This is a genomic window from Thermomonas sp. (genome assembly GCF_029945965.1).
GTDB lineage: Bacteria > Pseudomonadota > Gammaproteobacteria > Xanthomonadales > Xanthomonadaceae > Thermomonas.
The window spans coordinates 113,817-171,487 of the sequence record NZ_JAQSDO010000015.1 but is presented as its reverse complement, the minus strand read 5'-3'; the positions used below and the strand labels follow the sequence as shown (position 1 = coordinate 171,487).

The window sequence follows — 57,671 nt, the reverse complement described above, 5'->3', positions numbered from 1 at the left end:
CGGCGCAATCCGCCGTGGCAACGGCGGGCGAAGCTGCACAAGGCGCCATCGCCAGCGCCCAGTCCTCGATTGGAAAAGCGTCAACCGCCTGTGCACAGGCTGCACAGGGCGCAGTCGGCGCGGCGCAGTCGGCCACCGGCGCCGCTGCCGGCGCAATGGGCAATGCCGCCAATTCGATGGGCAATGCCGGCAATATGCTGGGTTGATTGTTTCCGGCATCGAGAGCTGAAACCAGTCCATCGGGCATACGAAAAAGGCGGCCGGGGCCGCCTTTTTCATGTCGTGCGAAAACAGCCAGTTCACGGAATCATTTCAGTGGCCTGGCCCGGATTCGCCACGGAGATCACCCCAGCCCATGTGCACATGCATTTGCTGGTGTTGTCCAGCGCCGGCATGTTGGCGATCAATACGGTGGGTGCTCCAGGTACCCATGGGGCCGGGGTCACCGGCACGCATGGCATGGGCGTCAGCACCCCCAATGCCGTTGCCGTTGCCGCTGCAACTGCCGGATTCGTTGGCGTAGTGCACATACCGAACGGCATGATGTTGACCATCGGTATGTGATCCATGATGTTCGCGGCCGGCATGTTGCTGGACAAGGTCCGGTTGACCGGCAGTACAACGAGCACCGATGGCGCTACGCCAAAACTGCACATCAGTTGTGCGCCATTGACGACCTGGATCGGCACGACAGCTTGCTCAGCCGCCGGTTGCCTGGATCTCGACCCGGCGGTTTTCTGCGGCGTTCGGGTCACTGCTGTTCAGCAGATCGCTTTCGCCCTTGCCCATCGCCTTCAGTCGTGAAGCCGCCACGCCGTTGCTCATCAGGTAGTTGCGCACGGCCGCGGCACGGCGATCAGACAACGCCTTGTTGTAGATGGCAGAGCCCTTGGCATCGGTATGCCCGATCACGGTGAACTTGCGAGCTTCCAACTGCGGCGAGGCCAGTGCCTTGGCCAGGGTGGCCATGGTGCGCTCGGAACTGCCGGAAATAGCGGCCGAGTTGTATTCAAAATTGATCTGCATGTTGATTGATGCCGGCTTGGCCACCGGCGCCGGTGCCGGCGCGGTCGACATCGAGGCAGCACCCGGGCGCAGTGCGCGGGTCTGGCCCGGGGCTGCTGCAGGCGTGTCTGTCTTCAGGCTGTTGATGATGGAATCCACCGAAGGCGGATCCTGTGCGTCCTGTGCATACGCGCCACCGCAGGCGGCCAGCAGTGCAAGCACCAGCGCCGGGCTTAGAAGCTTGGTCGTATTCATGGTTAGTCCTCGGTCATGTAAATCAGGCCATGTCGGCCGGGAAGCCTTCCGCGCATGCCCCGCACATACCATGGGCATGCCATTGCGGCGGGCAGACGCGCGAATCCTTGTATTGCAGTCTGCACTGCGACAGGCGCGATTTCGATACCACGTTCGGCCTAGCCGGAGCCCATATCGGGCCGTAGCCTCCTGATCCGGATATCGCCGATGGGATATCGCAGTGATTATCCCCTGCGAATACGCTGAATAGGCTAATCCCGGAGCATGAATGGATGCGATGCAGCCGCCGTTGTTGGCATCGGGCATCGCCGTCGGTGGCGGGCTATCGGGTGCGGCTGTATCGGCATTCCTGCATCGCCAGCGATTGCAACGTGAAACAAACCGGCTCGCGGTCCTGCTGGAATCGGCGACATCGGTCCCATCCACCCGTTCGCCCCAGCTGGCGGCATTGCTGGCCGGCGCATGGCAACGCATCGAGGTACTCATTTCGCAAGGCGACGACAGCGCTGCGCAACGCCGGCAGATGGCGGCGGACATGGTCCGGCTGATGCACCAGAGCGACGGTGCGATGCGTGCCAAGGATCGCTTCCTGGCATCCGCCAACCACGATCTGCGGCAGCCGCTGCAGGTGATGGACCTGGCTCTTGAGCAACTGCGGCGCGAGGCCCTGGACGGCCTGCTGCTGTTGTCGCAACTCGATGCCGGAACCCTGCAAGCACATGCCATGGCCTGCGACCTGCAACCACTGTTCGCCGAACTGCTGGACGCGCAAGCACAAGCCGCGCGTCAAGCCGGGGTCGAATTGCATTGCCAGGCCGGCGCGCATGCCGTGTTCACCGATGCCGGCATGCTGGGCGGCCTGCTTGGGCGCCTGCTCGACAATGCGCTCAAGGCCGCGCCGCACGGCGGGCGGGTATTGCTTGCGGCGCGGGTCGCGGCGATTGCATCCGCATCGAGATCCGCGACAACGGCATCGCCATCGCCCCAATCCACCAACCGCGGGTGTTCGACGAAGAAACGCCAGACGACCCTGCCTGGCAACTCCTGAGTGCAGCCAAGGCCCGGCAAGCACGGGCCGTGCGCATCATGCTGTACGCGATCCCGAGTCCCGCGCTGCTGGAGGCCACGTCACGCCATGGGGCACAAGCGCTGCTGCGACCCGCCCTGCCATCGAAATTGCGCGCCCTGCTCTCGCAACGCCCTACGCCGCTGACCCTGTGCGGCACCGACTGAAGCGGCACCACGCATACAGGCTCCACTCCCTAGAAGTTACCGCAACCGCTGTTGCGCTCGGTATCGAAACAATTGGTCAGGTTCGGGCGAGAGCGTACCTTCGACCATTCGTTGGAGAGTTCATCCCCTGTCGAGGCCAGTTTCTGGTCATCAATGGACGCATTCAGCGCGCATACCGGTGCCCCCCCGAAGTTGCGGTCATACACATAGGTGTTAATGGCCTCATGGACCTGTTCGAACGGAATACCTGACAACTGTGGCAATGGGATGATCTGCAGTGCGGTCGCGTTGCCGGGCGCCTGGCTGAACACATAGTTCTTCGCGCTGGTGCCACCGTTGATCGGATAAAACCCGATCTGCGCGAAGTAGCCCGCCGGCGAAGACCATATATTGCCCGTGCCGAACACGCTCCCCACGCTATCGCCATTGCGAAAGCCGGTGACCGTGCCCGTGAAGTTCGGGTTTGGCGAACCGAGGTAGCGCACGGCCGGATCGGCAGTAAAAAACAGCATCGCAGGGGTGATGCCCAGGGTGCCGGGCATCAACTGGATACGGTACCCCGCCGCCGACGTGAACGCTCCGGTGATCGCATAGTTGCCGACATCGCTGCCGATTGTTGCGCTGGTACTGGCCGTGCCGCTGGCCACGTTGGCCGCCGTATCGCCAAGGATCGCGCCGGTTACAGTGAAGGTGAACACCGGGTTCGGCAATCCATATTCGCGACTGAAGTTGTCGAAGGTAATCATCGCCGTTGGCTGCTGGACATAGATGAAATGGTTGTCCGTGGTCGGCACGGTCACGCCGCAGCTGCCCTGGAACGCGCAGCCGTAGAGGTTGGGCAAGTTGCCGCTGCCAGCCAGGCCACCACGGGTTTCACCAACCCAGGTATCGGCCCACACCCGCCAATCACCAGAAGCGATCAGGCTGGCACCACCCAGGTTCTGCAGGCGGCCTGCGGTGACCAGGTCGATGTTGGCGCCGCTCACGTTCGAGTTCAGGGTCATGTCACCTGCGAGGTTGCGCACGACCACATCGCCACCGGCATTGATGCCATTTGCGCCGAGGCTGGCGAGTCCACCCGTCGAGGCGTCGAAGCCGATTGCCGAGACATTGCCGATCGCCAGCGCATCGACGTCCTGGAATTGGAACGCGCCGCCAGCGGAACCCGCCAGCGTGGTTGCAGCCACGTTGTTCTGTGCGTTCGCCAGCAACACGTCGCCACCCGCATTCGCCAGCAGGCTGTGCGCGGTGATGGCACCGGCGCTGGTCTGGGTGATCGAGCCACCGCTGGACAGCGCCAGCGTCCCGTTGCCCACGGCCAATGCGGCCTGGATGTCGATGCCACCGGAACCGCCGTTGTTTTGCAAAGTCAGGTTGCCGTTGCGCGAGATCGCACCCAGCACGTGGATCGCACCGGCTTGCAGGCTGCTGCCGATCACGAGTAGCGGCGCATCGATCATGGCCAGTTCGCCAGCCGATAGTGCGAAGCCGCCAGTGCCACCGCCAAGCGCGATAATGTCATTGACCCGCTCGGTGAGCCCACCATTGGCATCCACCCCGCCCGGCCGCAGGCTCACTCCGGTGCCACTGTGAACCGCACCCAGGATGTTGATCGCATCCGTGCTGCCATCGTTGCCGGCGCGCAGCATGATCAGGCTATTGCCGGCATCGACCGTGGAGCCGACCCCGAGGCTGAGGCCGGTACCGCTGCCGCCTTCACCGCTTAGGTCGATGCCTCCGCCGTTGGTGGTGATGCTGACCCCACTGCCGATCAGCAGACCACTGGAGCTGACGCTGAGACCACGCCCACGCAGGTCGATGTGACCGCTTGCGGTGGTGAACTGACCACTATCGATCGACAGACCCATGTCGTTGCCGATCCCGACCAGCGTGATCGCGCCGGATGTGGTGGTGATGCCCGAACCGTTGGCAAATTGAATGCCGCGGCCCAGCGGCGACGAGCCACTGCCACTGCTGTGGCCGCGCAGGACCACGCCACCGCCAGCACTGCCGATATCGACGCCTGACAGGCTGATGCCGTTGGCATAGCCTGTCGCGAAGCCGGCCGCCTGGTTGGACTGGCCGTACATCGCAATCAGGCCGCCATTGCTGGACAGGGATGCCTTGCTGAAGTCGATGTAGCCGCCGTTGTCATTGCCACCAGCCGAATCTGCGTTGAACAACATCTCCAGCGCGCCGCCGCCGCTGCCGATCGAGAACCCTGCACCGTAGATCGCACCCGTTGCATTGACATGCAGGAACAATGGCGAGGAGTACGCCGCGAGGATTTGCGCGCCGTTGAATTGCACATCGCCGGCATTCGCCTGCAACACGATATTGGTGCCAGTTGCGAAGGCGTTGTTGAGGTCGCCGTCCTGGATATCCGTCGTGGTCGCCGGGACTGGCCCGGTACCCACGGTGCCCTGAGTCGAGCCGTTGAGCACGGCCATCTGCGGGGCGGCAATCGTCCAAGTGCCGACCACGCCTGCAAGGGTGCCGGCATCGATGCCAATGCCGTTGAGGTCGATGCCACCACCACTGCCCGTGTAAATCGAGCCACCACCATCCACGCCGTGGGCGCTCAGGTCGCCATATACCACCAGGCTGTTGCCGGCATACAGATGGATCGAGCCGCCATTGCCACTGCTGCCGGTGTCTGCGGACAGACTGCTGCTTTCGCCAAGCACGAAGTTGTTGCGGGCAAACAGGTCGATCGAACCGCCGCCGGTCTCGCCCTGCACATTGATCGAATTACTGCTGCTCACCAGGTAGATGTTGTCGGCCGTGACGCTAACTGTGCCGCCATGGCCGGTGCTGCCATAGGCGATTGCGGAGTTGAAATCGACGCCAGCGCCAGTGAGGGAAATATTGCCACCATCGATGCCGCCACTGGCATCCAGCGTGCCGAGTCCTCTGAAAATTCCCTGTGCGTTGAACGAGATACTGCCGCCATTTCCATTCAGGCCGGACGCATTGGCATAGCCATACAGGTCGATGTTTCCGCTCGCCGTTCCCACGATGCTGCCGCCATTGGCGAATCCATGGGCATCCAGGTTCGTGGCATGGATATCCCCAGCGGAGGTGATCAGGCCGATCTGCCCGCCGTTGCCGGCGTCGGCGCTGGCATCGATGTAGCCATAGTTCTGGTTGATGCCATCCCGGGCACCGATACGGATCCGACCGCCGTTGCCGCTTACCTTGCCTCCCGACGCGAAGATATCGCCGTACAGGTTGGCATTGCCTCCAGTGGCGAGCAGGTCGATGTTGCCACCATTGCCACTCGAAATTGCGCGCGCATCGATGCGCGTCAACTCCAACGCGGCGATGCTGCCCGTCGTGGTAATGGTGATGTTGCCACCGCCTGAATAGCCTGTGGCATCGATGCTGCTGCCGACAGAAGCTGGATAGGTCGGTGCCAGCGGAGTGGGATCGTCGTTGACCAGCAAAACATTATTGCCCGAGATCAGGACGGATCCACCCGTCTGGCCGGCGCCGCTTCCCGACACGTCGATGCTGCCGTACGTGAATGGAGAACTTGCATCCGAGAAAGTGCCCGGCGCGCCCACCATGACCAGACCACCCGCCGAGGTGAGTTCAATCCTGCCGTTGACATTTGCAATTGACTGCGCGCGCAGGCTGCCACTTGCGAAGATCGCGCCACCGGTGCCACCTGCAGTCGCCGCTGTGCGCAGCAAAATCTTGCCGCCATCGGCAGTCATGGTGCCATTGCGATCCTGGATGATCGCGGAATCTATAGTGGGCGGAACGTTGATCGTGACCTGGGTCAGGCCGTCTCCGAAGTAGTCCAAGGTTACCGAGTCGCCCGCACCGAAGGCAATATTGCCGCCGTTGGCGGTAATAGCCCCACTGTTCCAGAGCGTGTTGCCCACGAAACTTAAGCCGCCGGCACCCGCAGTAATATCACCATCGTTGCGGACCTGGTGGTCCGTACCGATATAACCGTTGAAGCCGCTGAAGACGTATTTTCCAGTCGTCAGGCCATTGTTGAAATCGGCGTCGCTCAACCACAAGGTCGACGCCACCAATCCACCCACATTGACCTGCGCATTGTTGCCGAAGGTGATCCCGGCCGGATTGATGATGAACACATTGCCGTTGGAGCTCAGCGTGCCGTTGATGCTGGATGGGCTTGGCCCGTAGCCGGAGCCGATGACGCGGTTCAAGATCACGCTGCTGGCACCGAACTGCTGGTCGAACGTCACCCCATAGCCGACGCCGATGTTGAAGCTGCCCCAGTCGATGATCGCGCCCTTGGTGGTCTGGGTGATCGTCATCTGGTTGCCCACCTGAGGGCCTACCGACGCCGTCCCCGATACCACGTTCCCGTTTTGTGGCAAGTTCTGCGCCATTGCCATTGGCGCCGCCAATGCGGTGACCAGGGCCAGTGCCAGACGACGGCGACGTAGTGTGCGGATTGGCTTGCTGCTGTGCTTGGTGCGCATCGGTATGCTCCTAGAACGCTTTCTGGATCGACCAGAACAAACGGGGATTGCGGCCGCCACCATCGGTCAGGGCCGGACCGGTGTCGCGCCACGCCAGGGTCAGGCTTACCGTCACCTTGCCCGGCTTGCTCCAGTTCAGGCCCAACCCGTAACCACGCAGGCTGCGGGACGTCACCGTGTCGAACGGCCGCGGATCATGGAAGAAGTCGCCATGGGCGGCATCAAAGAACCCGAACAGCGTGGCTTCCGGACTCGCCGCATAGCGCAGTTCCGCCGTGGCCAGCCAGCCGTCATCGGCCAGCACTTCGCCAGTGGCATACGCGCGTACCGCCTTCGGTCCGCCCAGCGACAGCTTTTCGTAGGCATCCAGATTCTTGCTGGCACGTTGCAGGCCCGTGCCCAGGAACAGGCTGACCTTCGGCGCCAGATATTGCAGCCGCGCCAGTTGCATCGTGACCTTGGTGAAGCCGCCCTGGGTGCCGTAGCCGAACGGCGGCGCATCGAAGGCCGCGCTCAGCGCGTCCTTGATGTCCAGGTTGCCGCGGTACAACAACCCATTGGCGCTGGTATAGCCGCCGCCCAGCCACTTGTCGCGATTCTCAAGCGAGAACCCCAGGCCGATCCCGCGGATCCGCTTGCGGGTCTCGAAGCCCACCGCCTCGAAGCGGTCGGTCAGATCCTTGTTGTCCAGCGTGCCGCGCACGAACAGGTTGGTCGCGCGCTGGCGGATGATCGGATAACTGAACGACAGGTCGGCCACGGTGCCGGTGCCGGTCGGCTTGAGCGGCGCGAACGGCCCGCCCAGTTGGTACTGCACCCGCGCCAACCCGCCGCCGATGCGCAGGCCGCGATAGCCCACCGGGGTCTCATAGGAGATCCGCCCGAACGCGGTATGCGCGCCTTGCGCCACCATCAGCCGCAGGTCCAGGTTGTCGCCACGGCCGAACGGGCTGGCCCAGCGCATGCTGCCAGTGATGCGGTGCCGTCCCGAGTCGCGGGTGCCGTAATCGTCCAGCTCCAGGCCGTACTGCATGCGGTCGCGCTTGCTCACCTTCACCGTCAGATCGGTGGTGCCCGATGTCGCACCGTTGGAGATCGCCGACTGCGGCTTGATCCCCGGCAGGTCCGACAGCAGCAGCATCGCCCGTTCGTACTGGCGTCCATTGAGCGGCTTGCCCGGCTCCAGGATTGCCAAGGTCTTGGCGATGCGCTCGCGCTGCACCGGCGTGCCTTCGGCCACATCAATACTCACCGCGCCCAGCACGCCTTCGCTGACCGTGATCCTGACGTGCCCGTCAACGACTTCCTGCACCGGCACGAAGGCCTGCACCAGGCCGAAGCCGTGTTGCTGGTAGACCGCCACCACCCGCTTGGCCAGTTGTTCCAGGTCGGCGAAGGTCACATTGCTGCCGATCTTGTCGGCCACCGCGGCCTGCAGCTCGCTGTCCGGCACGCCGCTGGCGCCATCGAAGGCCACGCCCTTCAGCACGAAGCTGGCCTGCGCCGCCATCTTCGGCTCCGGCAACGCTTGCGCCTGTTGCGGTTGCACACCGGCCGGGGTCGCGTCTTGCGGCGCGGCCGTGGCGGGCGCGCCGTTCGCGGCGTCGGCAGGCGTGCTGTCCGTGGCGTTGGCCATGCCGGCACAGGCCAGCAGGACAGACATCGCCAGCAGGTTCATCGTCTGCGGCACGCGCCGTGTCGTTTGCATATCCATCGTGGTGGCCCTGTCGCATTCCAGGTGGGTGACGGTCTTGGTCATGCGCACGGCACACGTGTCGCCTGTTGCCTTGCCTACGGTGCCCGCGCTCACTTCACGATCCTCAGGCGCCAGTTGCCAATCAGGTTGAACGGGGCCCAATAGAAGGGGTGCGCCGTGGCCGGATCCTTCATCACCGCCAGCTGCGCAGCACGCATCGCGTCCTGCACCTGATCGCCCTTGGCAAGATCCGTGTACAGGGTCGTCATCAGCTTCTCGGTGGCCGCATCGGATACCGGCCACAGCGAGACCAGCATGGTGGAGGTGCCCGCCGACAGGAACGAGCGGGTAAAGCCCAGCACCTCGTCGCCGTCCTCCACCCGGCCCAGCCCCGACTCGCAGGCCGACAGCGCGATCATCGCCACGTTGTGCAGGTCCATGCCCAGCACGTCCTTGGCTTCCAGGTAGTTCGGCTCGCCGTTCTCGTCGGCCAGCAGCACCTTGCTGTGCAGCGGGTCCAGTGGGTCGGCCATCGCGTGTGCAGCGACGTGGACCAAGTGCGACTGCGGTGCATTGGTGCGGAAGTTGGTCAGGTTGGCCTGCGCATTGAAGAACAGCTTGGCACCCGGGAACTGCTGCGCCAGCTCGTGCACCTCGCGCTCGGCGCCGGGCAGCGGGTCGGCCACCTCCGGGTTGATCGTCGGGTTGCCGAACGCCAGCAGCTGCGCGGTGGTGGTCGGCGTGCGCTGCGCCAGCTTTGCTGCAATGCTGATCGAGGGCGCAATGGAGATCGGGTTGCGCTGGATCAGGTACTGGCCATCCAGCCGCAGCGCCTGGAACGGCAGGTAGTGCAGCGGACCGTGCGGGACAATGATGATCCGCTTGCCTGCTGGAATACCCAGTGGCGCCAGCAGCAGCTGGCCGATCTGGTCGCCGATGTTTGATGCGTTCGGGTTGAGCCGGATCAGGGTGTCGCGATACGCATCCACCAGCCGCGCCAGGTCCTTGCGCGGCAGAGCGGTGCTGAACTTCACCTCACGCACGCCCTCATTGGACAAGACCCAGGCCACCAGCCGGTCCGGCAAGTCGTGGTAGGCCACCACCACTTCATCGGGCTTGAGCATCTGCTCCAGGGTGGTGGCATCCATCGCCGCGGCGGTGTCGTTGTCGACATCGGCGCGCCCGGCTACTGCATCCAGCAACGCACGGGCGCGGCTGCGCTCGCTGATGTCGAACGCCTGCGCCGACTGGCCGAGCTTGCTGTGCATGTTGATTGCACGCTCGAACACGCTCTGCAGGTCCGAGAACAGGCCCATCTTGAACTCGTCGCTGCGGAACTTCGAGCGCGCCTTGTCGAACACGCCCAGCGCCTGGTCCAGCGCCTGCGCGGCCTGCGCGTCGTTGCCCAATGCGGCCTCGCTCTTGGAGATGCCATCCAGCGCCCAGGCGCGGTAGAAGCCTTCATCGCCCGACACCGGCGCATCCGCCAGTTGCTGGTATAGCGTCAGTGCTTCGGCCGGCTTGTTCTCGGCCAGCAGCAACCGCCCGCGGGTGCGTTGCAATTGCGCCAATTCGGCGGGTTCTGACGGCGTGGCCAGCGCGTCCAGTGTCGTGCGGGCACGCGCAAGGTTGCCGGACAGGATCAGTGCATTGGCCAGGGAGGCATCCACCAGCGGCCGGAACCGCTCGGAGCTCTCCTGCTGCGCCTGCTCGTAGCTGGCGATGGCTTCGTCATAGCGGCCCTGGCGGGTGCGCACATCGCCCAGCGTCTTGCGCGCCGGGCCATCGACCTGGGTCGGGTCCACGCCCGGATACTTCAGCGCCAGGTTGGCGAACTGTTCGGCGCGCTCCAGCTGGCCGGCATAGCTGAACGCGATCGCCAAATCGCGATAGGCCTTGCCCAGCAGGTCGGTGTTGTTGGTCGCAAGCGCTACATGCAAGGCCTTGCTCGCCGCCTGCGCGCTCTCGCGGAACTCGCCCTTCTCCGCCAGCTCCACCGCCTGGCTGCAATAGGCATAGCCGTCCAGCTTGACTGCCTCGCGTGCATACAACGCCGCACCATCGGCCGCCAGCGACAACGCAGTGTCCGCATCCTCGATCCGCTGGATCGCCGACAGCGCACGACGCGCCTCGCTCTGGATGTCCGTCGCGGCCGCCGGTACAGGTGCGGCCACTGCTTGCTGGGCAGGTAGCTGCAGCGGCGCAGACGGGCCAGGCCCCCCTCGACCTGCAAACGGACCGCCTCCGTCAGGGGCGCAATTGGCCCAGGCAGCAGGGCTGGCCAGCGTCAACCAGCAAGCACCGAATACAGCCAGCAACGACCATGCGCGATGCCTCACGCATCGACTTGAATTTTTCATCGTCCGTCCCCCTCAACGTTCGATATCTCCCGATATCGACAGATCGATAGCCATTGGTAGGGTAGTGCCGTTGCTGTCCGACCGCCTATCGACCAAATGGCATAGGCAGTCCAACTCGCCACCCCTCATTTGTCCAAACGCAATCTGCCGGCAAACCGGCCTTGGCAGGATTGGCTGCCGTCTTTACATGGGTAGCAGCAAGCGCCAAACGGCCCGGTGGCACCGGTGCAGTCGCATCAGCCGGAGACGAAGTGCCGCACCTGGCCCTCGCCGCGAACCACGAAACGCTCGATGGTCAACGCTTCCACGCCCATCGGGCCGTAGGCATGCAGGCGGGTGGTGGAAATACCGATCTCCGCGCCCAGCCCGAGCTGGCCGCCGTCGTTGAAGCGCGACGACGCATTCACCATCACCGCGGAACTTCGCGTGCCGCGCACGAAGGCTTCGGCCGCAGCCGCATCTTCGGTGACGATCACCTCCGTATGGTCGGAGCCGAAGCGGGCGATATGTGCGAGTGCTTCCGGCAGGTCGTCGACCACGCGAACGGCCAGCACCAGGTCGAGGAATTCGGCGGCGTAGTCGTCATCAGTGGCGACTGCAATGGATGCATCGAAGGCGCGCGTCGCCGCGTCACCACGCACTTCCACGGCATGCGCCTGCAATGCAGCGATTGCGCGCGGCAGGAACATGGGCGCGATCTCGCGATGCACCAGCAAGGTTTCCAACGCATTGCACACACCCGGACGCGTGGTCTTGCCATCGACCAGCAAGCCAAGCGCCTTGTCGATGTCGGCGGCGCGATCCACGTAGAGGTGGCAGACGCCCTTGTAATGCTTGATCACCGGCACCCGCGCGTGCTCGGCAACGAAGCGGATCAGGCTTTCACCACCACGCGGGATGGCCAGGTCGATCAAATCAGACAGCTGCAGCAGTTCCAGCACGTGCTCACGGGCGGTGTCGGTCACCAGCGACACCGCCGCTTCCGGCAGGCCTGCGGCGCGCAGGGCTGCATGCAGGCAGGTCGCAATCGCCGCATTGCTGGCCGAAGCCTCGGATCCGCCACGCAACAGCACCGCGTTGCCTGCCTTCAGGCACAGTGCCGCTGCTTCCGCGGTCACGTTCGGGCGCGCCTCAAAGATCATCGCGACCAGGCCAAGCGGGATGCGTTGGCGCTCGACCACAAGACCATTCGGCCGCTGCTCGCTGCGGGTAACCACACCCAACGGGTCGACCTGTGCGGCGACTTCGCGCAACGCATCGGCCATGCCCTGCACGCGCTGCGGATCCAGCGCCAGCCGATCCAACGTGGCATTGCTGGCACCGTTCGCGGCTGCTGTGGCGACATCCCCGGCATTGGCGGCCAGGATCGCGGCCTGCCCGGCCAGCAACTGGTCTGCCATGCCTTCGATCAACGTACGCCGGGTCGCGGCATCGGACAAAGCAATCGCGACCTGTGCCTGGCGTGCCGCAAGCGCCAATTCGCGCACATAACCGCTCATGCCGTCTTCTCCGAAGATAGTTGTTCCGCGCTGTTCAACAGCACCAGATCGTCGCGATGGATCATTGCTTCGTCGTAGCGGAAGCCGAGCACGGTTTCGATGTCGCGGCTGTGGCGGCCCGCAATACGCAGACTTTCGCTCGCGTTGTACTGGGCCTGCCCGCGCGCCAGCAGTTCGCCATCGAAGGAATGCACGTCCACCACGTCACCACGACGAAAATCGCCGGTTACTGCATGCACGCCACCCGGCAGCAGCGACGCCCCGCGCAGCAGCGCCGTCCGCGCACCGGCATCGACCTGCAGCACGCCCGATGCCGGCGCATGCCGCAGCCATTGCTTGCGCGCACTGATCCGATTGCCGTGCGCGGCCACCAGGGTGCCGTGCAGGACGCCTTCGCCGAGCGCCATCACGACGGCTGCATCACGGCCGCAGAACAGGGCGGTCGCAATCCCGGCCGTGGCCGCTTTGGAAGCGGCTTCCAGCTTGGTGCGCATGCCGCCAGTACCGAGCCCCCCCGCAATGCCGGCGATCGCCAACAGCGCCGGCGTCACCGTGTCCACGCGTTCAATCGGGCGCGCATCGGGATCGTGCTGTGGATGGCCGCTGTACAGGCCACCGATGTCGGTGGCGATAAGCAGCAGGTCTGCTTCGATCAGGGACGCGACCGCTGCGGCCAGGTTGTCGTTGTCGCCCAGCTTGAGTTCGTCGACAGCGACGGTGTCGTTTTCATTGACGATGGGCAGTGCGCCCAACCGCAGCAATTCCTTCAATGCAGTGCGCGCATTGAGATAGCGGCGACGGTTGCGCAGGTCGTCATGGGTCAGCAGCACCTGCGCGACCGGCATATCGAAAAACGCCTGCCAGAAGCCCATCAACGAGGCTTGCCCGAGTGCAGCCAGCGCCTGCCGCTGCACGATGCCGTTGCCGGCGGCGCCGATGCGCCCGCGTCCCGCGGCCACCGCACCGGATGAGACCAGCACGACTTCGCGCCCTTGCGCGCGGGCGCTGGTGATGAAGCTTGCAAGCCCTTGCGCATGCACGGGGTCCAGCTCACCGCTACCAGCCAGCAGGCTGCTGCCGACTTTCAGCACCGCACGCTTCCAATTGGGCAATGGTTGCGGTGCGAAGTCGGCCCTGACGTCGATCATTGCTCAGGCCACCGTGCCTTTGTCCAACCGGTCCTTGTCCAACCCGTTCCAGCGCACTATCAATATGTCTAGCCGCAGGTCGGCGGCGGCACCGGGCGAGGTGCGCGCGGCCAGGCTGGCTTCCGGCGTGCGGCCTTGGCCCGCCGAGTCGGCGGACGCAGCTGCAGCCTTGTAGGCATCGCGGAACGGCACACCGGCAATGGCGGCTTCCACTGCCACGTCGGTGGCATACATGCCGGAATCGATTGCAGCACGCAGCCGGTCTTCGCGCCATTCCAGGTTGGCCAGCAGGTCCGGCAACAGTTCCAGCGCCGCCAGACCACGACCGAAACCGTGGAAAATCGCGCCCTTGCTGGCCTGCAGATCGCGGTGGTAACCCGACGGCAGCGACAGCAGTTGTTCGATCTCGGTGCGCGCGGCGGCCACGCTGGCGTGGGTGGCTCGCATCAGTTCGATGACGTCGGGATTGCGTTTGTTAGGCATGATCGAGCTGCCGGTGGTGTATTGCGCCGGCAACGCAACGAAACCGAATTCGGCGCTGTTGAACAGTGACAGGTCCCAGGCAAGACGACGCAGGTCCAGCGTCGCGCTGCCAAGCGACTCCAATGCCGCCAGCTCAAACTTGCCACGCGACAGTTGCGCGTAAATCGGGCTGACCTGCATGCGCGCGAAGCCGAGTGCTTGGGTCGTGTGCTCGCGGTCCAATTTGAGGTTAACGCCATAACCGGCTGCGGTGCCGAGCGGATTGGAATCGATCAGCCGCAGCGTGTCGTTTGCGCGCACCGCATCGTCGATGAACGCCTCGGCCCAACCCGCCCACCACATACCCGCCGACGACACCACGGCGCGCTGGATGTGCGTGTATCCGGGCAACGGCAGATGCTTTTCGGCTTCGGCGCGATCCAGCGCAACCCTGGCGATGTCGCGCGACAGTTGTGCCACGCGGTCGAGCTTTTCCTTCAGCCACAGTCGCGTCGCGACCAGCACCTGGTCGTTGCGGCTACGGCCTGTGTGGATCTTGCGACCGGCATCGCCTAGCCGCTCGGTAAGTCTTGCTTCGATGGCGGAATGCCCATCCTCGAAACGCTCATCGAGGATGAAACCGCCACTACTGAAGTCATCCGCAAGTATCGCCAGTTCGCGCTTCAAGCCATCCAGTTCATCGATGCTGAGGATGCCGATGCGTTGCAGCCCTTGCGCATGCGCAGTGCTGGCGATGATGTCGTGCAGGAAGAATTCGCGATCCAGCACCACGTCGTCGCCGGCCAGGAAGGCCTGGATGCGCGCATCGACTCGTACACCGGGTTTTTGCCACAGCAGGTCGCTCATGCGGCGGACTCCACGTGTTGTTGCTGCAACGGAATGCCGAGGAACTCGTCCAGTCCGAACGCGATATTGAGGTTCTGCAACGCCTGCGTGGCCGCACCCTTGAGCAGGTTGTCTTCGGTCGCCACCAGCACCAGCCGCTTGCCGTCGCCACTGAGGGTGAAGCCACCAATTTCGACATGCTGGCTGCCGGCAATCCGGCTGACCCAAGGGGCATCGTCCAGCACGCGCACCAGCGGTTCGTCTGCATAACGACCGTGGTAACGCGCCAGCACTTCGCCATGGTCGAACGCAATCGATAGATGCAAGTTGACGGTAAGCGAAATACCGCGGAAATGCGGCGCAACATGCGGCATGAACTCCACCGCATGGCCCAGCCGGTGACTGACTTCGCGCTCGTGGACATGTCCGGTGAGCGCGTACGGCATCAGGTTATCGCGCAGTTTGTCGGGGTCGTTCTTGTCCGATGGCGTCGTGCCAGCGCCGGAATAGCCGGATACGCCGAAGCACGCCACCGGCCCTTCCAGCACATTCAGCATCGGCGCAATCGCCAGTTGCATGGCGGTGGCATAACAGCCCGGATTGCTGATCCGGCGCTGGCCGGAGTAAGCCTTGCGGGTTAATTCCGGCAGGCCGTAGTACCAGGAGGGATCGAAGCGAAAATCGGCAGACAGATCAATAATGATCGGATCGGCTTCGGCCTCATCGAACGCACGCACGATCTCCGCCGCCTTGCCATTCGGCAATGCAAGCACCACGGCATCCGCGCCCAGCGCCGGAAGCACTTCGTGCGATGGCGCGCTGTAGCGAAGTTCGCCGTTGTAATCGGTGTTGTGGTCGGCCACGCGCTGGCCGTCCAGCCCGCGCGAGGACACATAGGCAAGGTCGAAGCGCGGATGCGCAGCAACGAGCCGGATCAGTTCGGCACCGACATATCCGCGGGCGCCGACGATACCAAGCCGGATTGGCGCGCTGTCAGCCATTGGCCTGCTCCTTCAATCGGTGGTCAAGCGATGCATGCTCCAGCAATGTCGCCGGGCGCGTGTCGCAATGGTGGACGCAACTTGCGATCTCGGCGAAGTCATTGATGCCGTACCAGAACACCTTCCACGTCGGCTGCTTGATGCTGCCCTCGCACTCGCTCCAGTAGAACGCATTGACCTGGTTGCCGCGGCGCGAACGCCAGAACAGACGCGGGTTCTCGTCACGCATCACCTGCCACACAGCACGTCCCAGGCCTTCGCCCTGCGCATCGTCGAGCACCGCGAACTTGTCGAGGTAGGTGCCGGCGTCTTCTGCGGTCAGGATCACCGCCGCGCGGTAGTTCTCGCTGACGTAGGCGCGTTGCAGCGTGGTGCGTTCGAAATAATCGGGGGCGAGCGTGCGGCCGAACGCGGATTCGATCAGGCCACGTAGTCGCACCAGGTCAAGCCCACCCCAGGAATCAACGCTCACCACGCGCTCGCCGCGACGCACCAGCGTGCCGGAACCCTTGTGGGTGAACAGCTCCTTGGCAAGTTCCGCGGGCTTGGTGATCGACACCGACGATGCCAGCGGCAGGCCGTCCAGCAGGTCCTTGATCTGCTCGATCTTGAGCCGCATGCCGCCGTCGATCCACGACTGCTGCATCAGATGTTCGTACTCGGTCGACAGGTTGATCGAATCGATCACCTTGCCCTGCTCGTCCAGCAATCCGCCGGTACCGGTCAGGAACACGATCTTGTAAGGCTGCAGCACCTGCACCAGTTCGTTCGCGGCGAAGTCTGCGTTGAGGTTGAGGATCTGCCCGCCAATCGTTTCGCCCAACGATGCGATCACCGGGATCGAACCGGCCTGCAGGCTGGCCTGGATCGGCGCCAGGTCCACCCGCTTCACTTCACCCACCAGGCCAAAGCGCTCGCGGTCGAGATAATCAGCTTCGAACACGCCCGAGACAATGCTGGTCGCGCGCGCATCGCTAGCCTGCAGGGCCTCGACCAGTTTGAGGTTCTGCGCATGGAACACGCGACGCACGATGGCCAGCGCTTCCGGCGAGGTCACCCGCAGGCCATCGATCGTCTGCTTCTCGATGCCGGCCGCGGACAGTTCCACATCGAGCTGGGGGCCGGCGCCGTGGATCACGATCGGCGTCAGTCCCACGTCCTGCAGGAACGCCAGCGATGACACCAGTGCATCAAGGTCATCGCGCAGCACCGCGCCACCGACCTTGACCACCGCGAAGCGGGCGGCATCAAGTTGCGAGAAGCGTTTCAGATACTGGCTGATTTCCTTGGCACTGCCCATGCTCGACAGCAATCGAACAATCGTCTGCCGGGTCTGCGGGTCATGCACGCTGTTCGGGTTCAACATCGGCGTCATGGCGCGGGGTTTCCAAGCATGTGGGTGATCGAGTCGGCATAGCGCCGCAGTTGTTCCAGCGCCACCCATTCGTCTGCGGTATGCGCCTGTGCAATTTCGCCGGGACCGTAGACAAGCGCGGTCAGGCCGGCCTGTGAGAACAATGAAGCTTCGGTCCAGAAATCCACCGCTTTGCCGATTGGCAGTCCCAGCGCATCAGCGAGGTCGCGCGCTTCCAGCCGACGGTCTTCTGCTGCCGCCACATCGCCAGATGGCAACGATGGGCCACGGAAGGTTTCCTGGTAGCGCTCCAGCGCACCGACGCGCGCGCAGCCGCCGAAACGCTCGTGCAAGCCGTCGATGTCCTGCGAGGGTAACGGCCGGAATCCAAACCGCACTTCCGCGCTTGGCGCGATCATGTTGGCCTTGATCCCGCCTTCGACCTTGCCGATGTTGAATCGCAAGCCAGTCAGACCACCGAAGCGCGACTTGGCCTCGGCTTCGACCAGCGCAAGCGCATTGCTGCCCCAATGCATGACCTGGTGCAAGGCATTTGCCTGCAACGCATTGGCGCTGGACGCATGCCCCACCTCACCCTTGAAGCGCAGCAGCACCGAGCTGATGCCGCGATGCGCCAGTACTGCCTCGCACATTGTCGGCTCGGCGACGATGGCCTCGGTGAAGCCATGATCGAGCGCAAGGGCATTGCTCTTCAGGAACGCTGCAATGCAACGCGGATCATTGGCTTCCTCGTCGCTGGAAAACAGGAATGCGGCATCACCGCTGGTCACGTTCGCTGCTGTGATCAAACCGGCGGCTGCGCCCTTGATGTCACAGGCGCCCAAGCCAATCGCCCGGTCGCCGCTCACGCGCAGAACGTGCGGATCGGCACTCCATGCCTCCGACGACGGCACCGTGTCCAGATGCACATTGAACAACCGCCGCGGCGTGCCGCGCACGGAGAATAGCGACACAGCGCCATCGCCATGATCGGTGACTTGGATACGGAAGCCGGGCAGATTCGCGCGGATGTAATCGAAGATCCCGCCGGTCCCGATCAGGCGCGGCGGGTTGCGGGTGTCGAACGCCACCAGCGCTTCGAGGTGGCGCAGCACGTCCGGCAGCAGGTCACTCATTGGTATTTCCGATGACCTGCTGGCCGTTTACCTGCGGGCCATTCACTTGAGCCCAAAGCGTGCTGCTCATGCCGAATAGCTTGATGAAGCCCTCGGCTTCCTCCACGCCCCAGTCCGCGGACTGTGCGTAGGTCGCGCCCTTGGAATTCAGGATGTGCGGTGAGCGCACGGCCACCGCATCGACCCGCCCGCCATTGGTGCGCAACACCACTTCGCCGTTGACCATGCGCTGCGATGAGGCCAGGAACGCTTCCAGGTCGGTCTTCAGCGGGTCATGGAAGAAGCCCTCGTAAACCAGCTCGACCCACTTGCGCGCGACATCCGGCTTGAAGCGGTTTTGTTGCTTGGTCAGCACCGCTTCCTCAAGCGCGCGATGCGCTACCAGCAGTGCGGTCAGGCCGGGCGCCTCGAACACGATCCGCCCCTTCAGGCCAATCGTGGTGTCGCCGGTGTACAGGCCACGACCGACGCCGTATTGCGCGAACATGATGTTGAGTTTGGCCAGCAGTTTGTCACCGGGCATAACCATGCCGTCCAGCGCCACCGCCTCGCCGCCGACGAAACGCAACGTCGCCTGCATCGCTTCGGTCGGCCATTGTTCGCGGCGTGCGCACCAGCCGCGTGCGCCATCGCCCGGCGCTTCCCAGCTGTCGATCTCGGCGCCGGACATGGTAAGGCCCAGCAGGTTCTCGTTGATCGTGTACTGCTTCTGCTTGCTGCGGATGCCGAAGCCCCGCGCCTCCAGGTAGGCCTGCTCGTACGCGCGGGTCTGGGTGTGCTCTTTCTGGATCTCTCGGATCGGCGCAATGATCTGGTAATCGCCGCTGGACTTGACGGCCAGGTCGAAGCGCACCTGGTCGTTGCCCATGCCGGTGCAGCCATGCGCGATGACCTTGGTGCCCAGGTCGTTTGCACGCGCCAGCGCCGCATCGACGATCAGGTAACGGTCGGACACCAGCAACGGGTACTGCCCCTGATAGCCCTCGCCGGCCCAGACGAACGGCTTGACGAACCCGTCCCAGATCGCAGGGCCGCCGTCAATGGTGATGTGCGAAGCAACGCCGAGTTCCGCGGCGCGCTGTTCGATGAAGGCACGCTCGTCGGCATCCACGCCGCCGGTATCGGCGAATACGGTATGCACGTTCCAGCCGGCTTCCTTCAGGTAGGGCACGCAGAAACTGGTGTCGAGGCCGCCGGAAAAGGCGAGGACGATATCTTGGTTGCTGGTGGTGGTCATGGGAGTCTCTGTGGCGACTTCCCTCCCCCGCTTGCAGGGGAGGACTGGGCTGGGGGCGATGGGATGCAAGCGTGCCCCCATCCCGGCCTTCCCCCGCGTGCGGGGGAAGGAGCAAAGCAAATGCAGGCTACTGCTGAATCAGCGCGGCCATGATCGCCTTCTGCACATGCAGGCGATTCTCGGCTTCGTCGATGGCAAGGCAGCGCGGCGAATCCATCACTGCGTCGGTCGCCTTGACGTTGCGGCGCAGCGGCAGGCAATGGCTGAACACGCCATCGTTGGTCAGCGCCATCTTGGCTTCGTCGACGATGAAATGCTGGTAATGATCGCGAATGGGCTTTTCCGGTGCCCAGTTACCGAAATAATGCAGCGCGCCCCAGCTCTTGGCGTACACCACGTCGGCGCCGGCGTAGGCGCTTTCGATGTCGTGGCTGACTGCCAGCGAGCCGCCGCTTTCGGCCACGTTCTGCGCCGCCCAGCCCATGTAGCGCTCGTCCAGGATGTAGGCCGGCGTCGGGCACAGCAAGGTCACGTCCATGCCCATGCGGGTAGCAATCGTCAGCGCGGAGTTGGCGACCGCAGTGTTGAGTGGCTTCGGGTGGTAGGTCCAGGTCAGCACGTATTTCTTGCCGCGCAAGTCGGTGGTGCCGAAGTGCTGTTGCAATGCCTGGATGTGCGCCAGTTCCTGGCAGGGATGGGTGATCGTCTCCATGTTGATGACGGGTACTGGCGAATATTTCGCGAAGCTGCGCAGCACCAGGTCCTCGCGATCACGCGACCAGTCGACGAACTTCGGGAACGCGCGCACGCCGATCAGGTCGACATAGCGACCCAGCACCTTGGCCACTTCGGCAATGTGCTCTTCGGTATCACCGTCCATCACCGTGCCGAGTTCGAACTCGATCGGCCATGCATCCTTGCCCGGCTGCAGCACGATGGCGTGGCCGCCGAGGTGGAACGCGCCCAACTCGAAGCTGGTGCGGGTGCGCATCGACGGGTTGAAGAACACCAGCGCAATCGATCGCCCTTTCAATTCGTCACCCAGTCGCAAACGCTTGAACATGGCCGCACGCGCCAGCAAGGCATCCAGGTCGTCCCTGCTCCAATCCTGCGTATTCAAGAAGTGCTTCATTGCAGCCTGTGTCATGAGTGATCCTGGTCCTTTGCCGCTCCTGCGCATCTTGCGCCTGCGACATTCGTGCATCCATGCACGTCAAAAACGAAAAAACCCAGCACGCTGGCTGGGTTCGGAAGTTTGCGACAACAGTGTTGCGCTCCGGCTACCCAGCGTGAGGTGAGGTTTCCGGTCGGCGCGCACGCGAGGTCATGCCCGATGCCATCCGGGCACTGTTTGCGTGGCGCGTATAGAGGTGCATGTTCATCAGGCGCGCATGCTCGCATGCTGTCCACACCCGCGCAAGCAGGTTCCGGGGGAACTCAGCGATCCTGGCTGGGCTGCGGGGTGATCGACACCCGCACGCGCAACCGGTTGCCGGGGTCGCGCGCCATCCGGGTGCGGAACTTGCTGCCCTTGTAGTCATAGTCCACGTCATAGGCGATCGGCCTGCGGAACTCGCGGACCACCGGCTGCATCCGGCAGTTCTCCACCCCGTCGTCATCGCCCCCGGACGATCCGACGCCCAGCCGCTGCTTGACCGCGCCGACCACGCGCGACAGGCCCGTGCCAGAGGACGGCTGCCTGGTCACGTCGCAGACCTGTTCCATCCGCGAAGTGCGCAATATCTGATAGACCGGATCCACGTCCAGCACCTGTGCATAGTCGTAGCGCACGTTCTCCTGCGGAATTACCATCTCGGGTGAGGCGTCCTGCGCATGCACGCACGGCACCACCAACAGCAGGACTGCGGCGGCAAGGATGGCCTGTAGAACCGGGGTGCGCGACGACATGGCGCAAGTCTAGCGATGCGTGGGCTACAGGGGATGAATCACCGCTGTCATGGCATTGTCCTGGCACGGGCGCGGCGCGGGGTTGGCATGGGTATGGGCATTGGCCCGTTACAATGCGCAACCACCTGCACCTGCCGCCATGAGCCTGCATCTCTACAACACCCTGACGCGGCGGATAGAGCCGTTCGCGCCGCTCGACCCCGCCTCCCCGACCATGTACCTGTGCGGGCCGACCGTCTACAACTACGTGCACATCGGCAACGCGCGCGGGCCGGTGGTGTTCGGCGTGCTGGCCGCGCTGCTGCGCCGCCGTTACGGCGGCCTGCGCTATGCGCGCAACATCACCGACGTCGACGACAAGATCAACGCGGCGGCCAAGGAACTCGGCTCGCCGATCACAACGATCACCGACAAGTACGCGGCGGCCTATCGCGAAGACATGGCTGCGCTCGGCGTCGCTCCACCGGATCTCGAGCCGGAAGCCACCGCGCACATCCCGCAGATCATCGCGATGATCGAGCGCTTGATCGCTTCCGGCCACGCCTATGCGGCCGAAGGCCATGTGCTGTTCTCGGTTGGCAGTTTTGATGGCTACGGCAAGCTCTCGCGCCGCGACCCGGACGAGATGCTGGCTGGCGCGCGGGTGGAGGTGGCGCCGTACAAGCGCAATGCCGGCGACTTCGTGCTGTGGAAGCCCTCGACCGATGACCTCCCCGGTTGGGACTCGCCCTGGGGCCGCGGGCGCCCGGGCTGGCACATCGAATGCTCGGCGATGGCCGAGGCGCACCTGGGCTCGACCATCGATATCCATGCCGGCGGCATCGACCTGCAGTTCCCGCACCACGAAAACGAAATTGCGCAGAGCGAATGCGCGCATGGCGGCGTGCCGTTCGCGCGCTGGTGGCTGCACAACGGCATGCTCAACTTCGGTGGCACCAAGATGAGCAAGTCACTGGGCAACATCGAAAAGGTCCACGACCTGGTGCTGGCGCACCCGCCGGAAGCATTGCGGCATGCCCTGCTCTCCGCGCATTACCGGCAGCCACTGGAATGGTCGGACACGCTGATCGAACAGAGCGTGCGTACCTTGGACCGGCTGTACGGCACCTTGCGCGACCTGGTCGATGTCGATGCGCATGCGGTGATCCCTGCCGGCATCGATACCGCGCTGGACGACGATCTCAACACTCCGCAGGCGATGGCCGAACTGGCCCGCATCGCCGGCGAAGCGCGCAAAGCCACCTCGGATGACGACAAACGGCGGCTGAAGTCGGAATTGCTGGGTGCAGGCCTGGCATTGGGTTTGTTGCAGCAGACGCCTGCGGAGTGGTTCGCACGCGGCGCTTCCGGCGATGACGATGCGCGCATCCATGGACTCGTCGACGAACGTGCTTCCGCCAAGCAGGCTCGCGACTTCGCTCGCGCCGATGCGATCCGCCAGCAACTGGCCGACGAAGGCATCCTGCTGGAGGACACGCCACAAGGCGTCAGGTGGAAGCGGACATGAGCGATTCGCCATTCCCCCTCGAACCCACTCCCGCCGACGCGCAACGCGTGATCGCCGAGGAGTTCGCGTTTTTCGGCGATTGGTCCGAGCGCTACCAGTACCTGATCGACCTCGGCCGCAAACTGCCGGAATTCCCGGATGCGTGGAAAACCGAGGAGCACCGCCTGCTCGGCTGCCAGTCGATGGTGTGGATCGTTCCCTCGGGTGACGCAAGCCGCTTGGATTTCGCAGCCGCAAGTGATTCAGTGATCGTCTCCGGCCTGGTCTTCCTCGCCCTGCGCGTGTACTCCGGGCGCAGCGCGAGTGAGATCGTTGCCACCGAGCCGGATTTCATTAGTGCGATTGGCCTCGCCAAGCACCTGTCACCAACCCGCAGCAACGGATTGACCGCGCTGCTGGCCCTTATTCAGGAGCAGGCACGAGGCGCGCTGGCCACATGAGCGGGGCGCCGCCGGGCGAGGCTGCCGACGCGACACTGACGATGTCGCCAGCGGGTGTTCCCGGGTTCCGCTGGCTGCTGCTGTATCGCATCTGCACGTTGATGTCCTACCAGATCGTGGCGATCACGGTGGGTTGGCATATCTACGAACTCACCGGCGACCCGTGGTCGCTGGGCCTGGTCGGCCTGGCTGAGGTCATCCCGTATTTCTGCGTGGCGCCATTCGCCGGGCACCTGGTCGATACCCTGCCGCGGCGCAAGCTGGGCGCAGCCGCCTGCATTGGACTGGCATTGAATGCAGGCGCGTTGGCGCTGATCACCGCGCATCAGGTGGGAGTGGACCACCTGTGGGCTATCTACCTGGCCATCGCGGTCGGTGGCATCGGACGTTCCTTCCTGGGACCGGTCTACAACGCATTATTCGCGCGTGCACTCAAGCGCGAGCAGTTCGCTCGCGGAGCAAGCATGGGCAGCGTGGTGTTCCAGACTGGCATGGTGATCGGCCCGGCGGTTGGTGGCGTGCTGATCGGAGTGATCGGCAAGTCCATGACCTATGGCTTGGCAGCAGCGTTCGCGATTGCCGCAGCGGTCGCGCTGCTGCGCATGCCAGTCACAGAACCCCCGCTGCAACTGCAACGCGGCCCGGTGCTGGCCAGCATTGGCCAGGGCTTGCGCTTCGTGTTCGGCCACCAGATCCTGCTGGGCGCACTCGCACTGGACATGTTCGCAGTGCTGTTCGGTGGCGCCATTTCGCTGGCGCCTGCCTTCATCAAGGACGTGCTGCACGCTGGTCCGGAAGCACTTGGCGTCCTGCGCGGGGCCCCTGCAATTGGTTCGGTGGCGGTGGCCATGGTGTTGTCGCGCTGGCAGCTGCGGGCCAACGCTGGCCGGATCATGCTCGCAGCGGTGGTGGGCTTCGGCGCCTGCATGATTGGTTTCGGCCTGAGCACGGTGCTGTGGCTGTCGGCCAGCTTCCTGCTGCTGTCGGGCGTGTTTGATGGCATTTCGGTGGTGCTGCGTTCGACCGTGCTGCAATTGGCCACGCCGGACGAGATGCGCGGGCGGGTGTCGTCGGTCAATGGCTTGTTCATCAGTTCATCGAACGAACTGGGCGCGTTCTATTCCGGTTCGATGGCGCGCCTGCTGGGACTGGTAACGTCGGTCGTGGTTGGCGGCTGCGTGACGATTGGTATTGTCGGCATCACCGCCTTGAAAGCACCGAAGCTGCGCCGGCTGGACATGCGCGACCTGCAGTAAGGAATAGTCACGGGTGACCCTCGTGATCCATGCACCCGATCAATGCCGACTATGCACAGGCGGCGAATTCGGTCAGCGGCCTGGGGTGTGCGAACAGGAAACCCTGCCCGACCCGGCATTTCAGTTCGCGCAGCGCATTGCGCTGGACCTCAGTCTCGATGCCCTCGGCAATCACCTCCATCCCCAACGACCCGGCCAGTGCCAGGATCGCGCGCACCACTGCGGCGCTGCTGCCAGCCAAGTCCGGCTGCAGGTCGGCCACGAACGAACGATCGATCTTGAGCGCGTGCAATGGAAACTTGTGCAGGTAGGACAATGAGGAATAGCCGGTACCGAAATCGTCCAGCATGGTCAGCACGCCGGCATCGCGCAGCCGGAACATGGTGGTCCTGACCTGTTCCGGATTGTCGATCAATGCGCCTTCGGTAATCTCGATGCGGATCCGCTGCGGCGACACCTTGTAGGCATCGATCAGTTCCAGCAGCTGCTCAGCCAAACGCGGCGAGCGGAAGTGCCGCGGCGAGACATTGATGCCCACGTATCCGTGCTGGTTCTGCAGGTGGGCCAGTTGGCTGCACACCGTCTCGAACAACAACCAGTCGATCTGCTCGATGCTGCCCGCATCTTCCGCCCGGCTCAGGAAATCGCACGGCAGCAGCAGTCCGCGCTTGGCATGGTTCCAGCGCAGCAACGCCTCGTAGCCGATCGACTCGCCGTCTTCCAGCCGCACGATCGGCTGCAGGTAGGGCTCGAATTCGTCATTGGCGATCGCACGGCGCAGATCGCTTTCCATGTCCAGCACCAGCAAGGCTTCTTCGTGCAGTTGCTGGTCGAAGACTTCATGGCGTTGCCGGCCATGTGCCTTGGCGCGATACATCGCCACGTCGGCATCGCGCACCAGTTCCTCGGGCTGCTGGTAGCGTGGATCCGAAAGGGTGATGCCGATGCTGGCCGAGGTGTAGATGTCCTTGCCACCGATCCGGATCGGGTCGGCCAGCGATGCAATGACCTGGTCCGCGATCCGGCATGCATCGTCGATGCCGTGGATCGATTCGAGCAGGATCGTGAACTCATCGCCACCCAGCCGCGCGACCAGATCGCCCGAGCCGATGCAGGCAGAGATGCGACGACCGGCTTCGATGAGGAGTTCATCACCCACCGGATGACCGACCGAATCGTTGACGACCTTGAATCGGTCCAGGTCCATGAACAGCAGTGCGAACGGGCGGGAAGGATCCAGCTGATAGCGCTCCAACACCTGAGACAGCCGCTCCAGCAAGGCCGCGCGGTTGGGCAGGCCGGTCAGCGAGTCATGCATGGCCTGGTGCTTGAGCCTGGACTCGACCTTCTCACGCACTGCGATCTGGGTATGCCGTTCGGTGTTCGCATGCTTGAGTTCGCGTGTACGTTCCTCGACCCGCAGTTCGAGTTCCGCGTAGGCGAGCTGCAGCCGCTCCTGCACCTGCTTGCGCTCAAGAGCTGCAGCAATATGGTACGACGCGAATGACAGCACTTCCTGGTCTTCCAGCGTGTAGCTGCGTTCGGGGACGTAGCTCTGGACCACGATCAAGCCCAGGCAGCGCCCATCCAGCAGCAGGGGCACCCCCAGCCACCATTCCGGCGAAGTACCGAACACGATGGTCTCGCCTGCATCGATCAACACCTGCAACTGCGCGGCAGTGGACAGAAGTGGCTCACGGGTTCGCATCACATACTCGCTGATCCCCTTGGTCAGGTAGCGGGGAATCAATATTTCGTCCTGCTCATCCACGGCGTAGGGGAATTCCAGCATGTCGCCTTGCTCGTTGAGCAGCGCGATGAAGAAATTGCGGGCGTCCACCAAATCGCCCATGACCTGGTGCACGCCGGCATAGAACTCATCCAGGCTGCCGTGTACGCTCGCGAGTTCCGCGATCCGGAACAACGCCGCCTGCATGCTCTGGCTGCGCTCGCGTTCGGACGCTTCCTTGCGCAACTCATCATTGACCCGGGCAAGCTCCTGGGTGCGCTTGTGGACCTCGCGTTCCAACCTGTCCTGGGTTTGTTTGCGGGTCAACGCGGTCAGCACGTGCTGGGCCATGAAGGTCAGCAGCGCCACATCGTCGTCCCGGAAGCGGTGTGCGTTGTCATAACTTTGCACCACGACCGCCCCGCGCACCTGCTCGTCTTCGATCATCGGCACGCCGAGCCAATGCACGCTTTCGCCGCCAAGGCGCGGATCGACTACCAGGCCAAGGCGTTCGCGCAACTCCTGGCTGCTACCGAGCAACGGCTGGCCAGTGCGCAGCAATGCCAGGGTCAGGCTGTTCGGGAACTCGGAGAACGCGAGTACCTGGCCTTCCAGCAGCGAATTCGGCGTCACGGAATCGGCGTAGTACTGCACGCGCATCACGCCGGAGTCGCCATCGGCCATCACGATCAACAGGTTTTCGGCATAGGTCAGGCCGCCGCAGATCGCATGCACCTGGGCCAGCATGTCGTGGATGTCCAGGTTGGCATCGGCCAGGCTGGCAATCGCGTACAGGGCCCGTTGCAGCTGCTCGTGGCGCTCGGCAGTGACCAGCGAGGCCTGCAACTGCTCGACCCGCAGCAGGCGCACCATTCGCATCCGCACGATCTCGAGCGGCTGCGCCAGCGTATTGCGCAATGCGTCCGCGTCGCCGGCGAAGTCGAATGCCAGCACCTGGTCACCCGTCAGCGGCATCGAGACGAAGGTGCCTACGTCACGCATTGGATCCTGCAGATCAGCATGCGAGTCCGGGGCCGATCCATTTCCTGCCACGGCATCGATGCGGACATTGCCGCAGCCAGGGATCGCGTCCAGCATCGCGATCACGGCATCAGCAAGGGCGCGTGGTGTCTCGGCCTGCAACACGGCCAAAGGCAGTTCCATACCGGCCACGCGTAATGGGAACGCCGTCAACGGCGACTGATTCCTGCTGGTATCGCTGGCAAACAGCGTCATGCAGATCCCCCCTGTGGCCGAGCCTACACCTCTCCCGTGACTGTTGGAATGCCCATGAAAAAACCCCGCCGAAGCGGGGTTTTTGGGGGCTTGCCAAGGCATTGAGCCGTCGCGAGCGATGGCCAGCTGGGCGAGTGCAGCAGGCTCAGTCGCCCATCTGCCTCTGCATATGCTCCCAACGTTCCTGCGCGTCGATCGTCCGCTCGGCAGTCAGGCGCGCTTCCATCCGGTCAAGCCCGATATCCTCACCGGTGTCGACGCAGTAGCCGTAATCGCCGTTGTCCAGGCGCTTGAGGGTGCTGTCGATCTTGCCGATCAGCTTGCGGTACCGGTCGCGGGTACGCAGTTCCAGCGAGTTTTCGGTCTCACGGGTGGCACGCTCGGCTTCGTCGCCGACATCGCGTACTTCGTCCTTGAGGTTCTCGATGGTCTGTTTGGATTCCTCGACCAGGTCGCCGCGCCAGCTGAGCAATCGCTGGCGGAAATACTCGAGCTGCAACACGCTCATGTATTCCTCGTCGGCACCCGGCTTGTAGCCGTTCGGCACGATAGGACGGCCGTTGGTAACGTCGGTTCGGTACGGCACGACCTTGAACTTGCCCTTGGGCACCGGCACCGACGGCCTGCCGACCACCGCCACTGCAACCTTGCCGGGCTTGCGCGGTGCGTTCTGCGCGCTGGAGACCACGACGGCCTTTGGCTGAGCTGCTGCGTGCTTGGAAGACTTGCCTGATCTGCCAGTTTTAGCGGATTTACCGCTCGATGCCGGCTTTGCAGCCGGCGCAGGCGCGGCCTTCTTGATGGCTACTTCCTTCTTCGCCGGTACCGGCTTTTTCGCAGGAGCAGCCTGTTTGGCCACCACTACCTTTTTGGCCGGTGTCCCGCTCTTGACGGGTGCAGCCTTCACGGGAGCCTGCTTGGCGGGCGCAGCCTTCTTCGCGACCACTTTCTTTGCTGCGGGCTTTGCGGGCTTAGCGGGGGGCGTCGGCTTCTTGGCGGCTGCTGGCTTCTTCGCAGGCGCAGCCTTGCTGGCGGCCTTCTTCGCAACGGCCTTCTTCGCAACGGCCTTCTTCGCAACGGGCTTCTTCACAGGCGCCTTGGCGGCCTTCGGGGCCGGCTTGGCGGCCTTTTTCACTGGTTTTTTCGCTGCCACGAACAGATATTCCTCATGTCCCCTTGAGGGGGGAAAGCGCGCTGTTATACCCTGATGGGCACACAGCAGCAACCGCGCCAGCCTGTGCAAGGTGCCGTGCACACCCCGTGATCGATCAATTGCTCATCGCGCTTCTGCGCGGATACAAGCGTTTTATCAGCCCCCTGCTTGGCACCCGCTGCCGGTTCGTCCCGACCTGTTCCGAGTATGCGATGCAGGCCATCACCCGCTTCGGCGCAGTCAAGGGCAGCTGGCTTGCGCTGCGGCGCATCGGCCGCTGCCACCCTCTGCATCCGGGTGGCCACGACCCGGTCCCACCTTCAAAAGACAGCCCATGAACTCGACACTGATCGTCAACGCCCGCCTGGTCAATGAAGGCCGCGAGTTCGACGGCGACCTGCGTTTCAAGCACGGCCGCATCGAGCAGATCGGAAGCGGCCTGACCGCCCGCGATGGCGAACACGTGGTGGATGCCTGCGGCCGGCGCCTGCTACCGGGAATGATCGACGACCAGGTGCATTTCCGCGAACCCGGCATGGAATACAAGGCCGACATGGCGATCGAATCCGCCGCAGCGGTCGCCGGCGGGTTGACCAGCTTCATGGACATGCCCAATACCAACCCGCCAACCCTGAACCGCGACGCGCTGGAGGACAAATACCGCCGCGCCAGCGGACGCTGCCGCGCCAACTACGGGTTCTACATGGGCGCGAGCAACGACAACCTGGCCGATGTTCGCGTGATCGATCCGAAAGCCACGCCCGGCGTGAAGGTATTCATGGGCGCATCGACCGGCAACATGCTGGTGGACAACCCGGACACGCTGGACGGGATTTTCCGTGACACTCCGGTACCGATCATCACGCATTGCGAAGACACGCCGACCATCGACGCCAACCTGGCGCTGTTCAAGGCGAAATATGGCGACGACATCCCGGTCGAGTGCCATCCGGACATCCGTTCGCGCGAAGCCTGCATCAAGTCCACCCTGCTCGCGCTGTCGCTGGCGCGCCGCCACGACACCCGCCTGCATGTGCTGCACATCTCCACCGCCGACGAACTGGCGCTGTTCGAACAAGGTCCGCTGATTCGCGCCGATGGCAGCCGCAAGCGCATCACCGCCGAAACCTGCGTGCATTTCCTGCGCTTTGCGCGCGAGGACTACGCGCGCCTGGGCAACCTGATCAAGTGCAACCCGGCGATCAAGGACGCCAGCGATCGCGATGCCCTGATTGCCGCGTTGGGCGATGACCGCATCGATGTGCTGGCCACCGACCATGCCCCGCATACGCTGGAAGAAAAAGCGCGGCCCTACGCCAGTGCACCGAGCGGCCTGCCGCTGGTGCAGTTCGCGCTGAACGCGGCGTTGGAACTGGTTCATGAGGGCAAGTTGACCACCGCGCAGGTGGTGCAGAAATTCGCGCACGCACCCGCGCAGTTATTCGATGTCAGTCAGCGCGGCTTCCTGCGCGAGGGCTATGCGGCCGACCTCGTGCTGATCGACGACACGCCCTATACCGTGCAGCGCAGCGACGTGCTCAGCAAATGCGGCTGGTCGCCATTCGAAGGCACCACCTTCCACAGCCGGATCGCGGCGACCTGGGTCAACGGACATCTGGCCTGGGACGGCGCGGCATTGTTGGGCGAACCGATCGGCCAGCGTTTGCAGTTCGACCGATGAGGGGTTCACTCGCCAGCATGTTCCTGCTTGGCTTGGCGCTGACCCTGGCCTCGCCCTTACCCGCGCAACAACGCACGGAGACGGCGCTACCACCGCCGACCACACTGCGTGATGCCGCCGACGTGCTCGGCATTGTGTTCCCGACGTCGGTGTCGCAAGGGGCAATGGTGATCGGCAAGGTGCCAACTGGCAGCGTAGTGCGCTTTGCCGACCGCAGCCTGCTGGTCACGCCGTATGGCAGCGTGGTGTTCGGCGTGGGCCGCGATGAACAAGGGCCGCTGCAGGTCAGTGTGCAGGCGCCGAATGCGCCGGCGAAAATCATCTCGATTGCCGTGACTTCGCGTGACTGGCCGATCGAGAACATCAATGGCGTGCCACCGGCCACGGTGAATCCGTCCAAAGCCATCGCCGAGCGCATCGCAAGCGAACAGGCACGCGTGTCGGCCGCCCGCACCCGCGACGACGACCGCACTGGCTTCGCGCAGGTCTTCATCTGGCCCGTGCAGGGACGGATCAGCGGTCGCTTCGGCAACCAGCGCGTGTACAACGGCACGCCGAAATCCCCGCACTCAGGCATGGATATCGCGGTCACCACCGGCACGCCGGTGAAGGCGCCCGCCGATGGCGTGATCACCTTCGCCGACCCCGGCCTCTACCTCACCGGCGGCACCGTGGTGCTGGACCACGGCCACGGCATCAGCAGCAATTTCCTGCATCTGTCCAGGATCGACGTGAAAGTCGGCGACAGCGTCAAACAGGGCGACGTGATTGCGGCGGTGGGCGCCACCGGACGCGTTACCGGGCCGCACCTGCACTGGGGCATGTCGTGGTTCGAGACCCGTATTGATCCGCTGCTGGTGCTTGAGCGCAGCCAATCGCCGTAACTGGGCTATCTGACCAAGTGCCGATGGCGCCTACCGCCGCGTGTTCGCTCCGCGGCTCGAAATGCCGCTTCGCGAGCACCCGACGGTCTCGCCGTCGAAAAGCCTCTAGACGTTTTTCCCGCCCACCGAGGCCACCGCATCATGCGGATGCAGGCTCTCGTGATGCGCCACCCGGATTGTCCAGGCGCTGACCCGCGCGTCACCAGACATGGCATGTGCGATCCGGCGTGCGGCGTCTTCGCAAAACATCAGGTTGGCGGCATTGAGCGCGGCGAATGCCATCTCGTCCTCGCGCTTGACCGCGGTCTGCACCGGCGTGGCGATAACAGCTTCCACAGCATCCACCAGCGACTGCAACGGCAGTTCGTGGAAAGAAGGTTTCAACTCGACGTGAACCTCGGCGCGACTACGCTGCGCATGCGGGGTTGCAGCCATGCCGCGTTCGGAAGTGAGCCAGTCGCTGACCGCCGCATTCGACAATGCATGCGTGCCGGCGAAGTCCTCGCTGAAGCGGCGCGCGTTCAATTCACGCGACAGCGCCGCGGAAGCCGGGCAGGTGCTGGAATATTCGATGCTGAAGTCCACCGCCAATTGCAGGTGCCCGTCGCATAGGGTCGCTTCGACCGTGACCGGATACCGCTTCCAGCCCGCGTTGTTGCTGGAAAGTGCCTTGCGAAGCAACAGGTGGTCATAGCGCAGGGTGAGCCGTGCGGCGCTGGACAGGCCTTGCTGCGAGGCAATGCAGGCATCCAGCAGGTGGCGCAGGCCCGGCGCACTCAACGCTTCGCCCGCCAGGGACTCCTGCAGCAGCATGTACAGGCGCGACATGTGGATCCCACGTGCCGACGAGTCCTGCAGGTCGACCGCGACATCGACCCGCGCTGGTACCTGCATCGCCTGCCCGGCTGAGTCCGGTAGGCGGATGGGCAGGCAGATGCCCTCCATGCCGACCCAATCCAGCGCACGCGCCAGTGCAGGCTGATCGGCGGCGACATCAGGCAATGCTGGATCAGGATTCGGGTGCGAGTGCGCCGGGACGGCGGACGAGGAAACGGAATCTGTCATCGGCGCATTGTACCGAGGCGCATCCCAACGTCCGCGCAACGCGGCGTTCCGTTCGCAAGCCTACCTACTGAGCATTACTTGCGTGCCGCGCGCCACGCCCTGGCCAGTGCCGACAGGCGCGGCAATACCGGCGGCTTGCCCGCAGCGAAGCGCTGCAGGCGACCACGCACCAGCGCGGCATGGATGCGTCCCGGACAGCTACCCTGGCCAGGTGGCGGCCATTGCCGCAGCAGTTTGTTAGCCCAACCGCGGGCATCCAGGTCGCCCAGTGGCGTCGCGTGGTCAGGATTGCGCAGCAGGCGTTCGGCCAGCAGGGAAATCACCACGCTGCGTGAAGGCGCCGGCATCTGCGCATCAAACAATCCCTGGGCCACGCCCGCCAGTGCTTCGGCATAGGGCTCCAGCGCGAACAAGGCAGCATCCAGATCACGGGGCCGCTCACGGCTGGCGCGAAGGGCCGGCAGGCAGGCGGCAAGGTTGGTCCATGGCGCCGGCATCGGCTGCAAGGCGAGCCCCAACGGATGTCGACGCGCGCCGCGCGACCAGCCATCGAGTTCCTCCGCCCACCAGCCCAGCTTCGCCTCACCCGGGCGCGGATCGTCACCGCCCCAAGCGGCTTCGGCCAGCTCATCGCGCAGGCAAAACCAGGCCCGCGCCAGCTCGCGCCGTTCGGGCGGCACGAAGACTTCGGCCACGGCCCATTCCGGCCATTGCGCCAGCCATTTGTCGGTAAAACCCTGCAATGCCTCGCGGTCGCTCATCGCAATGTCTGCCAGAACCCTGCATTACGGATCTCATGCACGCTTGCTGCCATGGCATCCCCGCCCCAGTCCTGTGGCTGCTCGTCGTCGCCACGATATCCCCACAGCGCGACCACCGAGCGCATCCCTGCCGCGCGTGCCGCATGGATGTCGCGCTGGTCGTCGCCGACATACACGCAGTCGTCGATGGTCGTGCCAAGCACCTCTGCCGCGTGCAGCAGCGGCAATGGATGTGGCTTGCGCTGCGGCAGGCTGTCGCCACCAAGCAGGATCGCGCAGCGCGATTCCCAGCCAAGTTGCGGCATCACTTGTTTCGCCAGGTATTCCGGCTTGTTGGTGATGATGCCCCAGCGCGCGCCGTCTGCCTCGATCGCTTCCAGCAATTCCGCCACGCCGTCAAACAACACGCTACTGCGGCCAAGCTCGGTTTCGTAGGTGTCCAGGAATTCGCGGATCATTTCCGGCGACACCTCGCCGCCCAGTTCCGGGAACGCCGCCGCACTCATCGCCCGCGAGCCTCGCGACACATGCGGGCGCAGCTCTGCCAGTAACATCGGCCGCTGCCCGCGCGCGTCGCGCATGCGATTGACCGTGGCCAGCATGTCCGGCGCGCTGTCCAGCAAGGTACCGTCGAGATCAAACAGCACCAGCCGCGGAAAACTCCGGGTGTCCACGCCGGTGCTTGCTGCCACATCGGCTGTAGTGATCATCAGGGCTTGCGGGCGCAGGCGAGGTAATTGATATCGGTGCGTGACACGACCCGCGCGCTGTTGCGCCAGGGTTCGTACATCAGGCCGCTGACGTCTTCCAGTACCAGGCCAGCCGTGCGCAGCCATGCAGCGAGTTCAGACGGCTTGATGAAATCGCGATATTGATGGGTGCCCTTCGGCAGCACGCGAGCGATGTATTCGGCACCAACAATAGCCAATGCGAATGCCGCCGGCGTGCGGTTGAGGGTTGACACGAACAAGCGTCCACCCGGCTTCAACAGGCGCGCACAGGCCTCGATGATCGATGCCGGGTCCGGCACGTGCTCGAGCATTTCCATGCAGGTGACGGCATCGAATGACGCAGGCGACGCGTCTGCCAATGCTTCCACCGAAGTTTCGCGGTAGTCGACCTTGATCCCGGTTTCGAGTCCATGCAGGCGCGCGACCTTGAGCAGGTTCGGCGCGAGATCGATCGCAGTCACGCAGGCACCGGCTTGCGCCATCGCCTCGCTGAGCAGTCCTGCGCCGCAGCCGACATCCAGCACCGCGGCATCGGCCAGTGACGTGCGCTGCGCCACATAGCCGAGCCGCGCGGGGTTCAGGGCATGCAGGGCTTTTTGCGGGCCGGCTGGATCCCACCAACGTTGGGCAAGCTCATCGAACTTGTCGAGTTCACTTTGGCTGAAGTTGCTGCTTGATGTGTTCATGCTGTCCGCACCATCGCGATCCGCTGGCGCCACTGGCGTGCGTTGGCGAGCACGCCATCCAGGTCGATGTCGACCAGCACGCGCTGGCGCAATTTCGCCGCGCCTGCGATCCAGACATCGCTGACCTGGTGGCGGCCAGTCGCGTAAATCAGTTGCGACACTACGTTGTGCAGCGGCTGGGTTTCCAGTGCTGACAGGTCCACGCAGACAAGGTCGGCCTGCTTGCCTGGTTCGATGCTGCCGATCTGCTCATCCAGTCCCATCGCCTTGGCGCTGCCCAGGGTTGCGGCGCGCAGGGCTTCATGCGCACTGAACCCGGCAGCATCGTTGGCCACGGCTTTGGCCAGGATTGCCGCAGTGCGGGTTTCGCCGAACATGTCCAGGTCGTTGTTGCTGGCGGCCCCGTCGGTGCCGATCGCGATCGTCACGCCAGCGCCTTGCAAGGCGCACACCAGGCAGAAACCCGAAGCCAGCTTGAGGTTGGATTCCGGGCAATGCACCACGCTGACGCCGCGTTCGGCGCACAGGTGGATTTCGCCCTCGGTGAGTTGGGTCATGTGCACCGCGATCAGGCGATCATTGAAGAGTCCCAGCCGGTCCAGTCGCGCGATCGGCCGCTGGCCGTGTTCGTCGACGGACTGCTGCACTTCCTGCGCGGTCTCGTGCAGGTGCAGGTGCACTGGCACGTCGAGCTGGTCGGCCAGCATCCGCACGCGTTCGAAATTGGCGTCGCTGACGGTGTATGGCGCATGCGGCGCGAATGCAGTCGTGATCAGCGCATCATCGCGCCAACTGTCATGTACGTCGCCGGCACGGTCAAAATATTCGTCGTCGCTGCGCGCCCAGGCAGTCGGAAAGTCGATCACCGGCAGCCCAACCCGCGCGCGGAAGCCGTGGCGCTTGTAGGTCGCGGCCTGCACGTCGGGGAAAAAGTAATTCTCGTTGCAGCAGGTGGTGCCACCACGCAGCATCTCGGCAATCGCAAGGGTCACGCCGTCGGCGACGAAATCCGGACCGATCACGGCCGCTTCGACCGGCCAGATGTGCTGCTGCAGCCAGACCTTGAGCGGCAGGTCGTCGGCAATCCCGCGCAGCAGGGTCATCGGGTTGTGTGCATGTGCATTGACCAGGCCGGGGATCAACGCCGCATCCGGGCGCGACACCGTTTCGGCCGGCGCAAAACGCGCGCGCGCCTCGGCAGTGGGCAATACGGCGAGGATCCGCTTGCCTGAAATGGCAACGGCGTGATCCTCGAGGGCCACGCCGTGCGGAATCACCGGCACGACCCAGCCGGCTTCGATGAGAACGTCGCAGGCTTGCCGGTCGGCTTCAGTCATCGGCTTACTTCACCCGTGACACGTATTCGCCGCTGCGGGTGTCGACCTTGATGGTTTCTTCCTGGCCGACGAACAGCGGTACGCGGACCACGGCGCCTGTTTCCAGTACTGCCGGCTTGCCGCCGCCGCCGGAAGTGTCGCCACGCACGCCGGGGTCGGTTTCGGTGATCTTCAGCTCGACGAAATTCGGCGGGTTCACCATGATCGGCGCGCCATTCCACAGCGTTACCACGCACTCTTCCTCGCCCTTCAGCCACTTTTCGGCACCGCCCATGCCAGCCTTGTCGCACTGCACCTGCTCGAAGCTTTCCGGGTTCATGAAGTGCCAGTGCTCGCCATCGGCGTAAAGGAACTGCATGTCGGTGTCGACCACGTCAGCCACTTCCAGAGAGTCCGTCGCCTTCATGGTCAGCTCGACCACGCGTCCGCTCTTGATGAAGCGGTACTTGATGCGGGTGAACGCCTGACCCTTGCCGGGCTTGACGTATTCGCAGTCAGTGATGACGCAGGGCTCACTGTTGATAATGATCTTTTGCCCGTTCTTGACGTCGTTCAGGCCCAAGCTGGCCATGGGTACTCCTCGGCGCCACCCGCTGGGCGGCTAAAATAGGTGGTTCGGAGTTCCGGCAGCACCGGAACGGTCTTGGATCGCAGCCGCACATGATAACCGCTGGGCAACCCACCTTGCAGCCCGTCCACCCGCGCGCCGTGGCCATCGCACACGACTGGCGACAGGCGTGGCGCGACGCCGTGCGCGATCCACATGAGCTGCTTGAGCTGCTCGGGCTGGAGTCACTGGCAGGCAATCTGTCCGAAACAAGCCAGTTCCCGCTGCGGGTGCCGCGCGGCTTCATCAAACGCATGCGCCATGGCGACCCGAACGACCCGTTGCTGCGCCAGGTGCTGCCGCTGGACGACGAAGACCGCATCGTCCCCGGCTTCGAATTGGATGCAGTAGGCGACAGCGAGGCCCGGCGGGGTGGCGGGGTCATCCACAAATACCAGGGCCGCGCCCTGCTCATTGCCACCGGCAGCTGCGCGGTGCACTGCCGTTACTGCTTCCGCCGCCACTACCCGTATGCCGAAGACACCGCGGCTGCGGCCGGCTGGCGCGAGGCGGTCGCAGTCATCGCCGGCGATCCGTCGTTGCACGAGGTGATCCTGTCCGGTGGCGACCCGCTGTCACTGGCCGACCACAAGCTGGCCGAACTGACCGACGCGTTGCGTGCGATCCCGCACATCCGCCGCTTGCGGATCCACACCCGGCTGCCGGTGGTGCTGCCTGAACGCGTCGATGCTGGCCTGCTGGCGTGGCTGCGCGGCCTGCCATGGCCGGTCACGGTGGTCCTGCACGCCAACCACGCCAATGAATTCGATGCCCAGGTCGATGCAGCCCTGGCCGCATTGCGCACGGCAGGTGCCGCCCTGCTCAACCAGGCCGTGCTGCTGCGCGGGATCAACGATTCGGTCGATGCGCTCGCCGATCTGTGCGAACGCGGCTTCCAGGCCGGTGTTCTGCCCTACTACTTGCACCAATTGGACCGGGTCACCGGCGCCGCGCACTTCGAGATCGACGACGCCCGGGCGCTGGCACTGCATGCGGCACTCGCCTCGCGACTACCCGGCTACCTGCTGCCACGGCTCGTGCGCGAGGTCGCTGGCGCACCCGGAAAGACCCCGTTGACAGCCGCTGTGGGCAGCGCAACCACGGCCGGATGATGTAGCCTTCCCTTCAGGCACGGATTGCAGAAAATTCAACGTCATGGCGATCAGCAAGGACACCGCACTTCGATTGATGCTCGTCGACGATCAAGTCAACGAGGCGGAGGCTCTCGTCAGTAGCCTGCGCAACGCAGGCATTGCGGTACGCCCGCTGCGGCCGGAATCGCTGGACGAACTGGCGCAGATGCTGGGCCAGCAAACGGTCGACCTGGTACTTGCCGAATTTGCCTCGACCCAACTGCCATTCAATGAAGTGGCTGCGATCGTGATGGGTTGCGGCCGCGACGTACCGCTGCTGGCCGTGCTGGACGGCATCACCGACGAGATCCTGGACAGCGTGCAAGCTCAGGGCGCGCAGGCCGTGGCCCTGCGTGGCCGCCCGCAACAATTCCTCAAGACCGTGCGCACCGAATGGGATGACCTCGACTCCCGTCGCTCGCAGCGTCATCTGGAAGCGCAGAAGCGCGAAACCGAACGCCGCTGCGATGCGCTGATTGATTCATCGCGCGAACCGATCGCCTACATCCACGAAGGCATGCATATCCGCGCCAACCAGGCCTACCTGGAGATGTTCGGCCTGGAGACCTTCGACGAGATCGAAGGCATGTCGCTGCTCGACCTGGTGGCCAGCGCGGATGTCGACGAGTTCAAGCAATTGCTCAAGCGCCTGTCCAAGGGTGAAGCGCCGCCGCCAAGCTATGAGTTGACTGCACGCGACATCGAGGGCAATGGCTTCCCCGCGGTCATGGAGTTCACCGCGGCGACCTACGAGGGCGAAGCCTGCCAGCAGGTGATCTTCCGCCACCAGGAACAGGAACAGGATCCGGAACTGGCACGCCAGGTCAAGGAACTCAAGCAGCGTGACCAGGCCACTGGCCTGTACAACCGTTCGACCTTCCTGGCGGCACTGGAAGATGCAGTGGCCGAGGCCGCATCGCAAGGCTCCGCGCATGGCTTGCTGCTGATCGAGCCCGACCACTACGCCAAGCTGCTGGACGTGATTGGCCTGGACGCCGCCGACGACCTGATCGCAGCGCTTGGACAGCGCCTGGACAGCGTGGCCGAAGGCGCGATGACCGCACGCTTCGGCGACCACCAGCTGGCCTTGTTGGTACGCAGCAGCGACCATGTCGCGACCAAGGCGCTTGCCGGCCGGGTATGCGCTGCGTTCGCCGACCATGTACTGGAAGTTGACGACAGTTCGCTCAACGCCACGGTCAGCATTGGCGGCGTGCAGATTGGCGAAAAAATCGCCAGTACCAGCCAGGTGCTGGCCAAGGCCAGCCAGGGCGTGGTGTCGTCGATTGGTGTCGGCGGCAATCGCTTCGAGTTGTTCGATCCGGGCGCGGTGGATCGCGCCGAGGAAGAACGCATCGCAGCCTGGGTCGCGCGCATCCGCGATGCGCTGGACAACGACGGCTTCCGCCTCGACTACCAGCCGGTGATCGCGCTGCAGGGCGACGGCAGCGAAATGTACGAAGTGTTCCTGAGCATGCAGGGTACCGACGGCGAGCCGGTGGCATCCGACCGCTGGCTACCGATCGCCGAAGCACATGCATTGCTTGGCGAAATCGACCGCTGGGCGGTGACCCACGCAGCGCAGTTGATCAGCCAGCGCCAAGCCATAGGCAAGCGCACCAACCTGCTGCTGGCGCTGTCGCAGGAAGCTTTGCAGGACGACAGCATGGCTGGCTTCATCGCCACCACGCTGGCCGATGCCGGTGTTCCGGGCGAGCAACTGGTGCTGGCGATTGCCGAAGCAAAAGTCTTCACCAATCTGCGCGCAGCACAGGATTTCGCCAGTGCCGTCGCCGGCTTCGGTGCACGCACGGCATTGGAAAAGTTCGGCGCAGGCCTGAATTCGCTGCAACTGCTGCAACATTTCGAACCCACTTTCATGAAACTCGATCCGCAGTTCATGGATGAACTGGCCAAGAGCCCCGAGTCCCAGCAGAAGATCCGCAACCTGGCCAGCCAGGCCGCCTCGCGCAACATCCGCACCATTGCCGAGCACGTGCAGGATGCCTCCAGCATGACCATGCTGTTCTCGGCCGGAATCGACTATGTACAGGGCGACTTCCTGGCTCCGGCGGGCCCGGACATGAATTACGACTTCAGCTGAGTCGCGCTGCACCGGCATCAGCATGCCACCTCCAAGCTCAACCCCAAGCCCCGCCTATCGCGGTCGCTTCGCGCCCTCGCCCACCGGCCCATTGCATGCAGGTTCGATGCTGGCCGCCTTCGGCAGTTGGCTGCTGGCCAGGCAAGCGAATGGACAGTGGTTGCTGCGAATCGAGGATCTCGACCCACCACGTGAAGTCGCAGGCGCCGCTGCTGTTCAACTGCAAGCACTCACCCGTTTCGGCTTGCAGCACGATGGCGAAGTTGTCAACCAAAGCCAGCGCGGACAGCTCTACCGCGAAGCGCTGGATCGATTGATCGCAGCTGGCCTGGCCTTCGAATGCCATTGCAGCCGCACCGAGCTGGCCGCGGCGGGCGGCATCCATCGCCGCTGCGTGGCTGCTTCGCGACGACCCGATCCCGCGATCCGCCTGCGCGTGGCGGACGATTGCGAGATCGGCTTCGACGACCTCGTGCATGGCTGGGTGAATCAGCGCGTGGACTGCGACGTCGGCGACTTCGTCCTGCTGCGCGCCGATGGGCTGTGGGCTTACCAGCTGGCAGTCGTGGTGGACGATGCGGCCCAAGCCATCACCGACGTGGTGCGCGGCGCCGACCTGCTCGACTCCACCCCACGACAAATCCTGTTGCAACGCGCGCTGGGCCTGCCCACGCCGAAGTATGCGCATCTGCCACTGTTGCTGGACACTGAAGGTCGCAAGCTATCCAAGTCCGATGCCGCATCACCCGTGGACGCAGGCGACCCGTTGCCTACCCTGCATGCATTGTGGCGATGCCTTGGGCAGGCACCCTTGGTCGATGCCTCGCTACGGACGCCAAGCGAGTTCCTCGATGTTGCCGTGCATACCTTCCAACCCGACCAGATCCCGCGCCAGGCCTTGCCTGCATCCGCCGCAGTGCACAACACCGCTGAAACATCGCGCGACTAGAATGAACGCTTCCGCAGTATCACCAAATGGAGAACCCCATGACATCCAGAATTGCCCTCGTGACCGGTGGCACCGGCGGGATTGGTACCGCCATCGTCAAGCGCTTGGCAGACATGGGCCACAAGGTCGCGAGCAACTATCGCAACGAGGAGCGCGCAGTCGCCTGGCAGGAAAAAATGAAGGCCGATGGCTATGAGGTGACCCTGGTCAAGGGTGACGTGACCTCGCCGACCGAAGCCGAAGCGATGGTGCGTGAGCTGGAAGCCAAGCTCGGCCCGGTCGACATCCTGATCAACAACGCCGGCATCACCCGCGACGGCACATTCCACAAGATGAAGGCCGACCAGTGGGGCGACGTGATCAACACCAACCTCAACTCGGTGTTCAACGTCACTCGCCCGGTGATCGAAGGCATGCGCGAGCGCAAGTGGGGCCGCGTCATCCAGATCAGCTCGATTAACGGGCTCAAGGGCCAATATGGCCAGGCTAACTACGCCGCGGCCAAGGCCGGCATGCACGGCTTCACCATTTCGCTGGCGCGTGAAAACGCCCGCAACGGCGTGACCGTCAACACCATCTCGCCGGGCTACATCGCCACCGACATGGTGATGGCGGTGCCGGAGGAAGTCCGCGCGAAAATCGTCGCCGACATCCCGACCGGCCGCCTCGGTACGCCGGAGGAGATTGCATACGGCGTCGGCTTCCTCGCCGATGAACAGGCCAGCTGGATCACCGGCTCCAACCTGGACATCAATGGCGGCCATCACATGGGGTGGTAGGACGATTCGCGCCAACGGCGCGAATCGCCCCCTGACTCAGGGGACTGGGTTGCTAGACAACAGGCCGGCATCGCCGGCCTGTTCATTTTCTGAAGTTGCAAGCCGTGTTGCGCTGCGCCATGCTGCAGCCAGTACCGCTAGAGTTTTTGCTCAATGACTGCGATCCGCATCATCAAGAAATATCCGAACCGTCGGTTGTACGACACCGAGATCTCGAGCTACATCACCATCGAGGATGTGCGCCAGCTGATCGTGGATGGTGAGTCGTTCCAGGTGCGCGACGCCAAGACCGGCGACGACCTGACCCGCCAGGTATTACTGCAGATAATCACCGAGCATGAGCAGGACGGGCAACCGATGCTGTCCACCGAGTTGCTGAGCCAGCTGATCCGTTTTTATGGGGATTCGCTGCAGGGCTTCATGGGCAATTACCTGGAACGTTCGATGCAGGTGTTCCTGGAGCAGCAGCAGCAGTTCCGCCAGCAGATGGGCGGCCTGATCGGGCAAACCCCATGGACCATGCTCAACCAGCTGACCGAGCGCAACATGGAAATGTGGAAGGACTTCCAGCAGAACCTGGTCGGCGGACTGGGGAGCCAGGCGGCGCCACGTCCGGATGAAACCCGCGAGCAGGGCAAGCCCCGCGGTCGCTGAAATCATTCACACGACAGCGGAATTGAAAAACGGGCCTTGAGGCCCGTTTTTCGTTTCAACAAATCGAGCCGTCGTTCACTGCGTGCCGGCGGCAGCACCCTGGCCTTGTGGACAGAACTTTTGCTGGTAGGCCATCGCCTTGGGCATCAGCGCCTGCAAGGCCTGGATGCGAGTGCCGGGATTGGGATGGGTCGAAGCAAATTCCGGTTGCCCGCCACTGCCTGCCACCTGCTCCATGCGTTGCCATAGCGGTACTGCTTCGTGCGGGTCATAACAGGCGGCGGCAGCCAGCATCAGGCCCATCTCGTCGGCCTGGGTCTCCTGCTTGCGCGCGTACGGCAACGCCCGTCCATACCCATAGATCGACATCACCGCCTGCATCTGGCTCTGGTCCATGCCGCTCATCGCGCCGGCCATCTGGCCCATCTGCGCAAGCTTCTGTTCGGTCATGCGTTGCGCACCATGGCGCAGCAGCGCATGGCTGATTTCATGACCCATCACGATGGCCACCGCATTGGCGTTCTGCGCGATCGGTAGCAAGCCCGTATACACCGCCATCTTTCCACCGGGCAGGCAGAACGCATTGGCCTGGTCGGACTGCAGCACGGTGACTGCCCAGTCGAACGACTTCTCGATGTGGTTGGCCTGCAGGCCATGCTGGGCGGCTAGCGCGTCCTCGACCTCCGGGATCTTCGCGATCAGTCTCTGGGCGATGCCGCGCACCTCCCGTGCTTCCTGCGAATTCTGGTCGATCGGCCGTTCCTGCTGCAGGATCTCCTGATAGGCCTGCAGGCCGAGCGCTTTTTCGTCCTCGGGCGAAATGCTCTTGTCGATGACGACTTTTTCGCCGGTGAGCGGGTCGGTCGTGCGGTTGGAAAACCAGTAGAAGGCCGCGTAGCCGGCGAACAGCAACAACACCCACAGGCGCAAACCACCCCGACGGCGCGTTGGTTGCTGGCCCTGGTTACCGAATGGATCCTGCCTCATCGCATGCTCCTGCGCTACGCGCGCGTTGTGAATCAGATTTGCCGCACCAGCCGGAACCCGACGCGTGCATTGGTCGCGTCCATCCCTCCCGATACCCGCCAGGCCGAGCGCACCTGTGCCGGCGCACTGGCCCAGGAACCACCGCGATACATGCGGTTGCGGCAGCCGGGATTGACCCAAGCCGCGCCGTTTGCAGGTGCCCGTCGATACCCCTGGTGCCAGCAATCGGCGACCCATTCGCTCACATTGCCGGCCATGTCGTGAAGACCATATGCATTCGCCGCCATGCTTCCGGCAGGTGCAGGCCCCCACCAGCCATCGTCGTATCCAACGAAGGCGTTGCTCCAGGTGCGCCTCTGCGGGGAGCGATCCAATCCGCCGGTAACGTTTTCACTGCCTGGAGGTGGCCCGCCATCGCCCCATGGGTAACGCGTCTGGCTGCCGGCACGCAGCGCGTATTCGAATTCGGCCTCGCTCGGCAAGCGATAGTGGGCCCGGGTTTCCGTGCTCAACCACTCCGCATAGGCTTCGGCATCACGCGCAGTGACATGCACGACCGGCATGCCCGCCGCAGCCGGCTTGCCGTCGTATGTCGAACGCCAATCGATGCCGCTGCCACGCACGAAATTGCCGCTGCGCGCGTCGTACGCCATCGAATGCCCGCGCTGGGTCGCGCGTGGCGTGTAGCCGGTGGCGGTCACGAAACGCCCGAATTCACCCACGGTGATTTCATTGCGGCCCAGCGCGAAGCCGCGTTCCAGCCGTACTTCATGTTGTGGCTGCTCGGCCGGCTTTGCGTCCTCTTCGTCCTCCGGGGCACCCATGCGGAAGGTGCCATGCGGGATCACCACGAGTTCCGGTCCGCGCCCGCCATGGCGCAGTTCGTCGGTGAACACCTGGCCAGGGCGGAACAGACCGTAGTGGCCAACCAGGTCGATGCGCTGGCGCAGCTCCACGCTGGCAGGATCGCTTGGATCGGCGATCCGCAGCATTTCCGCCAGCCGTTCGCGCGCGATGCGCAGGCCATCCGCGTCGCCCAAGGCAATCAGACCTTGATCGCGCAGGCGGCGCAGACGATTGCCGCGGATCGCATTGATCCGGCGCAAGGCAGCCGGAATCGTGCCCGGGTCGGAACGCACCTTGGCGGCATAGGCCAGCTGCTGCTGGGCCTGGTTGAAATCGCCCTGCAGCGCCGCGGCTTCGGCACGTCCGATCAACCCGGTCTCGACCGCCACCATGCCCTGCGATGCGCGTGGCTGGCCCGGGCGCAGCGACAATGCCACTCGGTACGCCGCCAGCGCGCCACCGCCGTTCTCACCCAATTGACCCGCCGCCAGCAGCGCATCGCCCTGGGCGTTGTGATCCCATGCCCGCTCGCTGCGATCGACCCGCGCCAGGTACGCCAATACATCGGTATCGGCCGGCCACAATTTGCGCAGCACCGCGGCACGGCGCTGGGCCATGCGCAACGCATCCAGGTCGGCATCGCCATCGATCAATGCCGCATCGCCCTGCATGATCAGCGCCATGCGCGTCTGTGCGACCTGCTTGGCCAACGCAGGATCGTCCGGTTGCATTTGTTGCAATGCCAGCAGTAGCGGAATCGCGGAATCCGCGGTTTCAAACAGGTCGCCGGCTTCCAGCGCATGTTTCAGCCTGCGCCGCGCCGCGCCTACGCCATCCTTTTCGATCACGACCGCCGGCAGTGACCAGGTCAGTACCTGGGCCAGTGCATCGTCGCCGCTGATACTCACGCTACCGGCACGAACGGACGGCACCGCGGCCACCGATGGCAGCTTGGCTGGCGCAGGCGCAGGCTTCTTCTCCGGTTCGCACGCGGCAAGCAGCAGCACGATGACAATGGCGGTCCAACCTGCGCGCAAATCCCTGTCTCCGTCCGTTTCCGCCAACGCTGGCAGGCGAAACATCGAAGTTAGGGTAAGCCATCCATCCCGGCAACCGCATAATGGCCGAATGACGAATTGGATCAACACCCCCGAACTCCTGCGCGAACGCATCGCGCAGCCACCCGCCGTGATCAGCATGGACACCGAATTCATCCGCGAACGCACCTATTGGCCGCAACTGGCGTTGGTGCAGATTGCGCTGGATGAGAGCGACGACGACATCCTGCTGGTCGATCCGCTGGTGCCCGGCATGACCGACGCGTTGGCGCCACTGCTCGCCGACCCGGGCGTACTCAAGATCATGCACAGCGCCAGCGAGGACCTGGTGGCGTTCAAGCATGCCTGCGGTGTATTACCGGCGCCCTTGTTCGACACTCAGATCGCGGCAGCGCTGGCCGGCATCGGCGGCGGCATGGGCTACCAGAAGCTGGTGCAGGCGCAGATCGACATCACCGTGGACAAGGGCGAGACCCGCTCCGACTGGCTGCGGCGACCGCTGTCGCCAGCACAACTCCAGTACGCGGCGGACGATGTGCGCCACCTGCATGCGCTGCATCGACAGCTGAACGAGATGCTGGCCAGCTTCGGTCGTGGCCAATGGCTGGTCGAAGACTGCAAGCGATTGCTGGCCGGAGTGGCCGACGACGAGGGCGAGCGTTGGCCGCACCTGCCTTTGCGCAGCGCGCAATCCTTGGACCGTGATGCGCAGATCCGCCTGTTGCGCTTGTTGCGTTGGCGCGAGACCCACGCGCGCCACAGCGACCGGCCACGCAGCTGGATCCTGGACAACGAACTGGCGATGACCATCGCGCGCCAGAATCCCGACGCTGCGAAGGCCCTGCGCAGCCTGCTGGATGCGACGCCTAAATCCCCGCGCAACCTGTGTGATGCTCTGTTCCTGGCATTGACGACACCGCTGCCCGACGAAGCGGATGCGCCGCTGGCCCGCGGCGACGAGCGCGACAAGAAACAGCTGCGTGCGATGCAGGATGCGGTGGCCACGCTCGCAGCGGAACTTGGCTTGCCCGACGGACTGCTCGCCTCGCGCAAGTGGCTGGAAGCCCTGCAGGACGGCCAGGACTGGCCTGGCGCCCTGTCAGGATGGCGGCGCAGGCTGCTTGAACCAAAACTGGGACCACTGCTGGCAGCTGGCGACAGTCCAGCTGCCCACGTATAATTCGCGGCGTTGTATTAGAGGGGCGGTAGCTCAGCTGGGAGAGCGCCACGTTCGCATCGTGGAGGTCAGGGGTTCGATCCCCCTTCGCTCCACCACTTCACACGTGGTGGGATGTTGCAAGAAGAGAAAAAAACAAAACCGGCCTTGGCCGGTTTTTTATTAAGCACTCCCCGGCCTTGGCCGGTTTTAAATTCACTTCACACACCTCCCACGCAGGTGTACTTGAGCTCGGTGTAGTCGTCCAGTCCGTACTTCGAGCCTTCGCGGCCGGTACCGGATTGCTTGATCCCGCCGAACGGCGCGACTTCGGTCGAGATCAGCCCGGTATTGATGCCGACGATCCCGCACTCAAGCGCTTCGGCCACACGCCAGCTGCGCGCCAGGTCGCGGGTGTAGAAATAGCCGGCTAGGCCGAACTCCGTGGCATTGGCCATTTCAAGCGCTTCGGCTTCGCTCTTGAAGCGAAACAGCGGCGCCACCGGCCCGAAGGTTTCCTCCTTCGCAAGCAACATGTCCGAGTTAACGTCGAGCAAAAGAGTCGGCTCGAAGAAGGTGCCGCCGAGTGCATGGCGCTTGCCACCGGCCGCAAGCGTCGCGCCTTTGGCCAACGCATCAGCCACGTGCTCCTCGACCTTGGTCAAGGCCTTTTTATCGATCAACGGGCCTTGATCGGTCGCGCCCTTGAGCCCATCGCCGACCCGCAATTTCGAAACAGCCACGGCGAGCTTCTTCGAGAATTCGTCATACACGCCGTCCTGGACAAACAGACGGTTGGCACAGACGCAGGTCTGCCCGGTATTGCGATACTTGCTGGCGATCGCGCCATCGACCGCGGCATCCAGGTCGGCATCGTCGAACACGATGAACGGCGCATTGCCGCCGAGTTCCAGCGACACCCGCTTCATGCCTTCGGCGCACTGCGCCATGAGTTTTTTGCCAACCTCGGTGGAGCCCGTAAAGCTGAGCTTGCGCACCTTCGGGTGCGAAGTCATGGCCGTGCCGATGTTGGCTGCGGAATGACCAGTGACGATATTCAGCACGCCCGGCGGAAGCCCGGCGCGTTCCCCAATGACGCCAAGCGCCAGCGCGGAAAACGGTGTCTGCAGGGCAGGTTTGCAGACCACGGTGCAACCAGCGGCCAATGCCGGGCCGATCTTGCGCGCGAGCATTGCAGATGGAAAATTCCACGGCGTTACCATCGCCACCACGCCAATCGGCTGGCGCCAGACCATGATGCGTTTGTCTGCAGCGTGGCCGGGAATGATGTCGCCGTACATGCGTTTGGCTTCCTCGCCAAACCATTCCAGGAAGGCCGCGGCATACACCACCTCGCCTTTGGCTTCGGCCAGCGGCTTGCCCTGCTCGGCGGTCATGATGATGGCCAGGTCATCCTGGTGTTCGAGCATCAGCTCGTACATGCGCCGCAGGACCTGCGCGCGCTCCTTGGCGGTCTTGCGCGCCCATGCGGGGAATGCCGCCTGCGCCGCGTCGATGGCTGCATTGGTTTCAGATGCGCCCATGTCGGGCACCGTTCCAAGGCACTCACCGCTGGCTGGATTGGTAACATCGCAGGTGCCCTTGTCGACCTGGTCGCGCCACTGCCCGTCGATCAGGCATTGCTGGCGCAGAAGGTCGGGGTCGGCAAGCTCTGGAAAGAAATTTGAAGTCTTATTGGCACTCATGGCATTGGTTATCCTGGTGATCGTTCCAGTTGATCGACCTGGCTGGCCGCGAATAATGCAGCAACCGCAGAAAGCGCAAGCATGGCGATAGCCAGCCAGTTCAGATAATCGAAGTGTCCACTACTCAGGATGAAGCTAGCGGCAAGCGTGCCGGTAGCGAGCCCGGACTTCGACTCAAAACCGCACAGCCAGCCACCCGGACGGGTCGAGTTTGACCGATGAAGTCGCACGACAGCACTGACTCCTCGCCCACGCGAATGATGAACAGCCAGCGGTCATGCGCGCGAAATGTTGCTCATGCCCCGCTCATGCTGGAATAGCCAGCGCCTGTTCAAGCAGGCCAAGTCCCTCATCCAGCACCGCATCGGTAATCGTCAGCGGGAACAGCAGGCGCACCGCTTCGCCGTACGCGCCACAACCCAGCAATATCAACCCCAGCGCATGTCCGCGCTGCAGCACATCACTAGCGGCCGCAGGATCCACCTTGTCAGCGTCGCGTGCCACAAGCAGGTCGAACGCGATCATCGAACCCGCCGCACGGATATGCCCGATCGGCCGCAGGTCCGCGCGCGCCGCCAGCGCATGCAGTTTCGCCACCACCACCGCGCCCAGCCTGCCCGCACGTTCGATCAGCCCTTCGTCCTCGATCACGTCAAGTACCGCCAGCGCCGCCGCGCAGGCGACCGGCGAGCCCGCATAGGTGCCGCCAAGCCCGCCGGGTTCCACCGCATCCATCACGGCTGCACGCCCGATCACCCCGGACAGTGGGAAACCACCGGCCAGCGACTTGGCCACGGTGATCAGGTCGGGCTTTACTCCGGAATGCTCGATGCCGAACATGCGCCCGGTGCGCGCGAAGCCGGTCTGGATCTCATCGGCGATCAGCAGAATGCCGTGCCTGTCGCAGACCTCGCGCAATGCCTGCAACAAAGCGGGCGGCGCCACGTTGAAACCGCCCTCGCCCTGCACCGGTTCGAGGATGATCGCCGCCACTTCATCAGCCGCGACATCGGCCTTGAACAGCATCTGCAACGCATCCAGGCTGTGCTGCACGCTGATGCCCATGTGCTCGACGGGAAATGGCAAGTGATAGACCTCGCCCGGCAACGGCCCGAAGCCGCGCTTGTACGGCGCGGTCTTGCCGGTCAGCGCCATCGCCATGAAAGTGCGGCCGTGGAAGCCGCCGCTGAACGCGATCACTGCCGAACGCCCGGTCGCCTTGCGCGCGATCTTGACCGCGTTCTCGACCGCTTCGGCGCCGGTGGAAAACAGGATGGACTTGGCCGGGCCGTCGATTGGCGCCAATGCGTTCAGCCGTTCGGCCAGCGCGATGTAGGGCTCGTAGGCCGTCACCTGGAATCCAGTGTGGGTGTACTGCTCCAACTGCGCACGAGCCGCGGCCACCACGCGCGGATGGCAATGGCCGACGTTGAGCACGGCGATGCCTGCGCCAAAGTCGATGTAGCGACGACCCTCGACATCCCACATTTCGGCGTTCAACGCGCGCGCTGTGAACACCGGCATTGCGGTGCGGACTCCGTGGGGGATGGCGGCCAATCGACGTTGCAGCAGGTTTGCATTGCTGGTCATGCAGTTGCTCCAGAGTGTGATGCCCAGTGTCGGCCCGGCAAAAAGAAAGTCATAGGGCCAGTTTCTGAGGATGGATGGAGCCAGATCTTCGTGCAAGGCCTGTCCTGCATGCATCCTGAAAAATTCAGATGGCTATGCGGCAGAATCTGGCAACAGCACAAAGCATGCTCGCATGCTTCACCCACTGATTCGATTCAATATCCGGGAAACATGACAGACACAATGAACCAACGACCGTCACCACTGGCCGGCCTCAAGGTGGTCGAACTTGCGAGGATCCTCGCTGGCCCGTGGATCGGGCAGACACTGGCCGACCTGGGCGCCGACGTGGTCAAGATCGAATCGCCGGATGGCGACGACACCCGCCGCTGGGGGCCGCCGTTCGTGCAGGACGCGCAGGGCACGGACATCGACGCTGCTTATTTCCACGCCTGCAACCGAGGCAAGCGCTCGGTGGTCGCGGATCTGCGCACACCCGAGGGCCGCACCCTGGCGACGCGGCTGGCGCAAGACGCCGATGTATTCATCGAAAACTTCAAGGTCGGCGGCTTGCAGAAATATGGGCTCGACTACGCCAGCCTGCGCCCGCTCAATCCCCGCCTGGTGTATTGCTCGGTGACGGGATTTGGCCAGGATGGTCCGTACGCGCACCGCGCCGGCTACGACGCGATGATCCAGGCGATGGGCGGGATGATGTCGCTGACCGGCGAAGCCGACGGTGCGCCACAAAAAACCGGCGTTGCGATCGGCGACCTGTTTGCGGGCCTGTACGGCGTGATTGCGATCCAGGCTGCTCTCGCGCAACGCCAGCGCACGGGTGTCGGTCAACACGTGGACATCGCGCTGCTGGACTGCATGGTGGCGGTGCTGGCCAACCAGAACCTCAATTACCTGGTCTCCGGCGAAGTTCCGCAGCGCCACGGCAATGCACATCCCAACATCGTGCCCTACCAGGTGTTCGCGGTTGCGGATGGCCACATCATGCTGGCGGTCGGCAACGATGGGCAGTTCCGCAGTCTGTGCGAGGTGCTCCGGCTGCCCGAGCTTGCAAGCGCGCCGGAATACGCCGACAACGCCGGGCGCGTGCACCATCGCGACACCTTGATCCCTGCGCTTGAAGCCGCACTCCTGCAGCAGACGCGCGCCGACATCTTGTCCCAGCTGGAGCAACGTGGCGTACCGGCCGGGCCAATCAATCACCTCGACGACGTATTCAACGACCAGCAGGTACGCCATCGCCAGCTGCAACTCGATCTGCTGGCACCCGGCCATCGCGACGGCCACCTGCCCGGCGTGCGCACCCCAATCCGGTTTTCCGATGCGTCACTGGAAATAACGCGACCGTCACCCGGGCTTGGCGAACACACGGCAGAGGTCATCGCCGAACTCGATGCTGGCGATGCGTGGCCGGTTAGTCCGCCATGAACAGTTTGGCGACATCCAATGCCGTGGCATAGGGCTCGGGATCGTTGCGATTGCTGAGCAGGATCACGGTGAGGTGCTGTTTCGGCCAGCGCAGGATCACATTGCGAAAGCCGATCGTTTCCCCGGAATGCCACAGCAGGTCGCCGCTGATCCGCCAGCCGAATCCGTAGAAGGCCTGATAGGTTTCACCAGTGACTTTGACCTGTGGGCTGAAGGCCAGCGCGCGCGAGGCATCGCTCAACAAGCTGTCGTCGTACAGCGCCGCATCCCAGCGCGCCAGATCGTCGATGGAGGAATAAATCCCGCCATCGCCGAGCACCGCGCTGGTCGTGCTCTGGTCGGTGCGCTGCCAGTGGCCGTCGACGTCACTGTGACCGTATGCGCGTTGCGGTACCTGCGGCCCGCCAACGACGTACGCCAAGGTGTCATGCATGCCCAGCGGCGCAAAGATGCGCGTTTGCAGGAACGCCGGATATTCCATGCCTGAGGCCTTCTCCACCACCAGCGACAGCAGCGCATAGCCGCTGTTGCTATAGCGGTAAGCCGAGCCCGGCGCGAAGTACAGCTTGTCTTCCTTCGCCAGCAGAACGAGCACGCCGGCATCGCGGATCTGGCCCTGGTAGTCGTCGCCCATCAGGTCCTCGTAATCGACCAGTCCGGACGTATGCGTCAACAAATGCCGCAAGGTGATTCCGGCGGCGATCGGCGGCAACGATGGCAACCACTTCCGGATCGGATCATCGATGCCAAGCTTGCCGTCTTCTGCCAGCAACAGGATCGTTGCAGCGGTGAACTGCTTGCTGACTGACGCCAGCCGGTAGTTGGTGCCCGGACCAGCCTCGATGCCCCGCTCCATGTCGGCGCGTCCATAACCGCGGCGCACCACGGCCTCGCCGTTGTGCAAGACCAGCAACGATGCGCCCGGCACGTCGCCGTCGTAGCGTTGCATCAGGCGGTCGATCTTGGTTTGCAGCATGGTGGTTTCCGAGCGAATGATTGGGACGTCGTACTGCAGCAAGGGCGTGGGCTCCGGCTTGAACGTGTAATGCCACCATTCCATCGGATAGTTGGCGAAACCGACGCTTTCCATTGCGACACGCAGGTGTTGTCGGTTGGCGCGCTGCGTATCATTGATACCCGGGAAATCGGTATTGGCGCGCGCGCCAAAGAAATCAAATGGAGTGCCCATGTCCAGCGGCTGGCACTGGGCCGTTATATCGCATTGGAGCAGGCCGATATCCGTCGTTGCACCTCGACTATGCCCGGATACCGCAGCGATATAGGCACCGCGTAATTGTGCTTTTTCCAAGTCGGGGTAGAACTCGGCTTTGGTGGCTTGCGATCCCCCGTCATCGACCCAGCGCATGAATGCCTGCACTGCACGCACCGGGCGATAGCAGTCGTACACGCGCAGACGCATCCCATGTGGGCGCAGGGACGCCTGCACCTTGGCCAGCGCCTCGGCCGCCGGGCGCAGTAGCAGACAGCGCGGCGCGTCATACCCTTCGACAATCCCGCCGGTGAAGTTGTGGGTGCCGGCATAGCGCATGTCGATTTCGATATCGGGTGCGAGCGTGCTCACGTCCACCAAATCCGCCTGCGCCTCACTAGTGGCAGGTGATGTGGCCACGGTAGGTTTCGAAGGCGCCGCCGCGCAACCGCAGGTGGCGAGCAGCAGCACGACGACAGCCGCGCGCAAGCTATTCACCACGGGCCTACTGACAACCGGCCTACTCACAGCCGCCGGTCCGGGTAAAAGAGAGATCCTCGTAGTCGGAGCTGAAATCACCATCCGGATCGGACTTGGCCATGTGCAGCTGGCGCGATTCGCCATTGCCGGAGAAGTCCAGCCAGGCGTCGATGTCCACCGCGATGTCGTCCCAATGCAGCAGGTAACGACCCTCCAGCTTGCTGATCTTGCCGTGCATCTTCGGCGACTTGGCCGAGCGCCATTCCACGCCATTGCCAACTGCGCAGATGCGCACCTCGCCAAACCACGGATCACGCCAGCTGCCCAACCACTCGCGCAGGTCTTTCGCACTGACTGGCTTGCGCTTGGCGATATCGGGCAATGCCGGCTTTGGCTTCGATGTCGAAGTTACCGGCGCCGGTCGTGCGATCTCGTCTGCATAGCCATCAACGCCCAGCGACCTGTCGGGTGCAGTGAACAGTTTCAGCAGCACTTCGCCAAGCACCGTGCGTGCATCGCTGCCGTCGCCATTGATCATCAACACGAAGCCGGACTTGCGGTCCGGCAACAGCATCATCATCGAATACATGCCACCCAGGGTGCCGGTGTGCGACACCGTCCACTGCCCGTCGACATCAGCTAGCCGGAACCCGAACGCGTAAGCGTAGTAGTGGGTGTCATCCCAGCGGCGGCGCTGCTGCGAGATCGGCATCGGCGTGCGCGCCTTCCACATCTCTGCGCGCTGCTTTTCGCCCAGCCATTCAAGCTGCGTGGATGTCGGCTGCAGCCAGTTGTTTGCCCACGCCAGCATGTCGTCAAGTGAGCAGCGGATACCACCTGCCGGGGCCGAGGCGATCATCGGCACCACGTCGCCGTCCTCGCGCATCGCAATGTTGCCGTCTCCCCTTCTCATGTGCGGTTGGGCGACGCTGCCGGCATCACGCATGCGGAATTCGCCGACACGGCAGCCGTCCAGCCCCAATGGCTGAAACACTTCTTGGCGCACCAGTTCCTCATACGATGCGCCACCTGCAGCCGCGGCTACCTGCCCGGCTACCACATAGAGCAGGTTGTCGTAGGCGTAGCCGGCACGGAAGCCATACGCCGGCTTGATGAATTGCAGGCCATGGACAATGTCGTCGCGGTTGAACAGGTTCGGTTCCGGCCACAGCATCAGGTCGCCACCGCCTTCCGGCAGGCCGCTGTTGTGCACCAGCAGGTCGCGCACGGTCATGTGCGCGGTCACCCATGGATCATGCATGCCGAATGCAGGCAAGTGCTTGACCACCGGATCGTCCCAATCGAGCTTGCCCTGCTGCACCAGACGCGCCAGCACGCTGGCGGTCATCGCCTTGCTGTTCGACGCGATCTTGAACAGGGTCTTGCTGGTGACCGTGTCGCCGGAGCCAGCCACAGTTTCACCATAGCCACGCGCGTAGACGACCTTGCCGTTTTCGATCACGCCAACCGCGATCCCCGGCAACTGGTAGCGCGCGATAGTGGCGCGCACGCTGGCATCGATCACCTCCGATGTCGGGCCAGTCTGCGGCTGCGCAGCCTGCAAGGGCGACGCAAGACCCAACGCAATGACTGCGATGAATACTGCAGCAGGGAACCCAGCGCGATGCATCATGCCTGTCTCCAGTCGTTTGCCGATTGTTCGCCACCGATCATCTCATCGTTTGTTTTGGTACTTCCGGTGGGATTTTGGCGTGGGTCATCGCGTCTGCATCGAGATTCATTTGCAGGCGTGCATGGCACCCCGCGCGTCTTGTTCCAGCATTGCGTGATTCAAAAAAAAGGGCAGCCCGAGAACCGGGCCGCCCCTGGAGGAACTTTGGAGATCAGAAGCCGTAGGTCACAACCAGCTGCATGTAGCGCGGCGACTGCCATCCTTTGCCTTCGCCAAAGTAGGGCATCTTGGTTCCAGGCTGACTTTCATAGCGCGAATGCACATTGACGACCGTCTGGCTGTTGAGCAGGTTGTAAACGGAGAAACGTGCCGTCAGGGCGCCGGTCGGGACCGGGATTGTCCATGTCACGTTGGCACTCAGGTCCTTCACCCACGGCATACGGCCGAACGCGCCAAGCGGTGAATAAACCAGCTGCCGCGTCTTGTAGTCGGAGCAGCCCAATTCGCACAGCCAGCCTGAACCGCCACCGCTGTATTCACCCGGCCCACCAGCACCACGGTTGTCATTCGGCCAACGCACGCCAAACGCAGTGATGGGTCCACCGGAATACGCGGAGAACGTCGCACCGAAGCTCCACATCTCGTTGAGCTTGTAGCTGCCGCGCAACTTTATCTGGTGGCGATGATCGTTGAACAGAACGCCATAGCGTTCATTGACCGCCGGGTGGTCGAAGTACTGGACCAAGTTGGTGTCGTTGTAACCCGTATCCGAGTTGACCGGACCTTCAACATTGCCTTCGGATTTGGACCAGAGATAGCTGGCGTTGAAGGCCCACTTGTCGTCCCAGGCGCGATCAAGCTGGAACTCAACCGCCTTGTAAGTGCGCCGGGGCTTTTTGTAACCAAAAATCATGCCGTTGCCGGTCGCCTTGTAGCCATCAACGGAGTTGTCGAATGTCACCCAGTCATTCGTGTCCGGGCACCACAACGTGTTGGTTTCACCGGGATTGAGGATGGGCCAATCGCCTGAATACCAGGGGCACCCTTCCACATGACGGGTGCTCACGTCCTCGATCGCACGGGTCACCTTGCGGTAGGTTGCGTTGATGCCGTAAGACCATTCTTGGTTGATCGCCTGCTGGAAGCCCAGGATGTACTCATCCTGGAACACCTGCTTCAGGTCACGTGCCACCGCAGTACGGACGTCATCGGGTGCTTCGGTGTTGCCATCGGTGTTGACTGGCCCTAGCTGGGCACCCAGGACCGGGGTCAGGTAGGGGTCCCCTGTGACTGGATTAGTCTTGGTGGTGAAGCCATTGAGCAAGTAGTAGGTGTGCTCATCCGTGCTGCCACCCCCGAAGTAGTCGGTGATCTTGTTGGTCAGCGGGATGTAATAACGGCCGGCATTGCCGAACACTTTGGTGGTGCCGTCACCCTTCATGTCCCAGCTGAAACCCAATCGCGGGGAGATCATTTCGCTGAAATCCGCCTTGGCGAAGGTGGCGCCCGAAGCGAGCGTGTTCTCGAATTTGTCTGCGCGCACGCCAAGACTCAGCAGGAGGTTAGGCGTGACGCTCCAGTTATCTTCGATATAGACAGCCTGCGCCTTGGCCGAGACCGGGGCACCAGTGATGTAGTGACGCGCGTCAACGTACGCAATATTTCCTGCAGGAACCGCCACACCATTGATCAGTCGTTCGGAAATCGCCGGAAGGCCGAGCAGTGTGTAGCCCACACCACCCTCGCCCGGATACACCACCGAACTGGTGGAATCCATCACTTCCTGGTCCACGCCGAAGCGCACGAGGTGGTCACCCAAGGTCCATTCGAAGTCCAGGCGGGCCGCCTCCCGCTTGTCGTTGCGGCTGCTGATGCTGGTATTGGTCGGGTGACAGCCGAGGGCCACGGGTTTGCCGAACAAAGATGAGTAGGAGCCACCAGTGGCCATCCTGTTGCACGTGGCATCCGATGAGCTACCACCGAACGAGCTGCGCTTGTTTACCCCATACATCGCCTTGGCGACGAAGTTGTCGCTGAAATGTCCGGTGTAGGTAAGCGACCAGTTGTCACCGCCCGATCCGGAATAACTTTCGCCCCTCTTTTTGCCGAGCGTTGCGGTTTCCCAGCTGTACTCATAATTGCTTGTGCCCGACTTGGCCTTGTCGGAAAAGGCCAGAAATTCCACCAAATGGTCATCAGTGATGTGCCAATCCAGCTTGGTGCCCCAGAAGTCGTTGTCGCTCTTGGTGAACCAAGCCTCGGTGGTGTCGATGTCGCGCGGGTCGCTTTTGCGCTTTTCATACATGGCGAAGAAGAACAGCCTGTCTTTCACGATCGGCCCGGACGCCCAGATGTTGGCTTTGTAGAAGGGGCCTCCGTCACGGCTGGTGCGGTCCCGGTCGCCGATTTTGCCGTCGCTGTGGAAGCGATCCGTTGCTTCCGAGGCCCAGGCCGAGGGTTCGAACGTTGCTTGCATGCCGCCATGGAATTCATTGCCACCCGAACGCGTCACCGCATTGATGACGCCACCGGTACTGCGACCGAATTCCGCCGAATAACCACCGGTCTTGACCTGGAATTCCTCGTAGAAGGCAAATGGCACTGATGAAAAACCCTGGCGACGATAGGGATCGGTCACATCCAGGCCATTGATGTAAACCACGTTCTCCGCCACCGACGAACCGCCAAAGGAAAGTCCACCAAAGCTGGCACCCGACGAGATCACGCCCGGTGCCAGCAGCGCCACGGCACCCACGCTCTGATCGACCGGCAAGCGGGCAAGCTCGGCGCGAGTAATGTTGGTGGAGCTCTCGGTGGAGTGCACGTCCACCCGGTTGATGACGCGCGATCCAACGACCTGCACTGCAGAAAGGTTGGTAACGCTACCGTCACTAGTCAGGTTCACCGTCGTCGTGCCACCCAAGCCGACATTGACTGACACCGTTTCACCAACACCCTGCCCCCCACGGCTCACCTGCAGGGTGTAGTCGCCGATAGGCAACTGGCCGAGGCGATAGCTGCCATCGGCGTTGGCTGTCACTGCGCGGCTCAATCCATTCGAGACGTTGGTGACCGTAATCTGGTCGCCGGCAGTGGCGCGACCTGCGACTGCACCGGTGACGCTCTGCGCGAACGCCGGGGCGATGACCAGCGATGACAGGCATAGTCCCATCGCGATGCTGATTGCGGATTTGCGCAAGATGTGGGTGTTGCTCATGACCTCTCCCCGGTAAATTTTGATGTTTGTGGCTTCATGGTTGTGGCGTGGCGACGAAGTCGTAGTCC

At 63.6% G+C, this 57,671-nt stretch carries 46 protein-coding genes, 1 tRNA gene and 1 pseudogene (2 of these 48 cut by a window edge); 17 read left to right on the top strand and 31 right to left on the bottom strand.

Annotated features, from left to right (window positions below):
• Nucleotides 1–206: the end of a hypothetical protein gene (locus tag PSV05_RS07125; protein ID WP_300063599.1), read on the top strand. The gene continues 1,360 nt to the left of window position 1, outside the view; only the last 206 of its 1,566 coding nucleotides appear in the window; its start codon lies off the left edge, out of view; its stop codon occupies nt 204–206.
• Nucleotides 207–299: 93 nt separating this feature from the next.
• Here the strand turns inward: PSV05_RS07125 and PSV05_RS07120 are convergent, their stop codons facing one another.
• Nucleotides 300–656: a DUF4280 domain-containing protein gene (locus PSV05_RS07120; protein WP_300065384.1), complete on the bottom strand. Its 357-nt coding sequence runs from the start codon at nt 654–656 to the stop codon at nt 300–302.
• A 43-nt stretch (nt 657–699) separates the two neighbouring features.
• Nucleotides 700–1,260 (bottom strand): OmpA family protein, encoded by a 561-nt coding sequence (locus tag PSV05_RS07115; protein WP_300063597.1) that lies wholly within the window; start codon nt 1,258–1,260, stop codon nt 700–702.
• A gap of 268 nt (nt 1,261–1,528) precedes the next feature.
• Here PSV05_RS07115 and PSV05_RS07110 point away from each other — a divergent pair, with 268 nt between their 5' ends.
• Entirely contained in the window at nt 1,529–2,308 is a 780-nt protein-coding gene (locus tag PSV05_RS07110) for a hypothetical protein (RefSeq protein ID WP_300063595.1), read from the top strand.
• A gap of 29 nt (nt 2,309–2,337) precedes the next feature.
• Nucleotides 2,338–2,493 (top strand): hypothetical protein, encoded by a 156-nt coding sequence (locus PSV05_RS07105; RefSeq protein WP_300063592.1) that lies wholly within the window; start codon nt 2,338–2,340, stop codon nt 2,491–2,493.
• A 29-nt stretch (nt 2,494–2,522) separates the two neighbouring features.
• Here PSV05_RS07105 and PSV05_RS07100 read toward each other — a convergent pair whose 3' ends face one another.
• The 12 genes from PSV05_RS07100 to PSV05_RS07045 form a co-directional block, all read right to left on the bottom strand.
• A complete protein-coding gene (locus PSV05_RS07100) occupies nt 2,523–6,956 on the bottom strand; it encodes an MBG domain-containing protein (protein ID WP_300063590.1) in 4,434 nt (1,477 codons plus the stop codon).
• 10 nt (nt 6,957–6,966) lie between these two features.
• Entirely contained in the window at nt 6,967–8,766 is a 1,800-nt protein-coding gene (locus PSV05_RS07095) for a ShlB/FhaC/HecB family hemolysin secretion/activation protein (RefSeq protein ID WP_300063587.1), read from the bottom strand.
• Nucleotides 8,763–10,826 (bottom strand): CHAT domain-containing protein, encoded by a 2,064-nt coding sequence (locus PSV05_RS07090; RefSeq protein ID WP_300063584.1) that lies wholly within the window; start codon nt 10,824–10,826, stop codon nt 8,763–8,765. Before PSV05_RS07090 ends, PSV05_RS07095 begins: the two co-directional genes overlap by 4 nt.
• A 422-nt stretch (nt 10,827–11,248) precedes the next feature.
• Nucleotides 11,249–12,511 (bottom strand): glutamate-5-semialdehyde dehydrogenase, encoded by a 1,263-nt coding sequence (locus tag PSV05_RS07085; RefSeq protein WP_300063581.1) that lies wholly within the window; start codon nt 12,509–12,511, stop codon nt 11,249–11,251.
• A complete protein-coding gene (gene proB / locus PSV05_RS07080; RefSeq protein ID WP_300063578.1) occupies nt 12,508–13,659 on the bottom strand; it encodes a glutamate 5-kinase in 1,152 nt (383 codons plus the stop codon). Before proB ends, PSV05_RS07085 begins: the two co-directional genes overlap by 4 nt.
• Nucleotides 13,660–13,662: 3 nt before the next feature.
• Nucleotides 13,663–14,988 carry an argininosuccinate lyase gene (gene argH / locus PSV05_RS07075; RefSeq protein WP_300063575.1) on the bottom strand — a complete coding sequence of 442 codons (1,326 nt, stop codon included), beginning with the start codon at nt 14,986–14,988 and terminating at the stop codon, nt 13,663–13,665.
• Nucleotides 14,985–15,968, bottom strand: a complete 984-nt coding sequence (argC, locus tag PSV05_RS07070; RefSeq protein ID WP_300063572.1) for an N-acetyl-gamma-glutamyl-phosphate reductase — start codon at nt 15,966–15,968, stop codon at nt 14,985–14,987. Before argC ends, argH begins: the two co-directional genes overlap by 4 nt.
• Nucleotides 15,961–17,331 (bottom strand): acetylglutamate kinase, encoded by a 1,371-nt coding sequence (locus PSV05_RS07065; RefSeq protein WP_300065382.1) that lies wholly within the window; start codon nt 17,329–17,331, stop codon nt 15,961–15,963. The genes argC and PSV05_RS07065 overlap by 8 nt, the downstream gene beginning before the upstream one ends.
• A gap of 8 nt (nt 17,332–17,339) precedes the next feature.
• A complete protein-coding gene (locus tag PSV05_RS07060; protein ID WP_300063569.1) occupies nt 17,340–18,458 on the bottom strand; it encodes an acetylornithine deacetylase in 1,119 nt (372 codons plus the stop codon).
• A complete protein-coding gene (locus PSV05_RS07055; RefSeq protein ID WP_300063566.1) occupies nt 18,451–19,695 on the bottom strand; it encodes an argininosuccinate synthase in 1,245 nt (414 codons plus the stop codon). The genes PSV05_RS07060 and PSV05_RS07055 overlap by 8 nt, the downstream gene beginning before the upstream one ends.
• 127 nt (nt 19,696–19,822) lie before the next feature.
• A complete protein-coding gene (locus PSV05_RS07050; RefSeq protein WP_300063563.1) occupies nt 19,823–20,842 on the bottom strand; it encodes an N-acetylornithine carbamoyltransferase in 1,020 nt (339 codons plus the stop codon).
• Between the two features lie 290 nt (nt 20,843–21,132).
• Complete coding sequence (locus tag PSV05_RS07045; RefSeq protein WP_300063560.1) at nt 21,133–21,603, bottom strand: hypothetical protein; 471 nt, start codon at nt 21,601–21,603, stop codon at nt 21,133–21,135.
• A 139-nt stretch (nt 21,604–21,742) separates the two neighbouring features.
• Between PSV05_RS07045 and cysS the strand changes: the two genes are divergently transcribed.
• Genes cysS through PSV05_RS07030 form a run of 3 tightly spaced genes read left to right on the top strand, consistent with a single transcriptional unit; the run spans nt 21,743 to nt 24,806 of the window.
• A complete protein-coding gene (gene cysS / locus PSV05_RS07040; protein ID WP_300065380.1) occupies nt 21,743–23,110 on the top strand; it encodes a cysteine--tRNA ligase in 1,368 nt (455 codons plus the stop codon).
• On the top strand, nt 23,107–23,550 hold the full coding sequence (locus PSV05_RS07035) for a SufE family protein (RefSeq protein WP_300065378.1): 444 nt from the start codon (nt 23,107–23,109) through the stop codon (nt 23,548–23,550). The genes cysS and PSV05_RS07035 overlap by 4 nt, the downstream gene beginning before the upstream one ends.
• 41 nt (nt 23,551–23,591) lie before the next feature.
• Nucleotides 23,592–24,806 carry an MFS transporter gene (locus tag PSV05_RS07030; RefSeq protein WP_300065376.1) on the top strand — a complete coding sequence of 405 codons (1,215 nt, stop codon included), beginning with the start codon at nt 23,592–23,594 and terminating at the stop codon, nt 24,804–24,806.
• 49 nt (nt 24,807–24,855) lie between these two features.
• Here the strand turns inward: PSV05_RS07030 and PSV05_RS07025 are convergent, their stop codons facing one another.
• Both PSV05_RS07025 and dksA read right to left on the bottom strand, forming a co-directional pair.
• Entirely contained in the window at nt 24,856–27,771 is a 2,916-nt protein-coding gene (locus PSV05_RS07025; RefSeq protein WP_300063557.1) for an EAL domain-containing protein, read from the bottom strand.
• Between the two features lie 145 nt (nt 27,772–27,916).
• Entirely contained in the window at nt 27,917–28,924 is a 1,008-nt protein-coding gene (gene dksA / locus PSV05_RS07020) for an RNA polymerase-binding protein DksA (RefSeq protein ID WP_300063554.1), read from the bottom strand.
• 107 nt (nt 28,925–29,031) lie between these two features.
• Between dksA and yidD the strand changes: the two genes are divergently transcribed.
• From yidD to PSV05_RS07005, 3 genes are read left to right on the top strand one after another with little or no spacing between them, the layout of a single operon-like run.
• Nucleotides 29,032–29,262: a membrane protein insertion efficiency factor YidD gene (gene yidD / locus PSV05_RS07015; RefSeq protein WP_300063551.1), complete on the top strand. Its 231-nt coding sequence runs from the start codon at nt 29,032–29,034 to the stop codon at nt 29,260–29,262.
• Entirely contained in the window at nt 29,259–30,605 is a 1,347-nt protein-coding gene (locus PSV05_RS07010) for a dihydroorotase (RefSeq protein WP_300063549.1), read from the top strand. Before yidD ends, PSV05_RS07010 begins: the two co-directional genes overlap by 4 nt.
• Nucleotides 30,602–31,489 carry a M23 family metallopeptidase gene (locus PSV05_RS07005; RefSeq protein ID WP_300063546.1) on the top strand — a complete coding sequence of 296 codons (888 nt, stop codon included), beginning with the start codon at nt 30,602–30,604 and terminating at the stop codon, nt 31,487–31,489. Before PSV05_RS07010 ends, PSV05_RS07005 begins: the two co-directional genes overlap by 4 nt.
• 105 nt (nt 31,490–31,594) lie before the next feature.
• Here the strand turns inward: PSV05_RS07005 and folE2 are convergent, their stop codons facing one another.
• The 6 genes from folE2 to efp form a co-directional block, all read right to left on the bottom strand.
• A complete protein-coding gene (gene folE2, locus PSV05_RS07000; RefSeq protein ID WP_300063543.1) occupies nt 31,595–32,554 on the bottom strand; it encodes a GTP cyclohydrolase FolE2 in 960 nt (319 codons plus the stop codon).
• A gap of 74 nt (nt 32,555–32,628) precedes the next feature.
• The gene (locus PSV05_RS06995) at nt 32,629–33,315 is read right to left on the bottom strand and encodes a phytoene/squalene synthase family protein (protein ID WP_300063541.1); all 687 of its coding nucleotides are present in this window, start codon (nt 33,313–33,315) and stop codon (nt 32,629–32,631) included.
• Nucleotides 33,312–34,025, bottom strand: coding sequence for a phosphoglycolate phosphatase (gene gph / locus PSV05_RS06990; RefSeq protein WP_300063538.1), 714 nt, complete (start codon nt 34,023–34,025; stop codon nt 33,312–33,314). The genes PSV05_RS06995 and gph overlap by 4 nt, the downstream gene beginning before the upstream one ends.
• Nucleotides 34,025–34,732: a bifunctional 2-polyprenyl-6-hydroxyphenol methylase/3-demethylubiquinol 3-O-methyltransferase UbiG gene (gene ubiG, locus PSV05_RS06985; RefSeq protein WP_300063535.1), complete on the bottom strand. Its 708-nt coding sequence runs from the start codon at nt 34,730–34,732 to the stop codon at nt 34,025–34,027. Before ubiG ends, gph begins: the two co-directional genes overlap by 1 nt.
• Complete coding sequence (locus tag PSV05_RS06980; RefSeq protein WP_300063532.1) at nt 34,729–36,069, bottom strand: TRZ/ATZ family hydrolase; 1,341 nt, start codon at nt 36,067–36,069, stop codon at nt 34,729–34,731. Before PSV05_RS06980 ends, ubiG begins: the two co-directional genes overlap by 4 nt.
• Nucleotides 36,070–36,073: 4 nt before the next feature.
• Entirely contained in the window at nt 36,074–36,640 is a 567-nt protein-coding gene (gene efp, locus PSV05_RS06975) for an elongation factor P (RefSeq protein WP_300063530.1), read from the bottom strand.
• A gap of 89 nt (nt 36,641–36,729) precedes the next feature.
• On the opposite strand from efp, the gene epmB reads away from it, so the two are divergent.
• The 5 genes from epmB (at nt 36,730) to phaR (ending at nt 42,295) form a co-directional block, all read left to right on the top strand.
• Entirely contained in the window at nt 36,730–37,788 is a 1,059-nt protein-coding gene (epmB, locus tag PSV05_RS06970) for an EF-P beta-lysylation protein EpmB (protein WP_300063527.1), read from the top strand.
• A gap of 43 nt (nt 37,789–37,831) precedes the next feature.
• On the top strand, nt 37,832–39,913 hold the full coding sequence (locus tag PSV05_RS06965) for an EAL domain-containing protein (RefSeq protein ID WP_300063525.1): 2,082 nt from the start codon (nt 37,832–37,834) through the stop codon (nt 39,911–39,913).
• Nucleotides 39,914–39,935: 22 nt separating this feature from the next.
• A complete protein-coding gene (gene gluQRS, locus PSV05_RS06960) occupies nt 39,936–40,862 on the top strand; it encodes a tRNA glutamyl-Q(34) synthetase GluQRS (protein WP_300063523.1) in 927 nt (308 codons plus the stop codon).
• Between the two features lie 38 nt (nt 40,863–40,900).
• Nucleotides 40,901–41,641: an acetoacetyl-CoA reductase gene (gene phbB, locus PSV05_RS06955; protein ID WP_300063520.1), complete on the top strand. Its 741-nt coding sequence runs from the start codon at nt 40,901–40,903 to the stop codon at nt 41,639–41,641.
• Nucleotides 41,642–41,794: 153 nt separating this feature from the next.
• Nucleotides 41,795–42,295: a polyhydroxyalkanoate synthesis repressor PhaR gene (gene phaR / locus PSV05_RS06950; RefSeq protein ID WP_300063517.1), complete on the top strand. Its 501-nt coding sequence runs from the start codon at nt 41,795–41,797 to the stop codon at nt 42,293–42,295.
• Nucleotides 42,296–42,370: 75 nt separating this feature from the next.
• Here phaR and PSV05_RS06945 read toward each other — a convergent pair whose 3' ends face one another.
• Together PSV05_RS06945 and PSV05_RS06940 are read right to left on the bottom strand one after the other, a co-directional pair.
• Nucleotides 42,371–43,282: a M48 family metallopeptidase gene (locus PSV05_RS06945; RefSeq protein WP_300063514.1), complete on the bottom strand. Its 912-nt coding sequence runs from the start codon at nt 43,280–43,282 to the stop codon at nt 42,371–42,373.
• A 32-nt stretch (nt 43,283–43,314) separates the two neighbouring features.
• Nucleotides 43,315–45,210, bottom strand: a complete 1,896-nt coding sequence (locus PSV05_RS06940) for a formylglycine-generating enzyme family protein (protein ID WP_300063511.1) — start codon at nt 45,208–45,210, stop codon at nt 43,315–43,317.
• A 46-nt stretch (nt 45,211–45,256) separates the two neighbouring features.
• On the opposite strand from PSV05_RS06940, the gene rnd reads away from it, so the two are divergent.
• Nucleotides 45,257–46,366, top strand: coding sequence for a ribonuclease D (gene rnd / locus PSV05_RS06935; protein ID WP_300063508.1), 1,110 nt, complete (start codon nt 45,257–45,259; stop codon nt 46,364–46,366).
• 19 nt (nt 46,367–46,385) lie between these two features.
• Nucleotides 46,386–46,461 (top strand) — tRNA-Ala (locus tag PSV05_RS06930).
• Nucleotides 46,462–46,563: 102 nt separating this feature from the next.
• On the opposite strand, the gene PSV05_RS06925 is transcribed toward PSV05_RS06930, so the two are convergent.
• Nucleotides 46,564–48,048 (bottom strand): NAD-dependent succinate-semialdehyde dehydrogenase, encoded by a 1,485-nt coding sequence (locus tag PSV05_RS06925; RefSeq protein WP_300063505.1) that lies wholly within the window; start codon nt 48,046–48,048, stop codon nt 46,564–46,566.
• A gap of 306 nt (nt 48,049–48,354) precedes the next feature.
• Nucleotides 48,355–49,638, bottom strand: coding sequence for a 4-aminobutyrate--2-oxoglutarate transaminase (gene gabT / locus PSV05_RS06920; RefSeq protein WP_300063502.1), 1,284 nt, complete (start codon nt 49,636–49,638; stop codon nt 48,355–48,357).
• 210 nt (nt 49,639–49,848) lie between these two features.
• Between gabT and PSV05_RS06915 the strand changes: the two genes are divergently transcribed.
• Nucleotides 49,849–51,063, top strand: coding sequence for a CaiB/BaiF CoA-transferase family protein (locus tag PSV05_RS06915; RefSeq protein WP_300063499.1), 1,215 nt, complete (start codon nt 49,849–49,851; stop codon nt 51,061–51,063).
• Here the strand turns inward: PSV05_RS06915 and PSV05_RS06910 are convergent.
• The 5 genes and pseudogenes from PSV05_RS06910 to PSV05_RS06890 form a co-directional block, all read right to left on the bottom strand.
• Nucleotides 51,050–52,039: a serine hydrolase domain-containing protein gene (locus tag PSV05_RS06910; protein WP_300065374.1), complete on the bottom strand. Its 990-nt coding sequence runs from the start codon at nt 52,037–52,039 to the stop codon at nt 51,050–51,052. The two genes, PSV05_RS06915 and PSV05_RS06910, sit on opposite strands and share 14 nt — an antisense overlap.
• A 60-nt stretch (nt 52,040–52,099) precedes the next feature.
• Nucleotides 52,100–52,855: pseudogene (locus PSV05_RS06905) on the bottom strand (M15 family metallopeptidase); the annotation flags it as partial.
• On the bottom strand, nt 52,794–54,386 hold the full coding sequence (locus PSV05_RS06900; protein ID WP_300063496.1) for a serine hydrolase: 1,593 nt from the start codon (nt 54,384–54,386) through the stop codon (nt 52,794–52,796). The pseudogene PSV05_RS06905 and the gene PSV05_RS06900, both read right to left, overlap by 62 nt.
• A gap of 211 nt (nt 54,387–54,597) precedes the next feature.
• Nucleotides 54,598–57,558 carry a TonB-dependent receptor gene (locus tag PSV05_RS06895; RefSeq protein ID WP_300065372.1) on the bottom strand — a complete coding sequence of 987 codons (2,961 nt, stop codon included), beginning with the start codon at nt 57,556–57,558 and terminating at the stop codon, nt 54,598–54,600.
• A 79-nt stretch (nt 57,559–57,637) separates the two neighbouring features.
• A protein-coding gene (locus PSV05_RS06890) for a transglutaminase domain-containing protein (RefSeq protein WP_300063493.1) crosses the window boundary here: on the bottom strand, nt 57,638–57,671 show its end. Its footprint extends 1,412 nt past the window's final position; only the last 34 of its 1,446 coding nucleotides appear in the window; the start codon falls outside the window, past its right edge; it ends in the stop codon at nt 57,638–57,640.

Excerpts from the sequence above, each read along its gene's own strand:
- phbB (WP_300063520.1), top strand. The coding sequence starts at position 40,901 with ATGACATCCAGAATTGCCCTCGTGACCGGTGGCACCGGCGGGATTGGT.
- PSV05_RS07060 (WP_300063569.1), bottom strand. The coding sequence starts at position 18,458 with ATGAGTGACCTGCTGCCGGACGTGCTGCGCCACCTCGAAGCGCTGGTG.
- efp (WP_300063530.1), bottom strand. The coding sequence starts at position 36,640 with ATGGCCAGCTTGGGCCTGAACGACGTCAAGAACGGGCAAAAGATCATT.
- folE2 (WP_300063543.1), bottom strand. The coding sequence starts at position 32,554 with ATGACAGATTCCGTTTCCTCGTCCGCCGTCCCGGCGCACTCGCACCCG.
- PSV05_RS07085 (WP_300063581.1), bottom strand. The coding sequence starts at position 12,511 with ATGAGCGGTTATGTGCGCGAATTGGCGCTTGCGGCACGCCAGGCACAG.
- PSV05_RS07050 (WP_300063563.1), bottom strand. The coding sequence starts at position 20,842 with ATGACACAGGCTGCAATGAAGCACTTCTTGAATACGCAGGATTGGAGC.
- PSV05_RS07110 (WP_300063595.1), top strand. The coding sequence starts at position 1,529 with ATGGATGCGATGCAGCCGCCGTTGTTGGCATCGGGCATCGCCGTCGGT.
- proB (WP_300063578.1), bottom strand. The coding sequence starts at position 13,659 with ATGATCGACGTCAGGGCCGACTTCGCACCGCAACCATTGCCCAATTGG.
- cysS (WP_300065380.1), top strand. The coding sequence starts at position 21,743 with ATGAGCCTGCATCTCTACAACACCCTGACGCGGCGGATAGAGCCGTTC.
- PSV05_RS07045 (WP_300063560.1), bottom strand. The coding sequence starts at position 21,603 with ATGTCGTCGCGCACCCCGGTTCTACAGGCCATCCTTGCCGCCGCAGTC.
- epmB (WP_300063527.1), top strand. The coding sequence starts at position 36,730 with ATGATAACCGCTGGGCAACCCACCTTGCAGCCCGTCCACCCGCGCGCC.
- gph (WP_300063538.1), bottom strand. The coding sequence starts at position 34,025 with ATGATCACTACAGCCGATGTGGCAGCAAGCACCGGCGTGGACACCCGG.
- PSV05_RS07120 (WP_300065384.1), bottom strand. The coding sequence starts at position 656 with ATGTGCAGTTTTGGCGTAGCGCCATCGGTGCTCGTTGTACTGCCGGTC.
- PSV05_RS07025 (WP_300063557.1), bottom strand. The coding sequence starts at position 27,771 with ATGACGCTGTTTGCCAGCGATACCAGCAGGAATCAGTCGCCGTTGACG.
- gabT (WP_300063502.1), bottom strand. The coding sequence starts at position 49,638 with ATGACCAGCAATGCAAACCTGCTGCAACGTCGATTGGCCGCCATCCCC.
- PSV05_RS06945 (WP_300063514.1), bottom strand. The coding sequence starts at position 43,282 with ATGAGGCAGGATCCATTCGGTAACCAGGGCCAGCAACCAACGCGCCGT.
- PSV05_RS07030 (WP_300065376.1), top strand. The coding sequence starts at position 23,592 with ATGTCGCCAGCGGGTGTTCCCGGGTTCCGCTGGCTGCTGCTGTATCGC.
- PSV05_RS06910 (WP_300065374.1), bottom strand. The coding sequence starts at position 52,039 with ATGCTGCAAACCAAGATCGACCGCCTGATGCAACGCTACGACGGCGAC.
- PSV05_RS06915 (WP_300063499.1), top strand. The coding sequence starts at position 49,849 with ATGACAGACACAATGAACCAACGACCGTCACCACTGGCCGGCCTCAAG.
- PSV05_RS07035 (WP_300065378.1), top strand. The coding sequence starts at position 23,107 with ATGAGCGATTCGCCATTCCCCCTCGAACCCACTCCCGCCGACGCGCAA.
- argH (WP_300063575.1), bottom strand. The coding sequence starts at position 14,988 with ATGAGCGACCTGCTGTGGCAAAAACCCGGTGTACGAGTCGATGCGCGC.
- PSV05_RS07005 (WP_300063546.1), top strand. The coding sequence starts at position 30,602 with ATGAGGGGTTCACTCGCCAGCATGTTCCTGCTTGGCTTGGCGCTGACC.
- PSV05_RS07100 (WP_300063590.1), bottom strand. The coding sequence starts at position 6,956 with ATGCGCACCAAGCACAGCAGCAAGCCAATCCGCACACTACGTCGCCGT.
- gluQRS (WP_300063523.1), top strand. The coding sequence starts at position 39,936 with ATGCCACCTCCAAGCTCAACCCCAAGCCCCGCCTATCGCGGTCGCTTC.
- PSV05_RS06995 (WP_300063541.1), bottom strand. The coding sequence starts at position 33,315 with ATGAGCGACCGCGAGGCATTGCAGGGTTTTACCGACAAATGGCTGGCG.
- PSV05_RS06895 (WP_300065372.1), bottom strand. The coding sequence starts at position 57,558 with ATGGGACTATGCCTGTCATCGCTGGTCATCGCCCCGGCGTTCGCGCAG.
- PSV05_RS06900 (WP_300063496.1), bottom strand. The coding sequence starts at position 54,386 with ATGATGCATCGCGCTGGGTTCCCTGCTGCAGTATTCATCGCAGTCATT.
- PSV05_RS07010 (WP_300063549.1), top strand. The coding sequence starts at position 29,259 with ATGAACTCGACACTGATCGTCAACGCCCGCCTGGTCAATGAAGGCCGC.
- PSV05_RS06925 (WP_300063505.1), bottom strand. The coding sequence starts at position 48,048 with ATGAGTGCCAATAAGACTTCAAATTTCTTTCCAGAGCTTGCCGACCCC.
- PSV05_RS06980 (WP_300063532.1), bottom strand. The coding sequence starts at position 36,069 with ATGACTGAAGCCGACCGGCAAGCCTGCGACGTTCTCATCGAAGCCGGC.
- argC (WP_300063572.1), bottom strand. The coding sequence starts at position 15,968 with ATGGCTGACAGCGCGCCAATCCGGCTTGGTATCGTCGGCGCCCGCGGA.
- PSV05_RS07115 (WP_300063597.1), bottom strand. The coding sequence starts at position 1,260 with ATGAATACGACCAAGCTTCTAAGCCCGGCGCTGGTGCTTGCACTGCTG.
- PSV05_RS06940 (WP_300063511.1), bottom strand. The coding sequence starts at position 45,210 with ATGTTTCGCCTGCCAGCGTTGGCGGAAACGGACGGAGACAGGGATTTG.
- ubiG (WP_300063535.1), bottom strand. The coding sequence starts at position 34,732 with ATGAACACATCAAGCAGCAACTTCAGCCAAAGTGAACTCGACAAGTTC.
- rnd (WP_300063508.1), top strand. The coding sequence starts at position 45,257 with ATGACGAATTGGATCAACACCCCCGAACTCCTGCGCGAACGCATCGCG.
- PSV05_RS06965 (WP_300063525.1), top strand. The coding sequence starts at position 37,832 with ATGGCGATCAGCAAGGACACCGCACTTCGATTGATGCTCGTCGACGAT.
- PSV05_RS07055 (WP_300063566.1), bottom strand. The coding sequence starts at position 19,695 with ATGACCACCACCAGCAACCAAGATATCGTCCTCGCCTTTTCCGGCGGC.
- phaR (WP_300063517.1), top strand. The coding sequence starts at position 41,795 with ATGACTGCGATCCGCATCATCAAGAAATATCCGAACCGTCGGTTGTAC.